This window comes from Bacteroides faecichinchillae JCM 17102, assembly GCF_000614145.1.
Lineage (GTDB): Bacteria > Bacteroidota > Bacteroidia > Bacteroidales > Bacteroidaceae > Bacteroides > Bacteroides faecichinchillae.
On record NZ_BAKK01000029.1, the window covers coordinates 1 to 57,671 of the forward strand.

A 57,671-nucleotide genomic window follows, 5' to 3' on the forward strand; every position below is an offset into this window, starting at 1 on the left:
GAATCTCCCCCTGAAAGCCCTGCATCTTCGAAGATGGAAGGGCCATAATATAGTACGGCGTTCACTCCCATAAACTGACCTAAAATGGCTATACACACACCAATGATAACTGCCTTAAGAATTCCCGGCTTCATCAGTAATGCCCATTCTGATTTTGTCTCAGAGGTCAGGACTGATTTTGTTTCGCTTAATTGACATTTAGCTTCTGAAATCGAGTTATATATTCTCTCTAAAATATTGATAGCTTTTTCCTCTTTTCCTCTAACGATCAACCATCGTGGACTCTCTGGAATAAAGAATATAATAATGAAGAATAGTATAGCAGGTAATGTTTCCATTCCTAACATTCCTCTCCATACTTCAGAAACGAATATTTTATTGAGCCAGAATATATCCAAGTGAGCACCACTTTCAACCCATGATAACAACTGATAATTGACTAAATAAGCTCCTAAGAAACCTACCGTAACAGCCAATTGATAAAGAGATACTAAACGGCCTCTGTATTGTGCTACCGAAACTTCTGAAATATAAAGAGGAGAAACAATAGAAACAACACCAATTCCAACACCACCTATAATACGATATATAACTAATTGTATAAAGTCAGCAGAAATGGCACATCCCAAAGCTGATGTAGAAAATAAGACAGCGGAAATAACCATCGTCATTTTTCGTCCCAGCTTATCACTCAAAATTCCAGCGAAAAGAACACCTATAATAGATCCTACTAAAGCGCATCCTACATACCAACCTTGTTGCATTGCATCCAATTGGAAAAGTTGAGTCACCTGAGCTATTGTTCCGGATATGACAGCAGTATCATATCCGAACAAAAATCCTCCTAGTGCAGCTACAACTGATAGGAATATAAGATAACTAAAATTAATGGTAGACTTCATAGTGTACTTTATTTAATTTCAAAATACTCTCTATATCTATCATATAAATGCCCTGCCTGCAAATAAGCGGATTGAGGACTCATAAAATGAGAGAATTCAAAAGTAATAGCCTTGTCATATCCAGCTCGTTTAGCAGCCTCAAGTTTCATTCGAAGTTTATCAAATTTAATGGGTAGAAAACGAATAAGCATATCACGATCCAAAGTCTCTGCGTTTGTCCAACATTTCATACCGTACTTATCTGCCAACTTTTTATTTACAGTAAAGAACTCATCTAATTCATCATAGTCAATATGACCATCCTGAAAAGCACACGCATCTACCACATCATGAATACCATCAAAAATTTCATTCCATTCCTTTTCGTGTTGTTGCACAGAAACTGCATCTTCTTTGGTCAGTTTATCTGTACCCATAATAGCTTTCTTACCATCAATCCATGGAGAAATAAAAGTCGGGAGACCATTAGAAACATCCTTGCACTGTTTACCCATTGAATGAAAAGCATCAATTGCCCCTTTTGTCGCCCGACTAATTTCTCCACTGATGTACCAGCCTCCGAAACTTTTATATTTCTCACCGTACATCTTCCATACTTCGTCAATTACATATTTGTTATCCTCAATCTCCCAACTCAAATCTCCAGTATCCCAATAGCGTCCGGAATCATATAAACCAAAATAGAATTTCATTTTATACTTTTCAGCTAGACGCAAATACATATCCACTAAATCTACCGACGGCATATAACATCCTTTCTTCAAAAGATAAGGAGAGGGATAAGTCATAAACTTACGGTAACCGGAACGGATCATGATTACTGTATCAATGCCAATTCTCTTCATATGCTGAAAATCTCGGTCCCATTCTTTTTCTCCCCAGTTTTGATGAGGAATATCATGAGAAATCTCATCCAAAAAAGTTCCGGTTATCTTTAAACCATTATTTTTAGGAACAATTAGTCTACTTTCTAAATTTCCAGCCATATCTGCCGGAGAGGACTCTCTCCTCCCCTCTTCATTAGCCGCAAATAATGAAGGTGCAACCAAAGCAGAAGCCCCAGCTAAAGCAGCCTTTTTTAAAAAATCTCTACGATTATTCGTTTCCATAGTTTCAATTTTTGTTTTATTTTATATATGTACCCTATTGAATAAACTCTCCAGTAATGTTCACTTGTTTTTGATTGAAAGGGTCTAACATCTGATCGATTAGAATCGCCATTTCTCCTCTCAATATATTTCGTGTCATATTCAAATCCTGTAATTTGAAAGTTCTCCAAATAGTCTCCGGATCTGCTGTGATATCCAAGTTTTCTTCATTCCCTATTTCCTGAATAAGTTGAATAGCTTCCTGAATACTTAGTGTCTCTGCTCCCAACTTTTTCAGTTTTTCTTTTGCAGCGGGAAATATATCGGATAAGCCTTCTAATCCGGATGTTAATAATACAGTATCAGCTTTCAACCAAGTTTGATTAGACCAATCAACATTCTTTCCTACTCCCTTTAATATGCCTGTAGCACCAATACGCTGATATGAAGCAAATTTAACATCTGTCACAGGAACATCTAAATAAGGAAGTAAATATCCTTTTGCATTTAAGATAGCATTCTGAACATCACGAACCGGTACTTCACTGACTTTCTGATTGTGATTTAACGCCAATGCACCCAAAGCACCAGCTGCCTGTCCGATCTGTAGAACAACAGGTTGTAAACGCGTTGCTCCATTAACAATATTAGATACAGAAATTGACTTTTCTGCCACAATCAATCCTTCCACATTTTGAGGTATTAATGTTCCTAAAGGTAGACCAAATGAAGGCACTGGATGAAAATAGAGATTGGGCAATTCTTCATAACCATGATAACGGGCATGATGATGGTCTACCGGATAATCTCCCACCGCAATACAAGTACGATATAATTTCTCTTTCTGTGTATATGGATTTATTATTTGATTCAAATCAAAACGAACCAGTCCATGAATTCTTCTGGACTCCCTATGGTAAGGAATAAAAGGGAGTTTATCTGCTGTAGGAAATTCGTCATCTGCCAAACCTAGTGTATTATACCCTAATTCATGTTGTATAAAATAGATAAAACACATTGTATAATGTTTGGCATTCTCCAAAGCATGTGTACGCTCTTCAGGAGTCATTTCAATCAAATTGATATAATAATCATTGCCTTCTATCGGCCAGTTAATCATATACTTCTGATTCGGAAGTTTTCCGTAAGTCATCATCATCTCTTTTGACCATACACGATCCGGTTCCTTAGGAGTTGTGCATATCGGATTTGCACAGGAACAAGCAAACTCGTTAGGATTGTATCCATTCGGTCTTGGAATTGTAACATCTCTCCCATAGTCTTTTAATATTGCAACATAAGTGATATCCTGCACAATATTATTCTTTTTCTTAGGAGCAATATCTTCATGTGTATTTTCTCGGCTTTCCATACCAATATCGTATTTCACTCCACACATTTTAGCCACATCTCCTAGCTCTGTAGCGTCAATCAGTATTTTGGCCTGAACGATTTTAATTCCTTCTCCTTCGACACTCACTTTAGCAATCCACTTATCTCCTTCTCTTTTTATCTCTTTAAGATGAGCATGCTTCCATACTTTAAGATTTTTCTCGGCTTCCACCATTTCGTGAAAAATTTTATTTCCAACCGAAGGTTCAAAAAGGACTTTACTTACCCAACCTGTATTCAGTGAATCTAATCCACCATAATAATCTGCTAATCTAGTTTTAAATTCTCCCCAAAGTCCTGCTGGTAAATTATAATTTCCGTCTATTGCACTTACCCCTGCAGATGTTAGCATTCCCCCTAACCAGGAGCTCTCTTCTACAACCAAAGTGGTCGCCCCCATACGTGCAGCTTGTATACCTGAAGTTACACCACTGGCACCACCACCTACAACAAGTATATCTACATTATTTTCTCCTGAACATGTACAAGAGATAGCGAATACCATCAAAAGCATACCGTAGAAGATTTGGAAGAGGTTTTTCATTTCAGAATCATTTGGTTACAACGTATCTTAATTAATATCACGCCACAAATATACTTATATTTATTAAATAAACAATAGATAATAAATTATTTTATTATTAAAGTTTATATTAAATACATATTTCATTAATATAACGAGAATATTTCTCAATCATTAGAGGAGAAACGTCTTTATACCTTATTATATATAATATAATCAAGTCACAATCAGTATGGAAACTCTCTTCAATCCTAATATATTAAAGCCTACTTCCTCCAATTATAACTTTTCTATTATAATTCCCTGTATTTAATAAAAAAATTAATTATCTTTGTAGACATTACAAAAATGAATAAGACATATGAACCAACAATTCTTGAAGGAAATCGAAATGGGCTCCAAAAGCGCCCTTGTCAAAAAGCGGATAATTACACATTATATATATAATGGCAGTTCTACTATCCCCGATCTTTCAAAAGAGCTGGATTTAAGCGTACCCACCGTTACTAAATTTATTGGCGAAATGTGCGAAGACGGATATATTAACGATTACGGAAAACTAGAAACTAGCGGTGGACGCCATCCGAACCTCTACGGACTAAACCCTGAATCTGGTTATTTTATAGGGGTGGACATAAAACGGTTTGCAATCAACATAGGGTTGATCAATTTTAAAGGAGATATGGTGGAGCTGAAAATGAATATACCTTATAATTTCGAGAATTCAGTAGAAGGAATGAATGAGTTATGCCGGCTCATTCTCAGTTTTATAAAAAAACTCACCATTAATAAAGAGAAGATTCTCAATATCAATGTAAATTTATCAGGCGGGTTAATCCTGAATCAGGCTATAGTTTCAGCCAGTTTAACTTTGAAGAACGCCCATTAGCAGATGTTTTATCAGAGAAGCTTGGTTATAAAGTTACTGTTGATAACGATACACGTGCTATGACTTATGGGGAATACATGCAAGGCTGTGTCAAAGGAGAAAAAGATATTATTTTTGTAAATGTCAGCTGGGGAATAGGTATCGGAATTATCATTGATGGCAAGGTTTACACTGGAAAGTCAGGTTTTTCTGGAGAATTCGGACATATCAGTGCTTACGATAATGAGATTATTTGCCATTGTGGGAAAAAGGGTTGTCTGGAAACCGAAGCTTCCGGTTCTGCTCTCCATCGTATTTTATTGGAACGTATTAAAAATGGAGAAAGTTCTATTCTATCAACCCGAATATCCTCAGAAGAGAATCCCATTACTCTTGACGAGATTATCGCTTCAGTAAACAAGGAGGATTTATTATGCATTGAGATCGTTGAAGAAATAGGGCAAAAGTTAGGAAAACAAATAGCTGGATTAATCAATATTTTTAATCCGGAATTAGTCATTATAGGTGGCACAGTATCATTGACTGGTGATTATATCACACAACCAATCAAAACTGCGGTACGCAAATATTCCTTGAATTTAGTCAATAAAGATTCCGCCATTGTCACATCCAAACTAAAAGACAAAGCTGGGATTGTCGGAGCTTGTATGTTGGCACGTAGCAGAATGTTTGAAAGCTAAAATAATGTTTTCAGTCCTCGATACAATTATAGTAACGCTATGATATAAGTATAGTGTCGGTATACTCTATAAATACCGTCACTATATTGCCCCTATTGTGACAGTATCACAAAACAGTGTTCAAAAAAGGCCACTACATTTTAATTAAAGCAAGAAAAAGACTTCATTTCTTTTTGTTTTTTCAAATAAAGCTGTAATTTTGCACGCCGTAAACGAGAGACAATGCCGCTATAGCTCAGTTGGTAGAGCAACGCATTCGTAACGCGTAGGTCGCCAGTTCAAGTCTGGCTAGCGGCTCTCAAATGAAAAAAGCAGCTAAAACGCTGCTTTTCAATTTATTACCTTTCAACAATAAAGCCGGTTGGTTATAAAAAAAAGTGGTATTTTTCGCGGGTAAAATAATAGGAGTATCCGAAAAGAGTGTCTAAAACTTATAAATATGGTAACATAACCATTTATTATTTTAAAAGCAAAGTCAAATTCAGAGGGAAATTATCCAATTTGGATTCGTATTTCTGTTAAAAAAGAAAAATCTTATATCAAAACTGATTATAAGAGTGTATATGAAGCTTTCGCCCAATGTTCCCTAATAGATTCAACTTTAGCATCTTCTGTCACCAAGTAGCCACATCTCCTAACAAAGATCTTCTGCTTTATATAGTTTATGACTAACTGCCAAAACGATTCTTTTTTGAGCACGTTCCGTCATTAACCTCTTTACTATAGCCTCCTCACGCTCCAGTGCTGTTAGACCTTATTAGGGATGCACAAGACACCCAATATCAGCCAATCTACGAATGTTGAAAAATATAAAAGAGTATCCGGTTGGAAAGAAATAATGTCTAAACTCTGAACAAAAATATGAAAAGGAAAAATGAATGATTATTTTCTTACCACAGATTACCCACATTCTCACAGATCATAAATATCATATATTTAATATTTTATCAGTGCGAATCAGAGCATTCTGTGGTAATTTTATTACATTATTTGCAATCCTAGAAAGTAAATTTTTCTATCTTCATTGTACCCAGGGTCTGTATTTTAGGAACCAAAGTCACAAAGTGTACTGCCTTTTCGTGAGCAGCTAATGACTCCTCATCAGCCATGTTTCACAAATCATGAGAATGTCTGGACGCGTGGAACTCTCAAATATATCATATGCAATACAGCCTCCATCCTTCAGAGAAGAAGCTACCAATCTTTTGCAGCCTTCAACAATGCTGCACGATTACTTTCACTTACTTGAATAAAAACATTCAGTCTAATCATAACTATTAAATTTTAAATATACCACAAATTTACATGATAATTCTGAATTTCCCTACAATCATACTACAATAAAAAATGCCACTTGAAAAAATAATCAAGTGGCATTTCAACTATATTACATATTACAAATATCTACTTATTAAAGCGCCTTATCAATTGCTACCTTAATCAAACCTTCCATCACATCATATCCCTTGCTTACCGGATGTACCCCATCTCCAGCTCTTGCATATTCAGGATTCATAGCCAAAGTTTCAGGAACAACCATTGATTGATAATAATCTACATATGGAATTTTATTAGCTTTAGCATAGGCCTCAATCCGTTTATTTAATGCTTTTATCTTTTGAGGAGCATCAGTAATTTTTGGATTCCATCCAAAACCGGCAGCTGGCAACACTGAAGTCAAAATCACTTTTATTTTATTTGCTTTAGCCAGTTCTACCATAGAAACAATATTTCCAAATGTATAATCCTCGACATAAGGTCCAGTATTTTCTGCTACATCATTAGTACCGGCATTGATCACTACCAAAGCAGGAGAAAGATTAATCACATCTTCGCGAAAGCGCAACAAAAATTGATAAGAGGTCTGTCCACCTATACCACGACTGATATACATTCTTTTTAAAAAAGTCGGGATGCGTATTTATCCAACCTTCTGTAATAGAATTCCCCATAAAAACGACTCTTTTATCCTTCTTTGTGGGTTTCGACAATTCAGAATTGTCTTTTGCAAAACGCTTGAAATTTGCAAATTCATACTTTTGCGCATAAGTCTCTCCTACCGAAAGTCCCAAACATACAATGGTCAATAACATCCATTGCCCTAAAAAATTCTTTTTCATGTTTATTGATGTAAGTATTAGTGAACTAAAATTCGCGTAAAGATAGAAATTTGATTTCATATAATGAAATCAAAAAACAAATAACCGTTAATACGAGTCACAAAAAACTTAATCTGTGTTATATAACATACTCTTTTTCTTGGATTATTTGCCATTATGCAGAAAGTCCGTATCTTTGCATTGTGTTTTTCATAGTATTAGATTTAAGGTTAACAAAGGTTGGAGTACAGCGGTACTCCTTTTTTTATGCCTATATCTCAAGAAAAAGAATAAATATTATAATTCCTTAATGATTCTTGCCAACGGTATGAAGGGAAAGTTGTTACTCGTTTAGATAATACATTGATAGACTAAAGTATGTCGAGAATATACGGGGAATTATTTCGATCTTTCAGGAAAGTCAGTGACATTTCTTTCATAAGTCACTTTTGTTTAGATCCACATTTCTTTAAGCAGGAACCCTATTTCTTTGGATATATAAATTGCCCAATTCTGCTTTCAATTAAATAACTTGGAAAACGAATTGGGCAAAATCAGGTAAGTAATACGACTTACATAAAAAGTGAGAACATATGATATATCACTTTATTAAAGTGATTTTTAATACATTAGTTATTTAGCTGCTGTAGGGGCCTGTATACCTTCAGAAGTAGCACGCTCTTCCATACGTTTAATACGGATATCTAGGTCTGGATGGGTAGAGAACAACTGGTTCAGCTTATTATTCTTTTTGGCTCCAGCTTCATCTTGCATCTGCTTCAACCTGCGGAAAGAGAGGGCCATTGCCCATGGATTCTTACCCGATTTTTGTAGAAATTCATATCCGTAATCATCAGCATCACGTTCTTGCTTTTGTGAATAGGTGGAGTTTACCAATGCCTCACCTAAGTCGCCCAATTGTGAGTCAGTTAGCTTAGCTGCAGTACCACCCTGTGAAGAAATGCCGTCTTTCAGTGCAGAGGTGAGTAGAGCTGTACGGAATCCTTTTTTGGAATCTTTGTGTGCAATGTGTCCTACTTCATGACCAATGACACCCAATAGTTCTTCATCACTCATGATATCCATCAGTGAAGAGAATACACGTATACTTCCGTCTGCACACGCAAAGGCATTCACGTCAATTACATAATAAACCTTAAAGTTCAAAGGAACACCCTCTACATCGGTCAAACCTTCTGTCAGTCTTTTTAGACGGACGGTATATTCGTTGTCATCTGCACACACTTGGTTGTGCTCATCCATCCAATCTATGTACTCTTTTACATACTCTCTCATTTCTTCATCTGTAAGAGTTACAGCTTTGGTAGCCTTGGCGGCACCATCAATAGCTTTTTTTAAATTGAACTGTGCCATAGTAGGCATAGTAAACGCCATGCAACACAACGTGACAAGGCATTTGATAACTGTTCTTTTCATCTTTTTGTATTGAATGTTTTTTAAATTTTTCGCAAAAGTACGGAAATTTATGATAATATAAAGAGGAGGTTATGTCTTTTTATCACTAAACAGTCGATTTTTTAGAGAGGAGCTTTATCTTTGCAATGTTGTAGTCTTGAAAGTTAATAAAATATGAAAACCAAGTGTATATATTATACGCCTGATATTTCTGATTGATGTGCTATTTGGGGGATTCTAGATTATGCATACTATGAAAAGACACTCATTGTATGGTGTATATTGCGTGTGTGCTCCTGTTTGAAGTGTGAGGAGGTTAATTTTTCAAGCGTATTTTATAGCTAATTAATGTATTATTAACATTTCAATGTAAGCGTCTCCTAGCTTCTATATTGTGTACAAAAATACAAAGCCTAATTTGCTTTGTTTAGCCATTAGCCCTTTCCCATTTATCAGGAAGCAGTTCCCTGTATTTTTCAAGTGGTGTATTGGATTGCCATTCGGCGGTTCTGTTTATCACTTTCGTGAAATACTCAAATAAACTCACTTTATGCATTCGGCAAGTGAGTGCTATCGTGTAGAGTATAGCACCTCGTTCGGCCCCCTTATGGCTACCGAAGAACAATGAGTTTCTTCTTGATAGGGATATGGAACGGTTCATCCGTTCAACAATATTGTTGTCAAGACAGGTATTCCATAGTCAAAGATGTTCACTACGGCATTCCACTCATTGCGAAGATAGGTAATGTCTTCCTGCAGTTCGCTCTCGGATAACAATTCCCGCCTTAATTCATCAAGTACATCTTTTATTTCTCCGAGTATGTAAGGCGCATACTTTTTACGATGTATAAGATTCTGTTCTACCGTCCATCCGCTAGCCCCAACTGTATGCTTGTACTCATTTTGATAAAGTTTGTTTATCAGTTCCACGATTCTTTTTGCCTACGGATCATTTTCGCCGCAATCTATAAATTTCCGTTTTATATGTTGTAAACATGGGATACGTTTGATATTGAGATAGACATCACTTTCGAGTTTCTGGTAAACTGAGTAGCCGTCACTTTGTATGATGTTCTTACAACAGTCTAATTCGTTAAGGATAACCTTTTCAGATCTGGAGCCGTCATCATAAAGTAGATGTATCACCCTAGTGTTTATGCCGACAACCACCCAAAGATATCCTTTCCGTACTCCTTTCCCCTTACTGTTCTTTTCCTGAACAAGTATTTTGTAATAGGTTTCAAACTGCCTTATAAGCATCACTTAATACGGTTTGTCAGATACATTTAGAAAGGTTTTCGAAGAGGTCTGAGGCTCTTTCTATCAACCTAATGTGACGTGGGTTTCTTCAGCGTAAAGCCATGGCTTTCAAAGTAGTTGATGATTCTTTCGACTGGCAACTATTGGATGTAACGTTATTCCATCAAACCGGCAATATATGAACCGTCATAGCTGGAGTTCAAGAAAGTCGAAGCCGGAGTCTTTCCCTCAAACAGACGACCGACCTGCGTATAGGTGTGTATTTTGTTGTTCGGATGTATTGGATACAAATTTGGCGAATCCCTTAGTAATGTGTTGTTGTTTACTAAGGGATTCGTTTTTTTGAAGGAGTGCCTTTTTAAGGGAAGAGACCTCTTTTGTCAAAGTGTCGATTTGATCCAAGAGCCTGTTGATTTGTTCCTTCAATAACTCAATAATTTCAGCCATCACGATGATGGACAAGAGAGTGTCCGATATGATTGATTAATAACTAGGAAAATTCATAAATATAAGAGGACAAAAATGGATGTAGCAAAATAAGAGAAGTTTAGTAAAAAGTGTTCCCAAGAATTACCCCATGAAATCGACAAGACACTGAATAGTGCCAAAGGTAAAAATATGTGTGCTATTACCTTTATAACAACAGATGATTTTATGGCATTTTCTGACATGGAATTGTAGCAATAACATTGTTAAGTATTACAATTAAAAAACAGACTTGAACTAGATTTCCTTTATCAAATCTTGTCGATCTCATGGGATAATTATGTAAGTAGATGTGACGATTCCCTTCTATTGCTAAATTATTTCGGAAATCAAGAGTAAAGCAATTTCGAATTAAATGAAATTTTATTCGATGTTCATTTGAATGTTCTGTTAAAAGAAGACTCTGTGAATGAAGGAGATGCCTATTTCAGTATAAACGAATCAAAAGAACTGCATTTTGATATGGTTATTGATGTGGTAATAGAGTTATCAGCCATTTTATTGGAAAGTACTAAAAACAAAGAGGTTGATATAAAAATTAGATCCGAATAACGAATATTCTACTAAATTCTCTATTTTTACATCGAAAGACGATATAATACTTGCTTCTAAACGTTTTGAACAAATTTATATATGCGCCAGAGAAAAGTGTCCCAATTTCAAAAGGATACTAATGATATTTTAAATATCTTATATTTTAAGCAAAACTCCTATATTACACCTTTTATCAATCCATTTACACTTTTTGTTCCCATGAATATTTGTATATCAGCACATCTTATTTTATCTTTGTGCACATCTTAACAAAAGAAGTTAATCACGCAAAATAGCCTATGTAGTTAAGAGATCAATTTCACAATAACTGATGTAAAACAAAAAATCAAGATTTATGATTGCTCGTATTTTCGCAATGGTTGTAGCAGGTATTATCATAGTATACCTAGTTCGTTTTATAGACAATTTTATGTCAAGAAGACGTTTTAAATAAGTGGTGTTTCAAACAAATAATGAAACGAAGTAAAAGAAGAAAAACATCTACCAAAAGCCCACATTCCAATTACAAATTAGGATGTATACTTACAATCATAGTTCTTATTCCTGTCTTATATGGAATATATCTATATTGCCAGCAGCAACCTAAAGTTATCCAACAGGAAAGTAAGCAACAAAATATCAATAACTCTTATCAAGTTCTTGATAAAGAAGACCTAGAATTACCAATTTCATTAACACCCCGGCAAGAACAAATAATCCATCACACAGGCTACACTGTTTCCTATAATAAAGACTTAAGGCTTCCCAACTGGGTTTCTTATGAATTAACTCGTAAAGAAACACAAGGAAAAGAAAAAAGGAACAACCGTTTTATTGTTGATCCATTAGTGAATGGTCCGATTGCGACTAATGCCGACTACACTAGATCCGGTTTCGACAAAGGGCATATGGCACCTGCAGCAGATATGAAATGGAGTCCTACTGTTATGAAAGAGTCTTTTTATTTTAGCAATATGTGCCCACAACATCCTCAATTAAATAGAAGAGGATGGAAAGACCTGGAAGAAAAAATACGAGACTGGGCTATAGCAGACAGTGCAATTATCATTATCTGTGGTCCTATCGTAGAGAAAAATGCAAAAACAATTGGAAGAAACAAGATAGCAATACCAAAGCAATTTTTTAAAGTTGTTCTCTCTCCTTTTGCAAAACCTATGCGTGCTATTGGTTTTATCTTCAACAATGCACAAGCAGTAAATCCCCTTTCTACATATGCTGTAGCAGTAGATAGCGTTGAACAACTTACCGGTATGGATTTCTTTGCACCCTTGCCTGATGAAGTAGAGAATAAAATAGAGGCATATGCTAATTATCACCAATGGCCAGAATAATCTATTTAAATTCTTTCTATCTTTGTCGCATTAAAAATAACATCTTACAAGATGAAGAAAAAAAAAGAAAAAAATTCTATTTACGGTACTATTAGGGACAATCCTTCTTTGCACCATTACTGGAGGGACTATCTATTATTATTTATTTGCCCCACAGTTTCATCCTTCAAAAACACTTATATATATATAGATCGTGATGACACCACTGACTCAATATATACCAAGATAAAACAAGTTGGCCACGTTAATAGCCTCAAAGGCTTCGATTGGATGGTGAAATATAAAAAACTCAATCAAAACATCCATACAGGGCGCTATATTATCCGTCCGAATGACAATGTCTACCATGTCTTTAGCCGTATTTCCCGAGGTTATCAGAAACCTATAAATCTCACTATTGGCAATGTTCGTACAATGGACCGACTTGCCCGAAGTGTAGGTAAACAAATAATGATAGATTCGGCTGAAATAGCCAAACTATTGTTTGATTCCACATTCCAACAAAAAATGGGTTACAACATTGAAACAATCCCATGCCTTTTTATACCAGAAACTTATCAAGTATATTGGGACATGAGTGTTGATGAATTCTTCCAACGCATGCAAAAAGAACACGAACGTTTTTGGAACAAAGACCGTCTGTCTCAAGCCACAGCTATTGGAATGACACCTTCAGAAGTCTGTACACTAGCATCCATCGTAGAAGAAGAAACCAACAATAATGAAGAAAAGCCAATAGTAGCTGGTTTATACATGAATCGCCTACGAGCAGATATGCCTCTGCAAGCCGATCCTACCATTAAATTCGCATTGCAAGACTTTGGTTTGCGACGTATTACGAATGAAAATTTGAAAGTAAATTCACCATATAACACATATATAAATACGGGACTTCCCCCTGGCCCTATCCGCATTCCTTCAATAAAAGGAATAGACAGTGTATTAAACTACACAAAACATAACTACATATACATGTGCGCAAAGGAAGATTTTTCGGGCACTCATAACTTTGCTTCCAATTATACAGAGCATATGGCAAATGCTAGAAAATATTGGAAAGCACTGAATGAAAGAAAGATTTTCAAGTAAATTTGTGATAAAACGAAATGAAAAGGCTATCTTTGTCCAATAGAATAACAAACTGTGATCAACACTAATAAAAGAAATTATATATGAGCAAGCAACTCTTACTTGGCGATGAAGCCATTGCACAAGCAGCTTTGGATGCCGGACTTTCAGGTGTGTACGCCTATCCGGGGACTCCTTCTACAGAAATTACTGAGTATATTCAAATGGCTCCTATTACAAGCGAGCAGAACATACACAGCCGTTGGTGTGCCAACGAAAAAACAGCGATGGAAGCTGCATTAGGTATGTCTTTTGTTGGAAAACGGGCATTAGTTTGTATGAAACACGTAGGTATGAACGTAGCTGCCGATTGTTTCGTAAACTCAGCAATGACAGGAGTGAAAGGCGGATTGATTGTTGTAGCAGCCGATGACCCTAGTATGCACTCCTCCCAAAACGAACAAGATAGCCGTTTTTACGGAGATTTTTCACTTATACCAATGTACGAACCGAGTAACCAACAAGAAGCATATGACATGGTATACAATGGTTTTGAGTTCTCTGAAAAATTAGGTGAACCAGTTTTATTACGAATGGTAACTCGTCTTGCTCATTCTCGTTCCGGAGTAAAACGCGAAGATCAGAAACCTCAAAACAACATTGCATTCAGCGATGATCCACGCCAATTTATCTTATTGCCGGGAATTGCACGTAAACGCTATAAGCTTTTACTTGCACGCCAAGATGAGTTTATCAAAGCATCGGAAGAATCGCCATACAACAAGTTTATCGACGGACCGAACAAGAAGCTGGGAATTATTGCTTGTGGCATCGGTTATAATTATTTAATGGAGAACTATCCCGAAGGATGCGAATATCCAGTGCTAAAAATCGGACAATATCCTTTGCCTAAAAAGCAACTTCTCCAATTAGTCGAATCCTGCGATGAGATTCTGGTATTGGAAGACGGCCAACCATTTGTTGAGAAACAATTAAAAGGTTATTTAGGTATTGGTATTAAAGTCAAAGGCCGTTTGGACGGTACTCTTTCTCAAGATGGAGAATTAAATCCTGATTCTGTAGCACGAGCCGTCGGAAAAGAAAATAAATCAGAATTTGGCATACCTTCAGTAGTCGAAATGCGTCCTCCCGCACTTTGTGAAGGATGTGGTCACCGCGATATGTATATTACACTAACTGAAGTACTAAAAGAAGAATATCCTTCTCATAAAGTATTCAGTGATATTGGATGCTATACGTTGGGAGCCAACGCTCCTTTCAATGCTATTAATTCATGCGTAGACATGGGGGCTTCTATTACTATGGCAAAAGGTGCTGCTGACGGAGGTCTTCATCCATCTGTAGCTGTAATAGGTGACTCTACGTTCACTCATTCAGGAATGACCGGATTACTGGACTGCGTTAATGAGAACTCAAATGTCACTATTGTTATATCAGATAATGAGACTACTGCAATGACTGGTGGTCAAGACTCTGCCGGTACAGGACGTATCGAAGCTATATGTACAGGTTTAGGAGTAGATCCTGCCCATATCCGCGTAGTTGTTCCATTAAAGAAAAACTACGAAGAGATGAAACAGATTATACGTGAAGAAATTGAATATCGCGGAGTATCTGTCATTATCCCACGAAGAGAATGTATCCAAACATTAGCACGCAAAAAAAGAAGTAAATAAGCCATGAAAAAAGATATTATATTATCGGGAGTAGGTGGACAAGGTATCTTGTCTATCGCTACAGTTATCGGAAAAGCAGCCTTAAAAGAAGGACTTTACATGAAACAGGCAGAAGTACATGGAATGAGCCAACGTGGTGGAGATGTTCAATCTAACCTTCGTATCAGTGATCAACCTATTGCTTCAGATTTAATTCCTTCTGGAAAATGTGATCTCATCATTTCATTGGAACCAATGGAAGGCTTACGTTATCTCCCCTACCTCCATTCAGAGGGATGGTTAGTTACTAACGAAACTCCGTTTGTTAATATCCCCAATTATCCGGAAGAAGATAAAGTGATGGCAGAAATCAATAAATTGCCAAAGAAGATTGTATTGAATGTAGATAAGGTTGCCAAAGAAGTAGGCTCTATCCGGGTTGCTAATATGGTATTACTCGGAGCAACCATTCCTTTCCTTGGCATCGCTTATGAGAAAATACAGGACAGTATCCATGAGATCTTCATGCGAAAAGGAGAGGCAATTGTTGAAATGAATTTAAAAGCACTAGCTGCCGGCAAAGAAATTGCAGAAAAACTAATGCAATAACTATCATTGTTATGAATACACAATACTGGGAAGAAGAAGTAGAAACCATGAGTCGTGAGAAGTTGAATGAATTACAACTTCAACGTCTCAGGAAAACAATCAGTATAGCTGCAAATGCTCCATATTATAAAGAAGTTTTCAACAAACATGGCATCACTGCAAATAGCATACAAACTTTAGACGACATTCGTAAAATACCTTTTACGACAAAGGCTGATATGCGTGCTCACTACCCTTTTGGCTTGGTGGCAGGCGACATGAAAAACGATGGGGTACGTATCCACTCTTCCAGCGGTACAACCGGAAATCCTACAGTCATCGTACATTCGCAACATGACCTTGATTCTTGGGCAAATCTGATAGCTCGTTGCCTCTATATGGTCGGTATTCGAAAAACTGATGTATTCCAAAACAGTTCCGGATATGGTATGTTTACAGGAGGATTGGGCTTCCAATATGGCGCCGAACGTCTCGGTTGCTTAACAGTACCTGCCGCAGCCGGAAACAGTAAACGTCAGATTAAGTTTATCAATGATTTCAAAACAACAGCCTTACACGCAATCCCAAGTTATGCGATTCGCCTTGCTGAAGTTATCCAAGAAGAAGGACTTGATGCTGCAGGTACAACATTAAAAACACTGGTTATTGGTGCTGAGCCTCATACGGATGAACAACGCCGGAAGATAGAGAAGATGTTAGGAGTAAAAGCATACAATAGCTTTGGCATGACGGAAATGAATGGTCCTGGTGTTGCTTTCGAATGTCAGGAACAAGACGGAATGCATTTTTGGGAAGATTGTTATCTTGTGGAAATCATTGATCCTGAAACTGGTGAACCTGTACCAGATGGAGAAATCGGAGAATTGGTGCTTACCACTCTTGATCGTGAAATGATGCCTCTAATTCGTTATCGTACCCGCGATTTAACCCGCATTCTTCCAGGTAAATGTCCTTGTGGTCGTACTCATTTACGTATTGATCGTATCAAAGGTCGTAGTGATGATATGTTCATCATAAAAGGAGTTAATATCTTCCCAATGCAGGTTGAGAAAATTCTGGTACAGTTCCCTGAACTTGGTAGCAACTACCTCATTACATTAGAGACTGTTAATAATCAGGATGAAATGATTGTTGAAGTTGAGTTAAGCGATTTATCTACAGACAACTATATTGAACTGGAAAAAGTTCGTAAAGAAATCACCCGCCAACTAAAAGATGAAATACTAGTTACTCCTAAAGTAAAACTTGTTAAAAAGGGCACTCTCCCACAAAGTGAAGGAAAAGCTGTACGTGTAAAAGATCTAAGAAATAACCAATAGTATTTTTAATTTATCGGTGTGCTAATATGCCAATTTATACTGCTTCAGCAGTCATAGGTATATTAGCACATTATTAATTCATATATCATGCAATTATTAAAGAAAAGAATCCTGCAAGATGGAAAATGCTACGAAGGAGGTATCCTAAAAGTAGATGGTTTTATTAATCACCAAATGGATCCTGTACTGATGAAGTCAATCGGAGTTGAGTTTGTCCGTCGCTTCGCAGCGACTAACGTCAATAAGATTATGACTATTGAAGCAAGTGGCATTGCTCCTGCTATTATGACAGGTTATTTAATGGATCTTCCTGTTGTGTTTGCCAAAAAGAAATCACCTAAAACCATCCAAAATGCTTTGAGCACTACCGTACACTCTTTCACCAAAGATCGTGACTACGAAGTAGTAATAAGTGCCGATTTCCTTACTCCTAATGACAATGTGCTCTTTGTCGATGATTTCCTGGCGTATGGAAATGCAGCGTTAGGCATTCTTGATCTTATTAAACAATCTGGAGCCAGTTTAGTCGGGATGGGATTCATTATTGAGAAAGCCTTTCAAAATGGTCGAAAAATGCTAGAAGAAAAAGGAGTACGTGTAGAAAGTTTAGCAATCATAGAGGATTTATCCAATTGCAGCATAAAAATCAAGGATTAATACTGATTGGGATTGAAATAATGCCCTTTTCCTTTAGTCCTTTTCCCATATTGCACCGCTTGTTGGGGACAAACGTGGTAACACGCCAGACAAGAGGTGCAATTTCTTCCCCAAACAGGCCTCCCATCTTGCATTAAAATATTATCCACTGGACAAGATTTTTCACAACGTTTACATCCAATACACTTATCTGTCGTCCAAAAGTTTTTAGGGGACATTTGAAAGCGATTAAATAAAGGATTAATAATTCTTGTCTTAATATAAGGAAAACTCCCCTCTTTACAAAAGAATACTGTCTCCTTTCTATTTATCAATTCATTAATTCTATGGAGTTCACCAATAGCATTCTCCAGCTTTTTCTCTTCTAGTTCCTTACTATCAACATCAAATCCAGGAAACAATACATAATTATTAGGCATAATCACAGAAAAACCAGCATGACATTTCCATCCCTTCAATGACAAAGCTTTCATAAGAACTTGCCGAGTAAGCCCAATATCATCACCACAAGAACATACAAAAAAAAGATATTGCCCCTGATAGTTCTTTAATGACATTTGCTTGATAAAACGCAATATAATTTCAGGAGGAGCCCAAGAATAAACAGGAAAGACAAACCCAATCTTCTCGTCCTTCTCCAAACAGAATTCCATATTCCCATCTTTCAAAACTTCAGGAATAAAGATTAAATCTTCTTGTTGATTACTAGATAATTGATCAGCAATCCATTTAGAGTTGCCTGTACCAGAGAAATAAAATATCATAGGAAAGTATAAAAAAAGCCGCATCGACGATGTGATGAAACTCTGATAGAACAAGATTTGAGTGCCCGTCCCCTTTGTAATCCACCGGCTTAAAGCTGTCCCGAAGGATGTGGCCCGCCATTGAAGATCGAAGCTTTCTCGGTATATCAGATTAATTTGAAGAGTTTCCCGATCCAGTCGATACGGCTAATATTTTTGTATCACAAATATAATAACATTCTACGAGAATAACAAGAAAAAAAGCATTTTTGTTGCCTATCTAATATTTTTTTAATCCTTTTTCTCTTTTCCATAAAATAAAAGTGTCAGTATTCTAATAGAAAACTGACACTTTGTAAATCATAAACTGTTGAAACTTAAGCAGCTTTCGCCTTTGCAACTACAGCTTTGAAAGCTTCCGGATGGTTCATAGCTAAATCAGCCAGAACTTTACGGTTTATTTCAATACCGGCCTTATGCAAACCGCCCATCAATTTAGAATAAGACATTCCTTCGAGACGTGCAGCAGCATTGATACGTTGTATCCAAAGAGCGCGGAAGTTTCTTTTCTTGTTTCTACGGTCACGAAACGCGTAAGTCAAACCCTTTTCCCAAGTGTTTTTAGCTACGGTCCATACATTTTTTCTTGCACCAAAGTAACCTCTGGTCAATTTCAAAATTTTCTTTCTTCTTGCTTTTGAAGCAACATGATTTACTGATCTTGGCATAGTTTTACTTTTTTAGAATGTTAGCGCCGTTACTTCACGCAACGAACTTTAGGCTAATGCATTCGGTTAATACTTTAATAATACTTTGTACGCTTTGATTACTTCATTGCTAAGAGTTCCTTAACCTGGCTTACATTTGTTGTATCAACAGTTGTTGAGTAGCACAGATTTCTTTTTCTCTTCTTAGTTTTCTTAGTCAAAATGTGACTGTGAAAAGCGTGCTTTCTTTTGATTTTACCTGTTCCGGTAAGGGTAAACCTTTTTTTAGAACCGGAGTTAGTCTTCATCTTTGGCATCTTACTTATTTTTAAATTATTAAATATATAATGGCAACGCACTATACCTGCGCGTTACGCATTCTTTTTTATTCATTGTCTTCTTCAGACTGCTCTGCTTTCTGTACAGGAGCAATAGGTTTCGGAGACATAGTTTTTTTAGGAGCTTCCTTCTTTTTGGGAGAAAGCTGAATAGTCATACGCTTACCTTCTAAAATAGGCATCTGATCTACTTTTGCAAAATCTTCAAGGTCATTGGCAAAACGAAGTAATAACACTTCTCCCTGTTCCTTGAAAAGAATTGAACGGCCTTTGAAAAACACATATGCTTTCACTTTATCACCGTCTTCCAAAAATCCTTTGGCATGCTTCAACTTAAAGTTGTAATCATGATCATCGGTCTGAGGACCAAAACGGATTTCCTTTACATTCACCTTCACCTGTTTGGCTTTCTGCTCTTTCTGACGCTTCTTTAACTGATAAAGAAATTTAGAGTAATCAATAATACGACAAACAGGGGGTTGAGCATTGGGTGAAATTTCCACTAAATCCAATTCTTTCTCTTCAGCCATTTTCAAAGCCTGGAAAATAGGATATACTTTCGGTTCGCTATCATCGCCCACAATGCGGACTTCCTTGGCACGAATCTGTTCATTGATTCTATATTGCCCTTTTAAAGTGTCATTCTTCATTAAAAACGTTTACTTCCTAGTTTGATCTTTTTATTGTTTACTTATTATTTATCATGAAACGGCTGCAAAGTTACCATTTATTTATCATATTCTGAACTTCTTCATTCAGAATTTTAGCAAATTCTTCATATTTCATGGTTCCTTTGTCTCCTTCGCCTTGTCTACGAACAGCAACTTCACCATTTTCAGCTTCTTTTTCACCGACAATCAGCATATAAGGAATACGTTTCATCTCATTATCACGAATCTTACGACCTATCTTTTCATTTCTATCATCAACAATTGCACGAATCTCATGTATTTTTAGATACATTTTTATTTGCTCTGCATATTCATTGAACTTTTCACTAATCGGTAGAATAGCAACTTGTTCAGGAGTCAGCCATAACGGGAATTTACCGGCAGTATGTTCAATCAATACAGCAACAAAACGTTCCATAGATCCAAACGGCGCACGATGAATCATTACCGGACGATGTTTCAGATTATCAGAACCCATATATTCCAATTCAAAACGTTCCGGCAAATTATAGTCCACCTGAATAGTACCTAACTGCCAACGACGACCGATAGCATCCTTCACCATAAAATCAAGTTTAGGACCATAGAAAGCTGCTTCACCATATTCAATCTTAGCAGGTAAGCCTTTTTCCTCACAAGCCTCAATAATAGCTTGTTCTGCTCTTTCCCAATTTTCATCACTTCCGATATACTTTTCACGATTCACTTTATCACGTAAAGAAATCTGAGCTTCAAAATTAGCAAAATTCATTGAACGGAAAACAATTGAAATGATATCCATTACACGAAGGAATTCATCCTTTACCTGATCCGGACGACAGAAAATATGTGCATCATCCTGTGTAAAGCTACGTACACGAGTTAATCCATGCAACTCACCACTTTGCTCATAACGGCAAACTGTACCAAATTCTGCAATACGCAATGGAAGATCTTTATAAGAACGTGGAAAGTTCTTATAAATCTCACAGTGATGAGGACAGTTCATTGGTTTCAAGAAATACTCTTCTCCCTCTTCCGGAGTATGAATTGGCTGGAAAGCATCTTTACCATATTTTGCATAGTGACCAGAAGTCACATAAAGCAATTTATTGCCAATGGGCGGAGTTATTACTTCCTGATAGTCATAACGTGTCTGAATACGACGTAAGAAATCCTGCAAACGCAAACGCAAAGCAGTGCCTTTTGGCAACCACATCGGAAGCCCCTTACCGACTGTTTCAGAGAACATAAACAACTGCATTTCTTTACCAATCTTACGATGGTCACGTTTCTTAGCTTCTTCCAATAAAGTCAGATATTCATCCAACATTTTCTTCTTAGGGAAGGTGATACCGTAAATACGTGTCAGCATTTTACGGTCTTCATGACCACGCCAATATGCTCCGGCCACAGTTGTCAGTTTTATAGCTTTAATAGGCGCAGTTGTCATCAAGTGAGGACCACGACAAAGATCTGTGAATGTACCTTGAGTATAAGTAGAAATATGTCCATCTTCCAATTCGGAAATCAATTCACATTTGTATGTTTCACCACGGTCACCAAACATTTTCAATGCATCCTCTTTAGAAATGCTTTTCCTTACTACTGCTTCTTTTTTAGCAACCAATTCCATCATTTTAGCTTCAATGGCCGGAAGATCATTTTCTTTAATAACAGCGTCTCCCGGATCTACATCATAGTAAAAACCATTTTCAATGGCAGGTCCGATACCAAATTGAATACCTGGATAAAGTTCTTGTAAAGCTTCTGCCAACAAGTGAGCACTCGTATGCCAAAATGCATGTTTTCCTTCTTCATCATCCCATTTATAAAGTACAAAGTTAGCGTCTTCATTAATAGGACGGCCTAGATCATAAATTTCGCCATTAACTCCACAAGCCAAAACCTCCTGTGCCAAACGTGAGCTAATACTTTCTGCAATCTGCAAACCGTTCACTCCTTCATTATATTCTCGAACAGAGCCATCGGGGAATTTTATCTTTATCATAATATGATGATGTTATATTTTCATAATTTGAACGCAAAAGTAACTAAATCTTTTGAGTTTTCTATTTTTTATCAAAAAAAATGTTATTCTGGTTGTTCTGTAAAACGCTTGATTACATTATATGCAGACACAATACCCAGTTCACCAGCTTTACTCAAATCAGAAATACCCAATTTATTATTACCTAAGAAAATATGAGTTAATCCACGATTAAAGTAAGCATCTGCAAAATCCGGGTTCAGTTCAATCGCTTTATCATAATCAGCCATTGCAGCACGATAGTCTTTCAACATTGCCGAAATATTGGCACGATTATAATAAGCATATACAAAATCCGGAGCTAAAGAAATAACCTTATCTAAATCTTTTCTCACTATCTCATAATCCACTGCACCAATTTCTTTAGTTGTATTACCACCAGGCAAATCTGAATCATTAGCCTGTTCTGCCTTCTGATATTCCAACTGTTTACAGCGAATCAAAGCACGCATAAAATAAGCCGGAAAAAACTTTTCATCCAACAGGATCGATTGTGTCAAATCAGAAACAGCACTTGAGAAATCCTGCACTAAATAAAAATCAATTGCACGGGCAAAACGTTTTGCTGCACTCTTATCATCTTCTACAATAGCTGAAGTATGCGTATCAATCAAAGCGAAATGAAATTTGACTTGCTCCTCAGACAATGGAGACTCCATATTCGTAATGAGAAGACGTTTTGGAAGTATTCCCGAATGATTCATATCATCAATAAACTTATGGAAATTCACAGAACGTTTTACATCACTCATCTTCTCATAATAAGTCAAAGCAAACAATGGTTCCAACTTAATATTCACATTCTTATCCTGCACACGTCCACGATAATCGCTTGTATAACGTTGATTTGTTTCCGAATCATCAGCAATTACTATCTTACGATAGTTATTCATATTTTTATCAGACTTCTTACGAGTTTTATCTTCTTCTGTATCCTTATCCTCTTCTCCTTTATTATCTTGAGCAACATCTTTACTTACCACTCCGTTATGTTTATCTAACTGAGCTTTTATGACCTTAAACTCATCCTGTTCAGCTCCTTTACGATCTCCAATCTTTTTACGTGCTTCCGAACGTTGATAATACCCTGCCAAAAAATTAGGATGTTGATCGATCACTGTTGTATAATCCTCAATGGCTCCACGATAATCCCCTATTTGAGCACGCAGCAGACCACGATTGAAAACAGCCATCATATTATCCGGTTCCATCTGAATGACAAAATCAAAATCCTCAATAGCCCGATTATCATCCCCGACTCGTGCACGCAACAAACCACGATTATAATGACCAATAAAGTTGTTAGGATCAATATCCAACGCCAAATCATAGTCGTTCATCGCACCTCTCAGATTATTCTGATGGAAACGCGCCAAGGCACGATTTATATAATTTCCTGCATTTTTTGCACTCAAATGAATCGCACGATCAAAATCAGATTCTGCTTCAGCATATTTTTCTTGTTGTAATTGAACAATTGCTCTGGCAGCCCAAGCATCGGGATCATACTTATCTAACTCTAAAGCCTTATTAAAGTCACTCAAAGCAGCAATTGTATCTTTTTGTTGCAAAAAGACCTCTCCTCTCATAAGATAAGCTCTGGTATAACGTGGCGCAACCTTCATCAAACTTTCCAAATCATCTTTAGCTGCATCATAGTCCTTCTTTTGCATATGAGATAATGTCAGATTATGCCACAAAGAAATATTCTCTGGATCATAATGCAAAGCCTGCTTATAATCTTCGATTGCTCCATCAAACTTACTCTGACGAATACGTGCCAAACCACGAATTTGGTATGCCCCTACAACGAACGGATTACGTTGGATAGCAGCATCACAGTCCGCTTCAGCCCCTTGAAAATCCTCCAAATTAATCTTTGCCAAAGCTCTAAAAAAATACGGTTCGTACAGATAAGGTCTAGCATTAATTACCTGATTGAAATACTGAATAGAAAGCACATAATCCTCAAAATAAAGTGCATTCCGCGCGATAGTCATCACCCGTTCTGTATTAATCTGAGCATATACTAATGTAGGAAACAGCAATAAGACTGTTAGTATTCTTTTAATCATCGATATTTTATACTTGTAAACGTAGCAAAAATAATGCTTTTAGTTTACTTAACAGGGATATAAACGTTTTTTATCTTTATTTCACCTGTTTCATCTTATAAGAGCTACGCGCCTTTCCTTTCAGCATCGTATTCAATTTCCCCTTTATCATTTGCTTACGAAGCGGAGAAAGATGATCAATGAACATTTTACCATCCAAATGATCAAATTCATGTTGCATTACACGAGCCAAATACCCTTCTACCTCTTCATCATGTTCTATAAAATTCTCATCCATATATTTTACGCGAATTTTATTACCGCGCTTTACACTTTCATGAATACCGGGAAGACTCAAACAACCTTCTTCCATATTCACTTCCTCACCTCCTACCTCTAAAATATGAGGATTAATATACGCCTTATTAAAATCTTTAAATTCCGGGTAATCCTCAGAAAGCGGATCTAATGTAATTGTAACAACCCGAATCGGAAGACCAATCTGTGGTGCAGCCAATCCCACACCGTCAGCGTTTACCATCGTTTCAAACATATTTGCTATAAGCTCTTTCAAGTTCGGATAATCCGGTGTTATGTCCTCAGCCACCTTTCTCAATACAGGCTGACCATATACATAAATAGGTAAAATCATATTTTATAATCTAACTAAAAAATTAAGTTATTCTTTTTAATTAAAAACGTTTACTCTCCAAATATGTTTGCAAGATAATAGTTGCACTAATCTCATCAACCAATGCCTTGTTTTGCCGATCCTTCTTCTTCAGTCCAGCTTCTAGTATAGTACGATGAGCTATGACAGAAGTAAAACGTTCGTCTACATATTCAACAGGTATATTAGGCATTTTTTTCTTGAGGGCACGCACAAATGGCTCAATATTCTTCATGTTCTCCGATGCTTCATTGTTCATTTGCTTGGGAAGCCCTACAATAATACGCTCAACCGGCTCCTTTGATACATAATCAAGGATAAACGTCAATAACTGATGCGTAGGCACTGTCGTTAAACCATTAGCAATCATCTGTAAAGTATCGCTAACTGCTATTCCTGTACGCTTTCTACCGTAATCAATGGCTATTATTCTACTCATAATGGGTTACAAAAATACGATTTATATTCGAATTCCATCCTTATTCAAATCAAATAATAACAAAAAAGGGTGTCCGACATTGTCAAACACCCTTTCATTATAGAGTTTATTACTTTTAATAACCCTTATTCAAGAATTACTACGCGATTCAAGAAGTTCTTACCGAACATATTGTCAGTACCACCGTAACCGATAACTTCAAGTTGATCTTTGTTTACGCCTTCTTTAACCAAAGCATCATAAACTGCCTGAGCACGCTTATCAGCTAATTTCTTATTCAAAGCAACGCTTCCGGTAGCCTTATCAGCATAACCAGCAATCTTGTACTTCTTATTCGGATTTTCCTTCATAACCTTAGCAGCTAATTTAAGATTAACCAATCCGTAATCATCAATAGTAGCCTTACCAATTTTGAAGAAGACAGCACGAGGACCTGGAACCTGAACAGTCTTAACAACTTCTCTCACTTCTGGTTTTACATTAGCCAAAGCTCTCTTAGCAGCATCTAAGTCAGCTTTTGCTTTTTCCAACTGGCTTCTATAGCGATTAACCTCATCATTGATCGCATCCTGATCAACTCCGTTGCAAGAAATAAACTTCTTGCCACCGAAAGTATAAGTTACACCAGCAGTCAAAGAAACAGCACCATCAGTATAAGCATTGCTATATTTACCAAAGATAGAAGGAGAAACCTCACCTCTAGCTTCAATATTAATATCCCAATAGTCATTTATATTGAACTGTCCCATCAAACCAACAGAACCATTAATCAATGCATTCAACTTATCTTGGTCACCATAAGTCTTAGCAAATGTCAAACCAGGACCTGCAAATACAGATAATGTAAACAAACGATCTGGGTTATAGCCACAAATAGAATTAGAAAGGTTATACAAAGCGTCTGCACGCAATGTAAAATACTTCTTATTCTTAATCTTGTACCATGTAGTCTGATTACCAACAACGGTTTCTACACCATTCAAGTGTTTAGAGTTTAATGTACTCCACAAGCCTGCAACTTGTCCGCGGAATCCCCATGTAGGATTGACCCATTTACCCAGTGAAACATGGATCAGCGGTGTAATAGCCTTACCCAAGCCATAGTCACTGTTATCCGGATTTACACAAACCTGAGCTCCTCCACCAACACTGATAAAGATATTATCTTTGAATCTCTCGCTGGTGAATTTCTCTTTAGTCTGTGCGTTTGCTGTAACAGCAGCACCCGCCAACAGTAAAGATAATATTACTAACTTACTTTTCATTGTTTTCTTAGTTTTAAATCGTTTAACTCTTTTATCTTATTTGTCCCAACCCACTTACTTTAAATAAATCTTATAAGCAAGTCCACCGGTAAAATACTTCATTCTTTGCATTTCTACCTGCAGCTGCAAGTGGTTGAAAAGCAAATAGGTAGCACCTAACGCAAAATCTTTTGAATCATATTCTGCAATCAATCTCAAATCCGGTGCAAATGTTGGATTATAACTAATACCTGCTGCGATTCCATTCAGTTTATACTCCAATCTTTTATTATATAAATAAGAAAGGTGTATTCCAATCTCTTCCTTTCCGATAGAAACATGTTTTGTTGCTGCAACATAAAAGCGGCAAAAATACCCATTTCCCGAAGTGGAATTAATCACATCACCAGAGGAAGTAAAAGGATCCGAAGTTCCAAATACCACAGCTGGCATATATTTCCAAAATTGTCCTTCTTTCAAAGCTCGCAATCGAACAGAAAAATATCTGTCCTGATTCGTAAAACCTGTGTAACCATAAGGTTTTAACCCTAATGCTTCCGCTTTAAAAAGTGTACACGTATATGCCACTTCTAACCAAGGGAAGAAAGTTACATTCAAGTAATAATTATACGTATGATAGTACCATGTAGGAGGAGTTATCTCCTTATTCATAAAATTGGCACCTAGCATTACTGTTTTATCCTTTTGCATTTCTGCCGAAGGAGCATGCAATAATCCTGTAGTTCCGTAAGTTAATTGAGCCGAAAGCACACCAGTAGTGCATAAGAAGAATAATGCTAATATCAGTCTTTTAATCATTACATTCCTTTCTATTAATGTACTCTCGGTCAAAATCTCTTTATTTCAAAGAATTATTCAAAATCAATGATACCACCACCAGCATTCAAATCTTCGCCATGTCCATGACCATGACCATGAGTATAGTCAGTAACAAAACCTTCTGTACTGAATGTGTATTGCTCAACTTGAATAACTTTTACTACATAATTAGTTCCACCGATAGTCATTGTATATGAAACGTTCTTTAATGTTTGTGTAACACCAACACCCAACAAATCATTATGAGCAGGAACCAAGATTTCTGTATTAAAATCTACTACCTTATATTCACTACCTGGAAGTTCAGAATAAATCCCATTCAAATAGTTTTCCATATAATTAATAGCTTCATCTTTAATAGGACAGTCAGCAAAAACCTCATCCAAAGATTTCTCAAATATAGCACCACCAGCAAACCCTTTTACTTCAAACGGGAATTCCTTAGCAACATTTAAGCTATTATGATAAGCTAATGTAATATCTTTAGTAAATCCGGTTGTCATCACTGCATCTCCAGCAGAAATAGTATAATAGTCATAAGCTGTTGCACTGAATTTGAAACGAGAGAAGTGGTTTACTTTAGCAGTATATACACCATTTTCTTCTGTAATTTGAGCGTCTTTTTCAGCTAATGTCCATATACCGTTTACTTCATAATATACTTTCAAATCCTGACCAGGTTTATCAGTGAAAGTAAACACCAAAGGCTTGTCAAATGTAGTACCGTCAGGTTTACCTTCCCATACACGAACTGCATCATTTTCTATTTCTTCCTCTTGTCCTTCACGTATCAATGTAATAGTTTTAACTTCTCCGTCAGGGAACAAGTTAGCCGGAACAAATACCTTATCCTGTGAAGGTTTTCCCTCACTATCTACACCTTGGAATGTTTCCGTTTGATCTTCTTTACCAGCTACAATTTCAACTTTCTCACCTTGAATTTCATTCGATTTCAAAGCAAAATCCATATGAGTAACAATAGTCTGATTATCAGCTTTTTCAAAGAAGATTGTAACATTAGTCTTTCTATCCTTATAACCTTCAGCTTTTACTGTTAAAGTATAATCTCCACGATCTGCATCAGTAAGACCAGACAAAGTAATGGCAAATTGACCACCATCTTTAGTCACTGTTGTAGCCTTCTCTGTATCCGCTTTGGTTAAAACAACAGACGCACCATTAATACCTGCCAAACTTGTGTAGTTATACACAGAGCCTGAAATAGTGTAAGTCACAGTTTTAGGAGTAGTATCAATCACTGTTTTGATGTCCTCCTTTTCATAGCAGCTTGTCAATGTTCCCAAGACAGCTACAAAGCATAACGCTAACTTAGCGCCTAGCCCGAAAAATTTACTATTCATTTTCATCTCAATAAAATTAATAATTCACTAATTCCGATTTAATAAAATATGGGTTTAAACTATTATTATGCATTATATTATCACTTGGTGACGTTCTATACGTCTTATAATAATTTCGCTCATTACCCGCATTGTACACCATTCCAAAATTTTCAGAAGGAGTTACACGCGGAATATATCCTTTTCTCTTATATTTATATGGAGGCAAAGCAATCTGAAAACGGAAACCGGCATTCGCTCTAATCCCCCTATTTGCTTTTTCCCCATAAAACCCGATTGACACATATTTAAAATGACGTATCATGTCACACCGGATACTTTTTTCACCTTGTATATGTTGAATCAACTTCACGCTTGTTTGTAAGTTATAATAAGGCCAAAAGAAATTGGCTCCTATATGCCAAGTCCAAACTTTTCTAGAATCAAAGTGGCAAGTAAAAGCATCCCCAATAACAGGCTCCCGTATACCCCACCCGTCCTTCAAAAGAAAAACGTTGATCCATTTTCAACACATGTCTAGCACTTAAATCAATTCCATAACGATTCGCCATAAAATGTCCAACTGACAATGTAGCCCATGTATTATAAGGAAGCCGTACCGTTTGTGATAAACTCACACATCCTGGATGAACTCTATCATAGACATTATGAACAGCATCAGACATCATTTCAAATCCATCGTTATATACAGGTATAACCATTTGTGCTGTTAATGACATACCCTTCCAAAAGGAGACCTCTATTGTAGGAGATAGATTGAATAAAACCTGATAAACTTGCGTAATTACCAAATTCTTCAATGACAACTCCGGATATACTACAATATCCACTTTAAATAAAGAGCTATTTACTTTTTTTATCTTTCGTGCCTGTTTCCACGCATCACCTAAATCATAACTAACATTCCAATCCTGGCGACTTACTTCCGGCAGGCTATCGGCCTTAATTAGTTGGTAAAATAGAGAAATCTGAGGTACATTATTATCCAGAACTATGATTCGACATGATTTTCCCTCCGGTAATCCAGTTTTTTGAATTACATCAACAGCTTTACCAATTCCAACGCCTTGCAAACGATATGCGGAATTTTGTATGGTATAAATCCGTTCTTTATCATCTTCTGTACAACCAACATTTTCAAATCCCATCTTTACTAAAGTGCTAACCGTACTTTCCCCACTCTGGCAAACTCCCTTAAAAGAGAACAAACAGAATAGAAAGAACATAGCATTACGCGTCAAGTCTTTAGTAATTAGGCATTTATTCATGTTTGAGTTGATATATCTCATTAGTTTTATTTTATATTCCCCCCTTCGTAAAAAAATACAACGCAAAAATAGGCAGATTTTTAATAATGGCAAAGAATTTTATACGAAAAAATAACATATTGTACTATTTTTCTCACTGACTGATATAAAAACATAAAATATAGGCATATCCCCCAATAAATAAGCGAAAGAGTGGGGTAAGATTCAGAATTAAAAACAAAAAAAGAAGCTATCCCGAATACCAACATAAAGACTGGTTTCAGCGACAGCTTCTTTTTTAAGTTATTAGTTCCTTAAAATTCAAAAAACATCAAAAATGGACTTTAGTAGACCAATTTCACGTTATCAATCCATAATGAATTACCGGGAGAACCGATATATGCTCCCCCATGGCTTGACGTAAACTGAAGATACAAATGAGTAGGAACATCATTTTCAGCCCCCCACGCAATCTCATGTATAGGAACGCTTTCTCCTTTACTATTCACTGTATAGTTTTCAGTAACCCCCAAACGCATCATGTGTGACTTATATTCAGGACGTTTTGTAATATCACCATACATAATTTCATACGTAGCATTGTTTTTCCAATCTGTACTATGATAGTAATATGTCACCATAGTCCCAATACGCTTTGCATAAACGTTTCCATCCGCATCTTCCCAACGTTTTTGTAAAAACAAAATAGCAGCCGGAAAGTCTTTACCTGGTACATCTGTGATTTTACTGAATCCAGTAGCACGAATACGATTTTCTCTATCAGACATCTTCACTTTATAATCAAACTGAAGAGCTACCGGCTTCTTCGTAAACGGAATACCTGTTTGCAACATCTTCTCCGGATTTTTCGTACCTTTAATAGGTTCGTGCACAGATCCGGTGAAAATAGAGCCGGCAGCCAACACTGTTATATTAACCACCCCCAACACTTTCACACTTTCCATACGCGTATCCAACCGGGCACAATAACCATTTCCTCTTTTTTCAGGGAAAACAGATGTGTTCGTTTTCGTAATGCCCGCAACTTTAGCCATTACGTTGGAAGTACCCCATGGCGAACCGCCCATGTTTTTATAAGGCTGATCCCCTTTAATCACAGCCGTTGGAGCTATCTCATATACATTCTTCGTATTTCCTCCAATAATTCCCGATTCCTTTATCTGGCGATCAACCCATTGGTCCATATCACCAAAAGGAGCATTTCAACCACTGGTTGAGCCATTAAAGGTAAAGAGATAAAAAATGCCATAAAAACGACAAAATACAAGCGATGAACCATATGCTGAATCATTAATATCTTTCCTTTCTTTATAAATTATAATCCCATTGTTTCAAAGCGAAGTCCCAATTGTCTTCTACCAATCGGATAGTTCGATCATCATATTTATACTTATTCTTTTTATATCCCTTCTTCCCACCGACATATTTTTCAATATCAGCTCGTGCTTCGGTAAAACCCGGAATAGAAAGTGATTTATAAATATTCTCCGTCATCCCCATAGCATCCGCTTCAAAATCTTCAAATTTCACTTCTATCAGATTGCCTTCAGGAATAAACTTTTTATCCGATTCATATTTATGATAAAGCTTTGCATAAATAGAAAGGATATTTTCCTCAATTTGTTCATTACTGATATCTTCCAATTTCAAAGGTTGAATCGTATTTGTAAAAAAACTACGAGTCGATTCAAACACCGTATACGGATTACGCATCAGATAAATGAACTTAGCGTTGGGAAACATCTTCACTAACTCCTTCACTCTACCCGTATGAGGTGGATTCTTGCTAAGGAATTGCGTCCCCTTGGTATTCCACAATGAAATCTTAATCAATTTAGTAAACACCTCCTCAAAAACCTTCAATTCAGCTTCCGATATATCATCAAACAACAGATATTTATCTGCATACTCTTGCTGATACTTAGGAAGAAACCAAAAGTTATAATAAGTATAAGGCATCATATTGGCCAATGCAAATTCCTCCTCCTGAGGAAGATCTACTGCCAACTCCATATTATCTGTCGGACGTTTATCCGGCATCAGCCAACTCATATTTTTTTTGAAGAAAGGCTGTCCCCACATCATCAAATGCGGAAACACTGTTTGATAAGTGGTATTATAGCCAAAATGTTTATCACAAGAAAAAACATTATGAACAAAAGTTGTCCCACTTCTCCAATGCCCCAGAATAAACACAGGATCATGCTCCAAAGGCTGATCTGCCAATAACTTCTCATAGCGTTTATTCTGTAAAGTAGCCAGAGGAGACAATAACTGACATACCGCTTTAGTCAGTCGATACTTTCCTTTATAGGCAGCATCAATTTCACGATTAGCAGTAATGGACTTAAACGTTTTCCAATCAGCCCCTACTAAGGTATTAATCGGAAGTTTATTAAATTCAAGTAATCCCATTTTATATAATGGTTAATGGATAATGGATAATGAATTAATTGTATCACAATAATATATTATCAAATATTCCGGTTCAACATTTCACTTTTCTATATCTTTATTTATTTTATCACCTTCACAGCGAAGCCCTGACGTTTTAATTCTTCCACGACTTTTTCTACAGCATCATAATGTTCAGGAGAGATTCCTAATTTTGATAAATCCAATACGGGAATATCATCCGTACTGTTCATATCCTTCATCTCAACCCGGTCAATAATCATACCTACAGCAGAAGTATTATTGGTAATCGGATCGATTAATATAAAAGAGCCACAAGATTTATTCTTCTGATATGGATCAAAGAAAAGTTCTTTAGCTGTTGTCAGAACAACACGCGCTATCTGATTCAATTGCAAAGGCAAAGTCTCTTTAGTTAATTGACCGTTCTCTAAAGATAAATGTTCCATCGTATTCACATCTACCTTATATTTAATCGAATCAATTCGCGTACGGCTCAGATTCGTTGTCTGTTTGATAAAGAAAGACTTATTAACATCCATCGGTTCTTCATCCATCCAAACCATCATTGCCTCAAAGTTACGATCTACAATAGGCAGATTATCAGGATGTACCAACATCTCACCACGAGAGACATCAATCTCATCTTCCAAAGTCAATGTTACAGATTGAGGTGGAAAGGCATAATCCAACTCACCATCATATGTAACGATACTTTTTATTTTCGAAGTCTTACCGGAAGGCAGTGCTATCACCGTATCTCCTTTACGTATAATACCTGATGCAACTTTACCGCAAAAACCTCTAAAGTTAAGATTGGGACGAAGCACATATTGTACCGGGAAGCGGAAATCCTTAAAGTTATGATCATTATCAATATGAACCGTTTCCAAGAAATCGAGTAAAGAAATTCCTTTATACCATGGAGTACGTTCAGATTTGTCAACTACATTATCACCGTCCAAAGCAGATAACGGAATACAATTCACATCCGGAATACCTAACGGAGCTACAAATTTCTTATATTCTGCAACGATCTCATTAAAGCGTTCTTCAGAAAAACCGACCAAATCCATCTTGTTTACAGCCAACACCACATGCCTAATCCCCAATAAAGAAACCAGGAAAGTATGACGGCGCGTTTGCGTAATCACTCCCGTACGGGCATCCACCAGAATAATTGCAAGGTTAGCGGTAGAACCACCTGTAATCATATTACGAGTATACTGTTCATGCCCCGGAGTATCTGCAATAATAAACTTACGACCATTGGTAGAAAAATAACGGTATGCCACATCAATCGTTATTCCCTGCTCACGTTCTGCTTTCAAACCGTCAAGCAATAAAGCATAATCTATATGTTCTCCAGCATTACCAACACGCTTACTATCACGTTCCAACGCATCCAGCTGATCTTCATACAATTTCTTACTATCAAACAACAAACGTCCGATCAATGTCGATTTACCATCATCCACCGATCCAGCTGTCAGCAATCTCAATAAGTCTTTCTGTTCATCCTTATCCAGAAAAGCCTTTATATCTAACTTGTTTTCTGCCATCACTTTCTAGAATTAAAAATATCCTTCACGTTTTTTCTGCTCCATACTCGCCTCCTGGTCAAAGTCAATCACACGAGTTGTACGCTCACTCTTAGTTGTAGTCATCATCTCTTCTACAATCTCCTCAATAGTAGCTGCTTCACTTTCAACAGCACCTGTCAGCGGCCAACATCCCAAGGTACGGAAGCGAACCATCTTCATTTCAATCTGATCACGATATTTCTCCGGCAAACGATCGTCATCCGCCATAATCAGATTACCGTCAATAGTAACAACCGGACGTTCTTTCGCATAATATAAAGGAACGATAGGAATATTTTCCAAACGAATATATTGCCAGATATCCAACTCAGTCCAATTACTCAACGGAAACACACGAATACTCTCCCCTTTATGTACTCTGGCATTATAGATATCCCATAACTCCGGACGCTGATTTTTGGGGTCCCACTGATGAAATTTATCGCGGAAAGAAAATATTCTCTCTTTAGCACGAGATTTCTCCTCATCACGACGTGCACCTCCAAAGGCAGCATCAAACTTATATTTATCTAATGAGCGAAGCAATGCCTGTGTTTTCATTAAGTCTGTATGTACTTTACTTCCATGCGTAAAAGGTCCTACCCCTGCATGAAAAGCTTCCATATTACTTTCTACAATCAGATTCCAACCATATTTCTTTGCGTATTCATCCCGAAACTGAATCATTTCCTTAAACTTCCATTTCGAATCGATATGCATTAATGGGAATGGTACTTTCCCCGGATAAAACGCTTTTTCAGCCAGACGTACCATCACCGATGAATCCTTACCGATACTATAAAGCATCACAGGATTCTCAAATTCCGCAGCCACCTCGCGGATAATATGAATAGACTCAGCCTCGAGTTCCTTCAAGTGACTTAATTTATATTCTTCCATTACTTTAATAATGATTTTATTCTACTTCAACTGTTCTTTTCACCTTAGGCAAAACAAGCTCCAACAGATGTTTCACTGATTCCTCCAAAGTCAACTTTGACGTATCTAATGACAAAGCCGGATGTTCTGGAACCTCAAAAGGAGCCGATATTCCGGTAAAATTCTTTATTTCCCCTTTTCGCGCTTTGGCATACAAACCTTTAACATCACGTTTTTCGCACTCTTCCAAAGGAGTACTCACAAAAATCTCTAAAAAATCATCCTGCCCGATAATATTAGCCGCCATCTCACGAATATCATTGTTTGGACTGATAAATGCAGCAATAGTAATAATACCACTATCAAGAAATAATTTAGAAACTTCAGCAATACGGCGAATATTCTCCACTCGATCGGCTTCCGAAAATCCCAAATTATTATTAATTCCACTGCGGATATTATCTCCATCCAGAATTCTGCAAAGCAAGCCACGCTTATGCAGCTCCCGTTCCAGAGCGATAGCAATCGTACTCTTCCCCGAACCACTCAACCCGGTGAACCAGATCATCACACTATGCTGACCTAACAGTTCTTCTTTGTCCTGTCGTGTCATCATACGGTCAAATATAGGATATATAAGATTTTTTTCTTCCATCTATACAATTAGTTTATTAAAACTTCCAAATCATTGGAATCAGAATCACAGAAATTAGAAATGTTATAATATTAAGTGGCAGTCCAATCTTAACAAAATCCGTAAACTTATAATTACCAATACCTTGAACAATTAAATTAGTCTGATAACCAATCGGAGTTGAGAAACTGGCAGAAGCAGCCATACAAATCACGACAAAGAATGGTGTCGGACTTACTCCCAATTGAGAAGCTATTGACAAAGCCAACGGAAAAGAAAGAGCAGCCGCAGCATTGTTAGTAATCAACTCCGTAAACAAATTAGTTATAATAAACAGCATAGCAAGCAACACATGCGGTCCGTAATCATCACTCAATCCGATAATAAACTTAGCTACACTATCAGCCACCCCTGAATTAACCATCGCCTTACTAATTGCAAATGCACAAGCAATGGTAATAAGAATATCCCAGGAAATATATTTAGTATACTTACGAGCAGGGAAAATATTAGTCCACGCCATTATAATAGTAGTAATGGAAACAAAGAAAAACATATCCAGTTTAATATCCGGGAACATTTCTTTAGTTGCAGGAAGCTCACCTACCGTAGCACCAACGATCATCAATACCAATAAAATCAAAGCAAGCCAACGTTTCTTCTTACCTGCAGCATCCGGATCATTACCATTTGTCAACAGCACAAACACCGAAGACTCTCCCCATGTCGGAATAAACGTATCATCAGCCATTACCACAAGCGTATCACCTTCACGAAGCACTACCTCATTCAGATTCGCAACATACCGCTGTCCGCTACGAGTCTTTATTTCTTTCACTTCGGCTCCATAATGACGTTGAAAATTAAAATCACTTAATTTTTTATTGATACCGGGAAAACGTGCACCCAACACAGCTTCTACGCGATGTAGCTTTTCTCCTTCTTCTATTTCCTCATCAGGAATAGCCGTATCTGGACGAGCATCTGGTAAAAGTCGTTTGGAAAAAAGGAAAATATAAATAATGCCAGCAATAGCAATAAAAATTCCTACTTTACCCAACTCAAACATGGAAAAACCCTCAAATCCCGCCTCCAAAATCATTCCATGCACCACCAAGTTGGTAGAAGTACCGATTAAAGTACAAATACCTCCGAGAATTGTAACATAAGAAAGCGGAATCAGAAATTTAGTTGCCGGAAGTTTAACAGACTTAGCCCAATGTTTAATGATAGGAGCAAATATAACAACTACAGGAGTATTATTAAGAAAAGCAGAAATAAATGCAACCGAAGGCAAAATACGCAATTGAGCCTTAAAAACACTAGTACGCCCCTGTGGAAGTAACTTTTTAATTACTTGTCCCAATGTACCTGATTGGCGAATACCCTCACTCACCAAGAACAATAAAGCAACAGTAATCATACCTTTATTACTAAACCCTTCAAGCATTTCTTTCGGAGTCAGAATCCCGGCACACAAAAACAGGACTACTACAGAGAAAAGTACCATACCCGGACGCATCTTATCAGCAATCAGAGCGGCTACCATCCCTAATAAGGATAACAGTACAAATACAATTTCAAATGTCATATAAACATTAATTAGTGTTCTCTTTTTTTCTCAACGATGAACCACGGATTCAATAAATCTTCCTTGTTATAATGGAGAGGTTCCTCTTTACCTACTTGATATAATTCCATTCCGGCAGCCCTGGCTATCGCATGCCCAGCAGCTGTATCCCATTCCATAGTTGGAGCAAAACGCGGGTATACATCAGCTTTACCGTCAGCAACCAAACAAATTTTAATAGAACTTCCACTCGATATTAATTCAATAGAACCGTGTTTCTTCTTTAAGTCTTTAATATATGTCTCAGTCTCAGATGTCAAATGGGAACGGGAAGCAACCACTATAAAATGATCCCGAACTTCCTTTACCGGTAACTTTTCCGATTTCCGTATCAACTGTTCCAACGTTATCACATTATCTTCCAAACAGATAATACCCTTACATTTATAAGCCCCTACTCCATCTACAGCAAAATAAAGCTCTTTTGTCACAGGAACATAAATCACACCAACTACAGGTATAGACTCGTATACCAGAGCGATATTTACCGTAAATTCTCCATTACGTTTAATAAACTCTTTCGTTCCGTCCAACGGATCTACAATCCATAAAGTATCCCACTCGCGTCTTACTGCATATTCCAGCTGCTTACCCTCTTCACTAAGAACAGGAAAAGGAGTCTCATTCAAAATTGAAACGATCACTTCATGTGCTTTTCGGTCTGCTATCGTTAAAGGAGAATTATCCGCTTTACTCTCTATTTCAAAATCCGATGTCGGATCATTATAAATAGAAAGAATTTTCTCACCTGCTTTCAAAGCCGCACCAATAGCAGCCATCACATATTTTTGTTCCATCAGAATCTTTACATTAAAATTGATCTATCAATCAAGGTCATAAATCTCCTAAATTAAGAATTGACAAAAGTAAAAACTTTCTTTGCTAAAAAAGTTTCACATCCCTTTTTTATAACTTCTTTTAGTAGATTGATAAATAAATCTAAAAATATATTCATACAACTCTAATAAAAAAGCAGTAACTTCCCAGTTACCGCCTTCTTATTCGGGAAACAATACACATTCCTCCCGATATATATTACCAAAAAGAAATTAATTAATACGATATAACAACCAAGCGTCCTTAAAACGGCTCGGATATTTAGCTTTGATAGCATCACGTGCCTCAGCAGCAGAAGGTTTATCAGCGAATGAGCTTGCAACGACACGATACATAGCTTTTTCAGCATTGAATACAATTGTAGCTTTATACCTTGTGCATCTAACCAATCTCTCAACCCTTCAGCATTTGCTTTCACGCTAAAGCTACCAACAATGACACTGAAATCTTTTAGCCCTTGATTACCAGAAATAACAGTAACCTTTTCCTGACGAACGCCGGAAGTATCCGTAGTCTTAGTTGTAGTAACAGGAGCAGTCACTACCGGAGTTACTTCTACCGGAGCCTCAACCTGAGGTTCAGCCAACTCTTGTTGTTTAGCTTTCTCATAAGCTTTTTTATAGGCGCTTTCGCTAGATTTACAAGAGGCAAATGCCAATACTATGCATACCCCCATTCCTAATACGACCAATTTTTTCATACCTTTATACTCTGTTTTAATTAATAATTCAATGTTATCATCTATTTATATCTAGTTTCCGGCAACAAAATAATAGAAATTTTATCATCCGGCAAAAGAAATCCAACGAAAAAAACGTTTATTCCTCCTTACTTCTTATAAGAAATAGTTCCCGTTGCTTGATAAGTCGGCATCAAAAGCACTTCAGCGATTTGAATATGCGCAGGAGCCGACGCTGCAAAATAAACTGTTTCAGCAATATCATCTCCCGTCAAAGGGCGAATACCTCTATAAAAATTATCAGCAGCCTGCTTATCACCTCTATAACGTACTACTGTAAAATTCGTCTCCACCATACCCGGCTTTATATTCGTCACCCTTAGCGGAGTATCTACCAGATCAATCCGGAGACCATCCGAAAGTGCCTTCACCGCTGCCTTGGTAGCACAGTAAACACTACCTCCCGGATATGCTGCATCACCGGCAATAGAACCGATATTAATAATGTGTCCACGTCCACGCTCAACCATCCCCGGAACAACCAGACGTGTCATAGCCAACAAGGCTTTGATATTCGTATCAATCACAATATCCCATTCATCCAGATTTCCTTCAAATTCCTTATCCACTCCAATTACCAATCCGGCATTGTTTACCAGCACATCAATAGATTTCCAATCCTCAGGCAGAGTTTCCAACGCATCAGTAGCCTGTTTTCGGTCACGTACATCGAAAGGCAATATATAAACCCGAGTACCATTAGCAGCCTCCAATTCAGATTTCAATTTTTCAAGTTTCGACACAGTACGTGCATTCAAAATCAGATTCCATCCTTGAGATGCAAATTTACGGGCACAACCTTCACCAATTCCACTACTTGCACCAGTAATAAAAACAATCTTAGTTTCCATTATGTTTCGTTTTACAATATCAAAAGACAAAAGTACGCCTTAACATTCATTGGTTAGTCCCGATGTGTAGTTAAATAAGATTAAACCACTTCATAAAAAAATGAATACTTCTTACCAGATCGTATCTTTGTACAATCATAATAACAGAGCCGCGAGGCTCATTCAACTATTTTACATGAATTTTGAAAATTTGAATTTAATAGAGCCACTTTTAAAAGCTCTGCAACAAGAGGGTTACACTGTCCCCACTCCCATCCAAGAACAGGCTATTCCAATTATACTTCGTGGAAAAGATTTATTAGGTTGCGCACAGACTGGTACAGGAAAGACAGCTGCCTTTTCCCTCCCAATTCTACAGAAATTGTATAAGACAGATCAGAAGAAAAATATCAAAGCCCTGATTTTAACTCCGACGCGTGAACTGGCTATTCAAATCGGTGAATGCTTCGAAGCCTATGGACGCTATACCGGGATAAAACATACTGTCATCTTCGGAGGGGTAAGCCAAAAGCCGCAAACTGATGCCTTACGGGAAGGAGTACAAATATTAGTAGCCACCCCCGGGAGATTATTAGATCTAATAGATCAAAACTATATTTCTCTCAAATCGCTTGATTATTTTGTGTTAGACGAAGCGGACCGTATGCTCGATATGGGATTCATCCACGACATAAAACGTATACTTAAACTACTTCCGGCTCAACGTCAAACCCTCTTTTTCTCCGCAACGATGCCTCCTGAAATAGAGAAATTGGCTAATTCCATGCTAACGAATCCGGAAAAAGTAGAGGTAACGCCTGCTTCTTCTACAGTAGATACCATTTCTCAATCTATCTATTTCGTAGAAAAACAGCAGAAAAAAGACTTATTAATTCACCTGTTAAAGAATCCATCCATCGAATCCGTGCTTATTTTTACTCGCACAAAATATGGTGCGGATAAATTAGCACGTACTCTAACAAAAGCCGGAATAGGAGCAGAAGCGATCCATGGTAATAAAACCCAGAATGCACGTCAGCGTGCACTTACCAATTTCAAAAATCACACTCTCCGAGCATTGATTGCTACAGACATAGCTGCCAGAGGGATCGATGTAGATTTACTATCCCATGTCATTAACTATGAGCTCCCCAATATACCGGAAACTTATGTTCACCGCATCGGGCGTACAGGTCGTGCTGGAAACGAAGGAACAGCAATCTCTTTCTGTGAATCCGAAGAACTCCCCTATTTAAAAGATATTCAAAAATTAATCGGCAAGAACATTCCGGTTGTTAAAGATCATCTATTCATCACACAAGAGGGCATTAAAGCTCAGAACGAAAAGGCTGAAGAAATCAGAGTCAAAGCCAAAAAAAAAAAGCTTATCGTGGAAATCGAGCGAACGGAAATTACTGGAGGAGGAAAAAATGAATAAAATCTAATTAATTTTTTCATCATTCGAGAACAACTTACCGATAGAAATGTTATATTTGTGATATTTCATTTAAAATTTAAAGATATGAAAGGATTAAATGTATTAGCAGCTTTTCTAGGTGGTGCAGCCGTAGGCGCAGCCCTTGGTATTTTGTTCGCTCCTGATAAAGGAGAAGACACTCGTCATAAAATTGCAGAAATTCTTCGTAAGAAAGGTATCAAGCTGAATCGTAGCGAGATGGAAAATCTCGTTGATGAGATAGCAGCTGAGATGAAAGGAGAAATAGCAGAATAAAGTAACAAAGGACTAAAACAGAGCGATCATGTTTGCAGACGATAAAAGTATTGAGAATTTTCAACAATTGTTTTTCGAGTTTAAGAAATATCTGGAACTTCAAAAAGAATACACTAAATTAGAGATTACCGAGAAGTTAGCTATACTTCTTTCCACCTTAATTATGGTTTTAGTGCTTATTATCCTTGCCATGGTGGCTCTGTTTTACCTGCTTTTTGCATTAGCTTATATCCTGGAGCCTATAGTCGGTGGCTTAATGATAAGCTTTTCCATCATAGCAGGTATAAACATCCTACTCATCATCGCTGTCATCATTTTCCGCAAGCGACTCATTATTTCTCCAATGGTGAACTTCCTTGCCGGTTTAATTTTAACCGATTCAAATAAATAAGTTATGAGCACGCAAATCACTCCCAAACTAACTTTAGAAAACATAGCCCAACGCAAAAAAAAGTTACAAGGTGAAATCCAAGTTCAGAAGAAGGCAATGACAGCCACTGTAGCAATATATTTTCTCCTCTCCCACCGGCGAATAATAAGACAAACGCAATCATGCGCTCATTCAATACAGGAATGGCAGTATTCGATGGTGTAATGCTGGGAATAAAACTCATGCGGAAGATACGGAAATATTTTAGAAATCTGAAGTAAAAAATAGGCGGAAAAAAATCATTCCCGCCTACTACCTCTATTTAATAATCGACTTAGTAACTACTTATCACAATATTGCCGTTTGCACTCCAAGCACTCCGGCAATGGCACCGGCAACAGCAATAATTACTTTTAATACCACACTCCACGTTTTCTTCATAGATTTTTTCTATTTTTAATTCAACAATTCATTTTACAGCTTACAATGTGGGATCCGGTGATTCTCCACTGTTATCACCGTCACCTTTGTCATCTCCACCTTCACCTCCATCAGGATTTTCCGGTGTCACAATCGCATTGATTTTCTTCAGATAATCATCCAAACTAATCAAGTCAAGTTTCTCATCCGCACGACTAGCTGTTTTTGTGATCCGTAATTCTTTATTTGCTTGGAAGAAAATACGCACACTCTCTACACTATTGGCAGTAATATCTTTCGCCAAATCTGCACCTTTCGAACGAGCTGTCAGCATAAACACTCCTAAACCTTCGATATTTACCGACTTACCTTCCAGCAACTGTTCTTTCAATTTATCCACAAAGTTCTGAATAACACTTTTGATATCACCAACTGAAAGCGAAGAACGATCCTGCATCTTCTGTGCAAGATATTTCAAATTAACAGTCTGACCTAAAGTAACCAAATGTGGATAAAATCTCTTAGGAGAATTAGGAATACGCGGATCCGATGGTCGCGTAACGATTTTGTAAATTACACTCATAATACGTTTTTTAAAAGATTTAAATTCAAGTTATTTTTTCACGTTTCGTTGATCAACAATGCAAAGGTGAAGTTTTTATCTTGAATGGGCAATAAAAAAAGCCCCGCAAGGAGCCTTTTTTTAAATATCATTTATAATACACTAAATATCAGCGTCTTCTAATACAAGTGTAAATAAACCAAGTAAACTAATACAATATATCTTCCGGTTGGAATGGAATATAAGGTCCGTCTTTTACTTCAAAAACTACTGAACCCTGCTCTAATACCTCTAATGTGTGCCATTGTCCGATAGGGACATGAACACCATAATTCCCATTCAAAGGATCTAATAAAAACGATTCCGTTTCAGCTCCTATCTCATTGTAGAACATCACACGAATTTTTCCTCGAAGAAGAATATAAGTCTCTGCTGTATTACAATGACGGTGAATAGGAAGTACAGTCCCTATTTCTAATGCATTCAATAAACGTTGAGCTTTAGCATCAAGAGAATCATGAAGATTAAAATTCATTCTCAACTGTTCGCTTGCTTTTGCCTTCTCTGAAACCTCATCTAATAAGCTAGTAAGCTACCAATACTATATAACTCTCAGTAATAGAAAGTCACGAATACCTATTTCCCCAAAAAATCATTTGATTGAATTTTCAACTTTATGCAATGACCAGTTCCATCATAGGACGGGCAACATAGTTGCAGGGTATAAAAGGCTCATCAACCTTATCTCCATTCAAATTCTAGTAAAAATGTCTTCGATATAATCACCCCATATCCCTTTCAATAATCCACGAAACGTCATTTAACGATAGCCTCTCTGATGCAATCCACGATATAGCGGACATCATCGTCGCTCACGTATGGACCAGCAGGCAGGCAGAATCCAACCTTAAAGATTTCTTCTGACACGCCATTTGTGTAAGCTACTGCATCCGCATATATTGGCTGCTTGTGCATAGGCTTCCATACAGGACGGCACTCCACTTTTTTGCCAAGCATAAACACGCGTAGAGCCTCTACATTCTCATTAGGCTGACAATCAGTTACGGCATTATCAACGGCTTGATGACACCTGCGGCACCACCTACGGCTGTCTGAATGACTTCCTTGTAGGCATTCTCCTGCCCCTTAATCTTCACATCTGCATCGAGGGTGGCTGCACAAAGCCAGAAGTTAGCATCATAACGAGGGTCTGCAGGTTGCTTGTGAATGTGTACTTCAGGAACATCCTTCAATAAATCTTCATAAAGAGATTGCACATGCTTGTGGTGGGCGATATGAGCATCGAGGACAGTCATCTGCCCCCGGCCAATGCCTGCACATACATTACTCATGCGATAGTTATAACCAATCTCGGTATGCTGATAATATGGATATGCATCACGAGCCTGCGTAGCGTGCCACATTACGTTATTGGCATCCTCTTTCTTTTGGCAGATGAGGGCACCACCACCAGAAGTTGTGATCATCTTGTTACCGTTGAAACTCAGCACACCAAAACGACCAAATGTACCGAGCACCTGACCATTGAAACGAGACCCCATACCTTCGGCAGCATCCTCAATCACAGGAATCCCGTACTTGTTAGCAATAGCCATGATACGCTCACAGTCGTATGGCATACCATAAAGGGCTACAGGAATAATGGCTTTTGGATATTCGCCCGTCTTCTCCTTACGATCAAGAATAGCCTTTTCAAGGAGTTCTGGATCCATATTCCATGTATCACGTTCAGAGTCGATAAACACAGGTTTTGCACCAAGATAGGTGATAGGGTGAGAAGATGCACAGAAAGTGAAACTCTGAACACAAACTTCGTGGTCATGTTGAACACCACATGCAATAAGTGCGAGGTGTAGAGCTGCAGTACCAGCACTCAAACACACCACCTTGCGGTCGAGCTTCGAGCCATCTGAGTTTGCATTCGCGAAATCCGCCAAATTCTGTTCAAAGGCATTCACATTCGGTCCCATCGGCACTACCCAATTGGTATCGAAAGCCTCTTTCACGTATTTTTGTTCATAACCCTCTTCGCTCATATGAGCAAGGCAAAGATAAATTGTCTTTCTTTCTTCAGTTAGCATAACTAAAATTCTTTATTGTTTCTAATCCAATCTTCACAGCAGGCAGCAGATTCGATCCACAACATCACGCTCTATGCCCACTTATGTTTTTTGCATAACTAAGTAATATTTTTAGCCTCCAGTTCCTTCGGTACCTCAAAGTTCTTCTTACCCAAAATCGTCAATAAAATAAGCCATGAAGTTTTCAGAATCAGGTAATTGTCGTAAAAGAAGCTCTTATGATCCACATAATACAACTCCAATTTCAGTTTCTGTGGAATGAACTCCTTCTCGTACAAATCCGAATCTTCATACTTCTCCCCATGGGTGTAGTCATACAGACTTGCAGGACTTGTCAGCCCCGGCTTTACGTCCAATATATGCTTATACTCACCAACATAGTAGTTGGCAGCATTTGCCTCATCCTCAGGGCGAGGACCCACAATGCTCATATCGCCAAAGAGGATGTTGAATGCTTGTGGCATCTCGTCAATCTTCGTAGCACGAATAAACTTGCCGAATGGAAAAACTCGGTCATCGTTCAGAAGAGTGGTCAATCTCACCTTACCACTGTCCACACGCATCGAGCGGAACTTATAGCAAGTAAAAATCTTTCCATGCAATCCCACACGACGAGCCTTGTAGATAGCAGGCCCCGGACTCACAATATGAATTGTTATCCACGTGATCATATATACCCACAAGAATACTGTAATAAACAACACCGCAAACAAGATCTCGTAACATCTTATCAAGAACTTCCCCATCGTTTAACACAGTTTTCTCAGTAATACAAACGTCTCCGTAGGGCCTTGCCCCACCTCTAAACCACGAGCCACATCCACTTCCTTCAAGTGCAATATACTACGTGGATGAGGATATTCGCGAAGCTCAGTAGCATACTCTGCAAAGGCAGCATACTTCTGCTTAGACTCGGCCGAAATATCCACAAACACATTCGGCATAAACATCGTATCAGCCTTGTAAGGAGTCCATTCTGTGGACGAAGGCACGCGATAGCAATACAGTTCCTTCACCACCTGCCCCATCACCGGACGAACAGCCACCAACGTAGATTTATACACATTCTGATGATCCATATTCACATCGCCCCAAAAGTGCGTAAACACCGTATCTGGTTCCAATTTACGCACCAGTTGCTCTATTACTTTATTTATATTAATATGCGGTGTACAGTCCAGTTTCATATCCGGCTGTTCACCATAGTATACATTCTTCACACCCAGCTTCTGAGCACACGCCCAAGTCTCCTTCTTTTTATCCTCAATAATTTTCTTGAGATCCAACGAATCGCGATACTGCGACGAACTACCATCCGTCACAATCAGCACATTCACCTCACAGCCACCTTTTACTAGTTTGGCTATTGTTCCGCCCATGCCAAGCACTTCATCGTCTGGATGAGCTGCTATTACAAGTACTTTTTTCATTATCTCTACAATAAATCGTACGACGATAAATTCACGTCCCAGTTATTAATATTGAATACATCATCCGCAGAAACCTCTTTTCGATCGAGAATCTGCGCCACAAAGTTGAAATTCTTTGGCGCATACTTCAACGGAATTTTAATCATAGATATCGGATTGAAACTCAACTCGCCCACATAGAGGAAAATACCTACGTTGTTCTTTTCTGCATCAAACATTTTCCTTACCGCCCGATTAAAATTCTTAGCTGACAACGGATATACATCCATCAAGAACGCGGCCTTCACACCATCAAAGTCTGTGCATTTCCAAGAACAGGTAAAGTCCTTCTCTTCCACAAGCTTATATTCCTCCGGATTAAACCATTTGTATCGAGTATCATTAAAAGAACTTCTATCTCTGTGGATCAAGGTCTCTGAATGCTGGCTTCTCCCATCAAACTTCGAAAGCCATAGCATCATCACACAGAACAACTTAGAGAAAATATTCAAACGTGTTAAAGCAGGTTTTGCATCACCCACCTTGTAAGGAAGAATATATGTATGCAGTTTACCCACTTCCTTCATGCGAAGCACTCTTAAATTGAGTAGATACGACAAATCATTAGGGAAAGCAAAGATACATTTCACACCATTGGCTTTCGAATACTTCAAGCTCTCTCCACAAAGCCCCATCACATTCTTAAAGTCATTGCGATGATCCTTGCGAATCATAAAGTCGGCACCAAAAGAGAACAGCATATTCTGCCCCTTATAAAAATACTTAAAAGGCACGACAACATACTGCCCCACAATTTCGTCTTCATCTGTTGTCAGCAAAGTATGGAAAGAATAACCCAAACAGGTATTCAAATACTGACTATCAAAATCCAGCAATGGCTTTACATGACCTTCAAACACCTCTGCATAACAAGTGCAGATTTCTTCTTTCTCCAGAACCGAAAGTTCTGTAGTTTTCTTATTTACAAACCGCATGATGTCTTACAAAATCGAAGGAATTCTCGTAAACATTTCGATCAAATTAAATCCGTCCCAAGTAAGGGAGAAGGTAGTAGTCTCGCCGATAGGAACTATACGATCAAGACCTTGGAAGCGTTTTTTGCAGACGAACTCGGTAAATTCCTCCTTCTCAAAGCCAAAGTAGCCGAGGGTCTGGTACTTGCTGCTCACGATTGGTGAAATCTCGTCAAGGCTCTCAATAGTCTTCTCCGAGAAGTAACCACAAGAGCATCGGAAGTCATCTATATTAATTGGTACCTCGTTGAGATCTACACGCACCACTATATTATCGGGCATCGGTTCAGCATGATGTTCATACATACCGCCTGACGATAGAGGGCTGTCAATTTATCAACCGCCATCACAGCCTGCAACTGATACTTGGTTGCCACATGATCATGAACAGCACTCCAAAAACGCTCTTTTGCTTCTGTTAGCGAAGGGTCGTTGAGCCAGAAGATAGTATGTGGCGCCGAACAAGCATTCTGATCAAAGAGATAAGTGTCATTGTAGAACGCCTCAGCCAACTTCTTCATCTCTGTATTGCTTGCTGCCATAATAGCCGAAGGACGAATGACCGCGATCGAGTAACGGTCGGCAAAGCAAACATCGAACGAACGTACCGGAATGGAATTCTGACGGATGGTCTGAATGGTAGCATCACCTCCCCAAATTACACGCACATTGGCTATAGATGAGAAGTATGCGCTTGCATCACTCGAACGGTCGTAACGCACCAATGCAATGCGATTTGCAACCTCGTTGTACTGTCCGCTCTCCAACAACTCATGCATATGTTTGATGATGAGATCAACCTGTGCAAACTGCTTCGAACTGACGCGCACGATATTGGCATTTCCTGCCAAAAGACCTGCAACCAGCGAATAGCCAAAGTTGATAGGCACATTAGAAGGAGCAATATGAAAGAGCACTCCACGCCCCAAACGCAATTCATCTACATGCACATACTGAACTTTGAGCTTCAATAAATTAGCCTTTCGGCAGAAATAAGCAAAGGTAATAGCATCTGGATACAGACGACTCAATCTATCTTTCATGATCGCTCCGGAAAGGGCATTCAGAAACTCTACAACTTCGTCAGAAAAAGGCACATCAGGACGATATGCGGTAAACTCCTCCCAATTTATCTCCTTCGGGAAGAGTAATGTATAATTAGAACTTGGCTGCATAAGTATCACTACATCCGCGGATTTCCGCATTTTTAATTCTACCTTCAATCTTGAAATATTTACCCTTCAGACCGCATGGGCAATCGTCCTCACCGAGTATCATTCCTTCATCCTCGGTCAAGAGCACATGTCCCGGGTAGGAACCTGGGAGTACACTCACTACCTCAATTAATCCTTTCTCACCGACATTAGCCAATGAAAAGTCGTAAGGACGACGAATCAACAGATCGCTGAAAGCACTGGCGTGCAGATGACCACATTTACACTCCATATAGACGCAACCTGTTTGCTCCACCATACCATAGTAGTCATGCACGTTTTCGGGAAGAATTCCACAGGCCTCATTCAAACTTGCTTTGTACTCTTCAGAAGACACCTTCTCGTTAAGCAATTTCTTCCAACCACCGCCATGAATCAGTACTCCCTTGCTCAAGTCAGGTCTATAACCTGTTTCAAGCAGTTTCTTGTAGAAGTGTTGCCATACCATAAAGGTAAAACCAAACATAAAGATAGTCTCACCTTGGTGTGCTTCAAGAAATGCCTTCATACCCTCAATATCGAGTTCCATATTCTCATCAAGCGCATACTGGCGCTTGCTACCAAACATAGAGAAACCCAAGATACCTGCGCCACGAGCTGAGAACATATTTCTATTCTTAATGACCGACGACGAATCCAATATCAGCATCGGCACACGTTGAGTACCAAGGAAGTGACTGACTATCTTAGTCAAGCACTTCTGTTGTGCGCTTGACGTCTCTCTATCCAAGAAGATACGGCTCACAGCCTGACCGGTGGTGCCGCTTGAGGTCATGGTCTTCACTACCTCATCCTTTGCACAACTACGCAGTTCAAACTCTTTAAACAGACGAACTGGCAAAAAAGGCAACTTCTCATAGTCGGGAAGGTTGTTGATATCCAAGCCAATCGCATCCATCATCTTTCGGTATGGTTCACACTGAGCATAGTGCTTGCGAGTCAGCTTATGCAAACGTTCATTCAGCAACTGGCGTTTCTGCTCTTTATCCAGTGAATAAGGAGCGATTTCCAGAATTTCGTTTATATCCATAATATCTCATCTAAGTGGTTACAGCATTTCCTGAAGTGTTGGATAGTCAATCTTACCCGATGTCTTCACTGGAATGCCATCGATCCTCTTTACTTGGAAAGCGCGAGGGTTGAAACCAGTCTTCTCCACAAGTAAAGCCTTAATCTGCTCTTCCAATCCGTCCTCTGTCACAAATACCGTAATTAGATCGTCCACACCACAGCAAGCGCAATTCGATGTAATAACCTTAACCAGTTGTTCTACAGCATCAAGGTTGGTACGGTTTCCCCAAACTTTAACGAAACGCTTCATACGGCCGGTGATGTAGAAATAGCCATCTGCATCAAACTTCGCTATATCGCCCGTATGGAGCACGCCATGGTTCTCGTCACCTTTCAGTAGATCGGCACGCACTTCGGCATAACCCAAGCAAACGTTCTCGCCCTTATAGAGTAACTCGCCATCTATCTCCGGCTCAGTAATTACGTTACCATCGGCATCCACCAAAGATAGTTCGCCACCAGGGATGGCAATACCAATCGAAGCATTTTTCTCCACCGCCTTATCAAACGGCAAATAACTCATACGCGGAGCCGCTTCAGTCTGGCCATACATTACGATAAACTCCTTACCGTTCTGTTCGGCAAAATCCACAAACTCCTTCACGTAAGCCGCATTCAACTTGCCACCTGCCTGAATCATTGTTTTCAAGTAAGGCAAATCCATACGGAAAAAACGCAAACGCTTAAGCATCTCGTATGTATATGGTACGCCTGCAATCGACGTCGCCTTTTGCTCCTTGATGAAAGTCCAAAACTCACGCTGCATTACTGCCTTATCTGTCAGCAATATAGTAGCGCCCTTTATCAAGTGACTGTTAATCACCGACATACCATAGCTATAATACATTGGCAAGGTAGTCACCGGACGTTCCTCACTCGTAATCGTCAAATACTCAGCAATACTCTCCGCATTACTCTCTAGGTTTCTCTCCGACAGACGTACCAACTTAGGCGAACCCGTACTGCCCGATGTTGTCAAGCAAAGGATGATATCGGAATTGATTTCTTTATTGGCTATAGGTATCTCATAGCTCATTTTCTGGAGCGAATACTCCTGATACTGATAGATAGTTTCGCCACCAGTCTCTTCAATACGTTTTGTAGGCATCCAGAGATATTCCGGTTGATAGACTGCAATCAATCTCTGCACCAACTCCAGATCCTTACTGCCATCCAGCAACACCTGCGGAATGTGCTTGTTCATACAAGCCACATAGCCCACAAACGATCCCAAGAGATTCTCACAGAGGGTGAAGACAAGACCTTTCTGAGTGAAGGCCGAAGCAAAACACTCCACCTCCTCAAGAAGTTCATTATAAGTTAAGGACTCGTTACGGTCGGTCACAATCGCGACATTATCTTTGTATTGTTGTAAATCAAACATTCGTATTCAAACTTAATTAACCATCATACCATCTACCCCCAACACCTGACCGGAGATGTATGATGACATATCTGACGCCAAGAACAAATAAGCATTGGCAACCTCCTCAGGAGTACCCAGTTCACCAAAATAGATTCTTGACTTGATTTGATTCAATGTTTCTTTAGGGGTACTTTGCAGCAAAGAGGTATTAATAGTTCCAGGAGCTACAGCATTTACACGAATGCCATCCTGCGCCAATTCCTTAGCTGCCGACTTTGTCAATGCAATCACAGCACCTTTGCTTGCTGCATACACCATCTGGGCATAGTTTCCACTGATACCCATAATCGATGCCGCATTCACAATACTACCCGACTTCTGTCGTCTCATGATCTTCGACACATACTGAATAAAGTGCATCATTGCAAATACATTCACCTCGAAGGTCTTTTGAATCTGTGCATCAGTTACCATCGAAATCAACGCATCTAGCATAATACCTGCATTGTTCACCAAGATATCAATCTTTCCTTGTTCTTTCTTCACACGCTGAACGAGTGCGATAATAGCCTTGGTGTCAGTAATATCGAAATAACAAGGGATGATACTGTCAGATGCTAAATCATCCATACTACCTTCCATCAAATCGACAGCATATACCGTCGCACCATTCTTGGCGAATGTCTCCATAATGGCGTGACCGATACCACGGCTGCAACCAGTGATGATTGCAACCTTGCCTTCCAATAGATTAGAACTCGACATCGTACTTTGTTTTAAGAATTTCAATACCCTTCTCATAGGATGATAGATCAATTATGTCATCGGTCTCCAACATGATATCAAAAGCATCCTCCAAAGCTGCGGTGAGCGACATATGCCCCACAGAATCCCAAAGTTCTACACCCTGATACTGTAAACCTACGAGCTGATCTTCCGTTATCTGAAGGTTTTCACAAAACACGTTGTTATATTTCTCTAAATTTGTCATGACTTATTTTTTAAGTTAAACTTTTGTTTATTGATCAATATTTCTTTTCGTAAACTATTTTTTTATCACTCCGAAGAAAAGATTTCTGATGGTGTTGAATCCTGCCAGAACCGGGTTCTGATGTTCTGCTTCATTAAAAAGTTTGTAGTGCCACTTGATGAGGGCAGTCTTGCTATGGCGACTGATAGAACCTTGACGGATACGGTATTTAGCCAAAGTATCATCCAATAGGTAGCAAGGAACTTTCTTGCAAACCTTCATCCACATGGCATAGTCGTTGTTCTTCTTAATGTCCTCGATCTGAATCAAGCCCACCGCTTCTTGGTCATAAATGGCGGCGAGGCATCCAATCCAGTCATAGTTGTAAATTGAAATTGGACCGACCTTCTTCGGTCCTGTCACCAATCTGCCTTTTTCTGCGCCATTTTCGTCAATATCAAAGGAGTTATGATAACTGAAGTGATACCCATTCTCCACCATAAACCTCAGTTGCTTCTCCAGCTTCTCTGGCATCCATAGGTCATCGCTATCAAGGAATGCTATCCACCTTCCTTTAGCCTCACGAAGTGCATAATTACGACTCACTGCAGCACCAGAATTATATTCGTTTCTCAGGAATCGGATACGTTGATCCTCCTCCATATATGGCTCCACGACTTTGTCAGACCCATCCGTCGAGCAGTCATCCACTATAATCATCTCCCAGTTCGGATATGTCTGAGCCTGCACACTCTTTATTGTCTCCGAAATAAAGCGCGCACAGTTATAATTTGGTGTTATAATGGACACCAAGCCATAATCTGTCATATAATAATTATTTTCAAAGTTCTCCTCGAGCCATCGCCTCTAGGTTCAGCAAAGCCGTTACGCCAGAATGTTTAATCAACTTTCTAAATGGATATAACATTACTACAATAATACCAACATACCATTTGTAGACTATCTCTAATTGACAGTACGCCTTACGGAAGTGGAATTTATCTATCAGGAAAGGCTGAATATTTGAATGTTCTGTAATTGAACGTGCTCCATCACAAACATATTTCACCCCTCGCTCATTCAGATAATAACGATTCATTTCATATATCAACCCATAGTAAGGATATGTTGAATTGTGCATGTATACAGGATTACACTTCATACTCTGATAGTCGCAGCAGTCATCGAAGATTTTATTTATTGCAAGAGCCACAGGATTCCCTGAGGATAATTCGTAAGCCACCCAAAAATCAAAGTTATCAGCCTTCATCATATAGTCAATCCATTTTAACCAAGATTTCTTTGATACAACATCAGTATGTATCTTATAACTTTTTTGTGCAGATGCTACAATTTCATAACACTTACTTTTGACTTCTTCGCCACCAACCTTTTTAAATGCATATGTTTTGAATGATTTCTTAACTTGATTTCTCATTTTAGAAGAAAGTTCCTCCATTCCTCCAAAAGAGTCCTTAATCACATACCAAAAAGAAGAATTGTCAACTTGGTCAAAATTAAATGTTTGTCTTACTAGGTACCCCCCCATATTTAACAATTGATTACATTTTTTCACTTATTCGCTTCATCTTATGAGGGGGAGAGAGGATATCCAAGCTCCTTTATACAAATTAAAGTCATTCATTATGATTTTGAGTTTTTTAAATTTAGTACCCATTGGTGGAATTAATTTAGTGCATACTTAATTCTGTCTATGGGCTTACTGATCAAATTACATAAATTCAGAATAATCATGATTTTCTTTTTCAAGCACACGTAGTATTCGGACCAACAACTTTGGCTGCTTGAATACAGGGAAAACAAAAGCATGATTTTTCATCGTTATTTTATCTATTTTTTATCCAACAATTGAAATAAACATTGTAGGACTGTTTTAAGCTTTCAAATTCGTTGACAGAAGCGATTTTCATACTTCCATCTTCTTTGTGTACTATCTCCACCTTGGGCTCATAATATGTCTTAATTCCTCTTGAAAGGGCCAACTTACCAAGATGCTCTTCCTCATTAAACAAAAACATTTCCTCATTGTAAAGCGGGTATAAAGACATCAGTACTTGCTTTGGAATAATTACGAAGGCTCCATGGGCAGAAAAGATGCTTCGATTAATCCACGATGTGCAGTAAAACAGAATTTTCTTTAAGCGGGATAGTGCAAAGTATATCCAAATGAGCCTTGTATGATTACCATTGTATATCCATAGTGCAAACCGCCCGGAAAGGCGTGTCGGGTTAAACGGCGAGGATGGATTCTGATTTTTGCCCTTCAAATTGATAATCTTAGGAGCAATTATGGAATTATTGTATTGTCTAAGGACTTTCAAGTCGAGTCGTTTGATTATGATATCAGCGTTAGAGATGACCAGATAATCAAATTCATAATGTTCCATGGCATATTCACATCCTCTGTTGTTTCCTGCCCCATAGCCCTTATTTGGAACCGGAACAAAGTCCGCATTGTATTTTTTAGCTATAGCCTTGAAATCCTGTGTGCAGGAATTATTATAAAAGCTTTCAACCACAATAGTTTTGGCGTTCTTACAAGCGAGGTGTATAAAGAATTCTTCCAAGTCTTGTGTGTTCCGATACACTAACACTACAAAGACTATATCGTATCGTTTCTTCATTTCGGATCAATCAATTTGAGGATCTGCCCGGTTCTTGCTTCCCAAGTATTATCGAGTGCAAAGCGTTGCATTGCATCCTTATCAATTTCACAATCTGAAATGATGTTTTCGCGAATGAACTTACTGAACTCCGAGTAGTCTGAATACAAAGTCACGTAATCAGAGAAAGGTTCTGTTTCTCCATATCTGGTAGCAAGGACCGGTTTACCGGAATAGATATACTCATAGAGTTTTACAGGATTAACAGACTCGATAAGTTCATTGAGAATGAATGGCATAAACAACCCTTTTGCTTTATTCATAATAGCCAGAAGATTTGAATGCGAAGTTGATCCTCTAAACTCCAACCGTTCATGCTGAGGAATTGCTCCATTCGCTTTGGGCCATAGAGCACAACATGTAAATCTGGATATTCATCTAGAGCCTTAAGGGTATTTGTAAAATCGAACCACTCTGATATAGTACCTATATACACAAGCGAATTGTTTGGAAGTCCGATGCCATCAATCTGATCTTCGTAAGTTGAAATATTCTTTGTAATGGCATTATTAACGATAGTATATTCCCTGTCTATACCATAACGTTCATATAGTTTCTTTTGAAGAGCCTTTGCTGAACAAATCACATAATCAGCAGTTTGTAGGATTTCCTTTTCATTTTTTTCCTTGAAGACCTTGTACTTTGGATAATCGTCCATGTATGGAAACGCAGAATAGTCGTCCATACAGTCATATATTACCTTTATCTTTGTCGGATCAATCTTATCCTTGAAAGACCACCACAAAACCGGATCTGTGACCCAAATGTAGTCATAACTATCAACATCTATATTCGTGGCATTCCATATCCATTTATTGATCAGATATGAAAGGTCCACAGGTACAAACGTGAAACGTTCGAAAGGCCAGTTGCGAAATCCTTTAACATGAAGGTTACCTGCTTCAAGAGAAGGATTTTCTCCTTTCTTATTGTGGTTGGACATACGGTAGTACACATCGACTTCGCACGTCTTTGCAAGCTCTTCTGCAATAAATTGTGGCCGCTGTTTTATCCAGCCCCATGATATGTGCATTACATATAATATCTTCTTCATCAAATATTTTGAATTTCATTATTTTTCTTTGCATAAATGGCAAGGACCAAGAACATTGCCATTGTACTTGTTAAGTTAATAGCTGATATGAATGCCAGTGCAATCAAGCAACAAATCAAAGACTTTCCCAAATAGTTGTTATGCTTCCATAAGTCTGCTAGAAACAAAATGAAAATAAAAAGACCTATCAGACCGGTTCTTATCATTATATCCTGGATAGCATTAAAATATGTATCATCATCACCAAACATAAATCCTACTTCAGAGGTATTGATACGAGCTTTTAGTGTAGAGAAATCATTAACTCCGATAATCTTCTCGATCGGACTGAGATTATCATAAACATAATAACCTCTGTAAATTCTGATGAACCCCGACTTCCCGCTTTCGTAGTCAGTCAAAGACAATTGATCCTTTCTGTCTATCAAAGCTTTTCCTTTCTCAGTTGAGAGGTAGTAAATACCACCGGCAACAGCACCAGCAAGAATAACAATAGTAACAGCTATTGTGGCAAATGATTTTTTTTCAGAGAACCTCTTTACTACATACACAACCGCGATTGCTGCCAGTCCGAACACCGCATTTCCAGATTGCGAGAGAAGTAAAGCAACAACTATTATTAATGCCCGAATATTATGTTTTTTATCTTCTGCTCCAAACAATTCAACAGCAAGTAACGGTAAGAGAAATTGAACAAAATGAGCTGGTTCACTGAAGAGAGAGCTTGATCGTCCGATATACATCCGGAACTGAGCGAACTCGGAAGCACTTTCAAAATCACTTAACACCGCTAATCCTGGAATCAAACCGGAAATTCGGGTACCGATAGTATAGAATGTAAACTCCTGCAGAAAGAAGAAACATATAAATCCGAAGCCAATCAATCGATAATACTTTAGCAAAAGCTCCTTATTACTCTTGTCAAATAACATCAAATAAAACAAATAGGAGTGTACAATACCCATAAGAGGTCGTAACCCACTCAGCCCGCTCCATGCAGAAGAAAAGACTACGCTTATTACCCAAAAAACAAAATAGTAATTTAGTTTTCGAGGAAGCACTTTCGGATTTATACCGCATTTTATCAGATAAACAAATATCAGCAGATAGTCCATCACGTCGGCCATACGTATTCCGAAAAGTGAGTAAGTCCTCAATACTGTATATACGAGAAACAGGATACAGACTGCATGAGACAAGAAATCATATTTTATTTTCGCCTGTTTTTCCATTCAATAAAGCCTTTCATGATCTTATATTCAGCCAATTTACACTTGATGAGTGTTGAATAGTAATTAGGGGCACGGAATGTCTTTTTTGCAACCTTTGCATAACCCTTTTCTTTCACTTCCCTATATGATATTTCCCTAAGCCCATTCTTCTCTGATACATGAATCAGATTACCGTTATGCTTCGCACCATCAGCAATAGTAGAATGCCACACCTCGCACATATTCTTTATTTGTTCAAATATTACTGCTCCCTTTGGGCTATTCACGAGCGTGAGCGAAATACCTTTTGAACTGTCAAGATTAGGAAAAAACTCCTTAACTCCCCAATAGTCAGCAAGGGTAATGTCCCCTTGCCTTGGTATGCGAGCAAACTTACAATCATAGCATGAGTAGCGGTAGGTCATAGCGTACATGAAACTGTATAGGTATGGGCTGAGATTGTAAGAAGGGAATTTATAGCGTTTTACCTTTCCCTTGGGGTTTCTGAGATTAAAAATCTCAGAACCCCCCCACGTTTTGTTGTTTCTGAATTGATAGCCAGATACTTTACCTTTATGTTTTTCTTCCAGATACTGAATATGTCGGTCAAA

The 57,671-nt window shown here is 38.1% G+C and carries 49 protein-coding genes, 1 tRNA gene and 12 pseudogenes (1 of these 62 running past the window's edge); 14 read left to right on the top strand and 48 right to left on the bottom strand.

From position 1 onward, the window contains the following. The 3 genes from JCM17102_RS14060 to JCM17102_RS14070 all read right to left on the bottom strand — a co-directional run. Nucleotides 1-902, bottom strand: a 902-nt coding sequence (locus JCM17102_RS14060) for an MFS transporter (protein WP_025075603.1), incomplete at its 3' end; no start/stop codon positions are given. A gap of 8 nt (nt 903-910) precedes the next feature. Further along, nucleotides 911-2,011, bottom strand: coding sequence for a DUF4434 domain-containing protein (locus tag JCM17102_RS14065; protein ID WP_025075604.1), 1,101 nt, complete (start codon nt 2,009-2,011; stop codon nt 911-913). Between the two features lie 34 nt (nt 2,012-2,045). Beyond that, nucleotides 2,046-3,926 carry an FAD-dependent oxidoreductase gene (locus tag JCM17102_RS14070; protein ID WP_025075605.1) on the bottom strand — a complete coding sequence of 627 codons (1,881 nt, stop codon included), beginning with the start codon at nt 3,924-3,926 and terminating at the stop codon, nt 2,046-2,048. Between the two features lie 340 nt (nt 3,927-4,266). Here JCM17102_RS14070 and JCM17102_RS27735 point away from each other — a divergent pair. From JCM17102_RS27735 to JCM17102_RS32520, 3 genes and pseudogenes are all read left to right on the top strand, one after another. Further along, nucleotides 4,267-5,474: pseudogene (locus JCM17102_RS27735) on the top strand (ROK family transcriptional regulator). Nucleotides 5,475-5,698: 224 nt separating this feature from the next. Next, a tRNA-Thr gene (locus tag JCM17102_RS14080) sits at nt 5,699-5,771 on the top strand. A gap of 202 nt (nt 5,772-5,973) precedes the next feature. Continuing rightward, entirely contained in the window at nt 5,974-6,099 is a 126-nt protein-coding gene (locus tag JCM17102_RS32520; protein WP_373278898.1) for a hypothetical protein, read from the top strand. Between the two features lie 373 nt (nt 6,100-6,472). Here JCM17102_RS32520 and JCM17102_RS27740 read toward each other — a convergent pair. The 4 genes and pseudogenes from JCM17102_RS27740 to tnpC all read right to left on the bottom strand — a co-directional run bounded on the left by JCM17102_RS27740 (nt 6,473) and on the right by tnpC (nt 10,696). After that, a pseudogene (locus tag JCM17102_RS27740) lies at nt 6,473-6,746 on the bottom strand (putative quinol monooxygenase). A 139-nt stretch (nt 6,747-6,885) separates the two neighbouring features. Next, a pseudogene (locus JCM17102_RS27745) lies at nt 6,886-7,594 on the bottom strand (SGNH/GDSL hydrolase family protein). Between the two features lie 612 nt (nt 7,595-8,206). Then, nucleotides 8,207-9,010 (bottom strand): M48 family metallopeptidase, encoded by an 804-nt coding sequence (locus tag JCM17102_RS14095; RefSeq protein WP_025075606.1) that lies wholly within the window; start codon nt 9,008-9,010, stop codon nt 8,207-8,209. A 406-nt stretch (nt 9,011-9,416) separates the two neighbouring features. Beyond that, nucleotides 9,417-10,696, bottom strand: a pseudogene (gene tnpC / locus JCM17102_RS27750) (IS66 family transposase). 444 nt (nt 10,697-11,140) lie between these two features. Between tnpC and JCM17102_RS31805 the strand changes: the two are divergent. The 7 genes and pseudogenes from JCM17102_RS31805 (at nt 11,141) to xpt (ending at nt 17,950) form a co-directional block, all read left to right on the top strand. After that, complete coding sequence (locus tag JCM17102_RS31805; protein ID WP_245798582.1) at nt 11,141-11,287, top strand: imm68 putative immunity domain-containing protein; 147 nt, start codon at nt 11,141-11,143, stop codon at nt 11,285-11,287. 455 nt (nt 11,288-11,742) lie between these two features. Then, the gene (locus JCM17102_RS14125; protein WP_025075611.1) at nt 11,743-12,621 is read left to right on the top strand and encodes a DNA/RNA non-specific endonuclease; all 879 of its coding nucleotides are present in this window, start codon (nt 11,743-11,745) and stop codon (nt 12,619-12,621) included. Nucleotides 12,622-12,694: 73 nt separating this feature from the next. Continuing rightward, nucleotides 12,695-13,710: pseudogene (mltG, locus tag JCM17102_RS27755) on the top strand (endolytic transglycosylase MltG). Nucleotides 13,711-13,793: 83 nt separating this feature from the next. After that, on the top strand, nt 13,794-15,386 hold the full coding sequence (locus JCM17102_RS14135) for a thiamine pyrophosphate-dependent enzyme (protein WP_025075612.1): 1,593 nt from the start codon (nt 13,794-13,796) through the stop codon (nt 15,384-15,386). Between the two features lie 3 nt (nt 15,387-15,389). Next, on the top strand, nt 15,390-15,974 hold the full coding sequence (locus JCM17102_RS14140; RefSeq protein ID WP_025075613.1) for an indolepyruvate oxidoreductase subunit beta: 585 nt from the start codon (nt 15,390-15,392) through the stop codon (nt 15,972-15,974). An 11-nt stretch (nt 15,975-15,985) separates the two neighbouring features. Further along, nucleotides 15,986-17,293, top strand: a complete 1,308-nt coding sequence (locus JCM17102_RS14145) for a phenylacetate--CoA ligase (protein ID WP_025075614.1) — start codon at nt 15,986-15,988, stop codon at nt 17,291-17,293. 87 nt (nt 17,294-17,380) lie between these two features. Next, the gene (gene xpt, locus JCM17102_RS14150) at nt 17,381-17,950 is read left to right on the top strand and encodes a xanthine phosphoribosyltransferase (protein ID WP_025075615.1); all 570 of its coding nucleotides are present in this window, start codon (nt 17,381-17,383) and stop codon (nt 17,948-17,950) included. Here xpt and JCM17102_RS14155 read toward each other — a convergent pair. From JCM17102_RS14155 to JCM17102_RS14255, 21 genes and pseudogenes are all read right to left on the bottom strand, one after another. Then, entirely contained in the window at nt 17,947-18,714 is a 768-nt protein-coding gene (locus tag JCM17102_RS14155; RefSeq protein ID WP_025075616.1) for an EFR1 family ferrodoxin, read from the bottom strand. The two genes, xpt and JCM17102_RS14155, sit on opposite strands and share 4 nt — an antisense overlap. A 356-nt stretch (nt 18,715-19,070) precedes the next feature. Next, on the bottom strand, nt 19,071-19,421 hold the full coding sequence (rplT, locus tag JCM17102_RS14160; RefSeq protein WP_004297540.1) for a 50S ribosomal protein L20: 351 nt from the start codon (nt 19,419-19,421) through the stop codon (nt 19,071-19,073). Between the two features lie 98 nt (nt 19,422-19,519). Continuing rightward, a complete protein-coding gene (gene rpmI / locus JCM17102_RS14165; protein WP_004326827.1) occupies nt 19,520-19,717 on the bottom strand; it encodes a 50S ribosomal protein L35 in 198 nt (65 codons plus the stop codon). Between the two features lie 68 nt (nt 19,718-19,785). Beyond that, nucleotides 19,786-20,388 (bottom strand): translation initiation factor IF-3, encoded by a 603-nt coding sequence (infC, locus tag JCM17102_RS14170; RefSeq protein WP_025075617.1) that lies wholly within the window; start codon nt 20,386-20,388, stop codon nt 19,786-19,788. A gap of 70 nt (nt 20,389-20,458) precedes the next feature. Beyond that, a complete protein-coding gene (gene thrS / locus JCM17102_RS14175) occupies nt 20,459-22,399 on the bottom strand; it encodes a threonine--tRNA ligase (RefSeq protein WP_025075618.1) in 1,941 nt (646 codons plus the stop codon). An 83-nt stretch (nt 22,400-22,482) separates the two neighbouring features. Further along, a complete protein-coding gene (locus tag JCM17102_RS14180) occupies nt 22,483-24,513 on the bottom strand; it encodes a tetratricopeptide repeat protein (protein WP_025075619.1) in 2,031 nt (676 codons plus the stop codon). Between the two features lie 76 nt (nt 24,514-24,589). After that, nucleotides 24,590-25,144 carry a peptide deformylase gene (gene def, locus JCM17102_RS14185; protein WP_025075620.1) on the bottom strand — a complete coding sequence of 185 codons (555 nt, stop codon included), beginning with the start codon at nt 25,142-25,144 and terminating at the stop codon, nt 24,590-24,592. 40 nt (nt 25,145-25,184) lie between these two features. Then, entirely contained in the window at nt 25,185-25,601 is a 417-nt protein-coding gene (ruvX, locus tag JCM17102_RS14190; RefSeq protein WP_025075621.1) for a Holliday junction resolvase RuvX, read from the bottom strand. A gap of 125 nt (nt 25,602-25,726) precedes the next feature. Then, the gene (locus JCM17102_RS14195) at nt 25,727-26,866 is read right to left on the bottom strand and encodes an OmpA family protein (RefSeq protein ID WP_025075622.1); all 1,140 of its coding nucleotides are present in this window, start codon (nt 26,864-26,866) and stop codon (nt 25,727-25,729) included. Between the two features lie 54 nt (nt 26,867-26,920). Then, nucleotides 26,921-27,664 (bottom strand): YjbH domain-containing protein, encoded by a 744-nt coding sequence (locus tag JCM17102_RS14200; protein WP_025075623.1) that lies wholly within the window; start codon nt 27,662-27,664, stop codon nt 26,921-26,923. 53 nt (nt 27,665-27,717) lie between these two features. Continuing rightward, on the bottom strand, nt 27,718-29,052 hold the full coding sequence (locus JCM17102_RS14205; RefSeq protein ID WP_025075624.1) for a carboxypeptidase-like regulatory domain-containing protein: 1,335 nt from the start codon (nt 29,050-29,052) through the stop codon (nt 27,718-27,720). Nucleotides 29,053-29,062: 10 nt separating this feature from the next. Further along, nucleotides 29,063-30,335, bottom strand: a pseudogene (locus tag JCM17102_RS27760) (hypothetical protein). Nucleotides 30,336-30,637: 302 nt separating this feature from the next. Then, a pseudogene (locus JCM17102_RS27765) lies at nt 30,638-31,605 on the bottom strand (PCMD domain-containing protein). Between the two features lie 17 nt (nt 31,606-31,622). Continuing rightward, entirely contained in the window at nt 31,623-32,729 is a 1,107-nt protein-coding gene (locus tag JCM17102_RS14220; RefSeq protein WP_025075625.1) for a cholesterol-responsive sulfotransferase, read from the bottom strand. A gap of 101 nt (nt 32,730-32,830) precedes the next feature. Further along, a complete protein-coding gene (cysN, locus tag JCM17102_RS14225; protein ID WP_025075626.1) occupies nt 32,831-34,291 on the bottom strand; it encodes a sulfate adenylyltransferase subunit CysN in 1,461 nt (486 codons plus the stop codon). Between the two features lie 12 nt (nt 34,292-34,303). After that, nucleotides 34,304-35,212, bottom strand: a complete 909-nt coding sequence (gene cysD, locus JCM17102_RS14230; protein WP_025075627.1) for a sulfate adenylyltransferase subunit CysD — start codon at nt 35,210-35,212, stop codon at nt 34,304-34,306. Between the two features lie 16 nt (nt 35,213-35,228). Further along, a complete protein-coding gene (gene cysC / locus JCM17102_RS14235; protein WP_025075628.1) occupies nt 35,229-35,846 on the bottom strand; it encodes an adenylyl-sulfate kinase in 618 nt (205 codons plus the stop codon). A 16-nt stretch (nt 35,847-35,862) separates the two neighbouring features. Then, nucleotides 35,863-37,416, bottom strand: coding sequence for an SLC13 family permease (locus JCM17102_RS14240; RefSeq protein ID WP_025075629.1), 1,554 nt, complete (start codon nt 37,414-37,416; stop codon nt 35,863-35,865). A gap of 11 nt (nt 37,417-37,427) precedes the next feature. Continuing rightward, the gene (gene cysQ, locus JCM17102_RS14245) at nt 37,428-38,252 is read right to left on the bottom strand and encodes a 3'(2'),5'-bisphosphate nucleotidase CysQ (protein WP_025075630.1); all 825 of its coding nucleotides are present in this window, start codon (nt 38,250-38,252) and stop codon (nt 37,428-37,430) included. 252 nt (nt 38,253-38,504) lie between these two features. After that, nucleotides 38,505-38,992, bottom strand: a pseudogene (locus tag JCM17102_RS27770) (SPOR domain-containing protein). A 128-nt stretch (nt 38,993-39,120) separates the two neighbouring features. Beyond that, on the bottom strand, nt 39,121-39,882 hold the full coding sequence (locus JCM17102_RS14255) for an SDR family oxidoreductase (RefSeq protein ID WP_025075631.1): 762 nt from the start codon (nt 39,880-39,882) through the stop codon (nt 39,121-39,123). Between the two features lie 175 nt (nt 39,883-40,057). Here JCM17102_RS14255 and JCM17102_RS27775 point away from each other — a divergent pair. The 4 genes and pseudogenes from JCM17102_RS27775 to JCM17102_RS29815 all read left to right on the top strand — a co-directional run bounded on the left by JCM17102_RS27775 (nt 40,058) and on the right by JCM17102_RS29815 (nt 42,244). After that, nucleotides 40,058-41,295: pseudogene (locus JCM17102_RS27775) on the top strand (DEAD/DEAH box helicase). 88 nt (nt 41,296-41,383) lie between these two features. Continuing rightward, nucleotides 41,384-41,593 carry a YtxH domain-containing protein gene (locus JCM17102_RS14265; protein ID WP_025075632.1) on the top strand — a complete coding sequence of 70 codons (210 nt, stop codon included), beginning with the start codon at nt 41,384-41,386 and terminating at the stop codon, nt 41,591-41,593. A gap of 28 nt (nt 41,594-41,621) precedes the next feature. Further along, a complete protein-coding gene (locus JCM17102_RS14270) occupies nt 41,622-41,984 on the top strand; it encodes a phage holin family protein (RefSeq protein ID WP_025075633.1) in 363 nt (120 codons plus the stop codon). A gap of 3 nt (nt 41,985-41,987) precedes the next feature. Then, nucleotides 41,988-42,244: pseudogene (locus JCM17102_RS29815) on the top strand (hypothetical protein). 67 nt (nt 42,245-42,311) lie between these two features. Here the strand turns inward: JCM17102_RS29815 and JCM17102_RS30700 are convergent. The 20 genes and pseudogenes from JCM17102_RS30700 to JCM17102_RS14375 all read right to left on the bottom strand — a co-directional run. Further along, the gene (locus tag JCM17102_RS30700; protein WP_159106337.1) at nt 42,312-42,404 is read right to left on the bottom strand and encodes a smalltalk protein; all 93 of its coding nucleotides are present in this window, start codon (nt 42,402-42,404) and stop codon (nt 42,312-42,314) included. 40 nt (nt 42,405-42,444) lie between these two features. After that, nucleotides 42,445-42,966 (bottom strand): HU family DNA-binding protein, encoded by a 522-nt coding sequence (locus tag JCM17102_RS14285; protein WP_025075634.1) that lies wholly within the window; start codon nt 42,964-42,966, stop codon nt 42,445-42,447. A 187-nt stretch (nt 42,967-43,153) separates the two neighbouring features. Further along, nucleotides 43,154-43,528: pseudogene (locus JCM17102_RS14290) on the bottom strand (WbuC family cupin fold metalloprotein); the annotation flags it as partial. A 233-nt stretch (nt 43,529-43,761) separates the two neighbouring features. After that, nucleotides 43,762-45,047, bottom strand: a pseudogene (locus JCM17102_RS27780) (DegT/DnrJ/EryC1/StrS family aminotransferase). A 98-nt stretch (nt 45,048-45,145) separates the two neighbouring features. Then, nucleotides 45,146-45,793, bottom strand: a complete 648-nt coding sequence (locus JCM17102_RS14300) for a sugar transferase (RefSeq protein ID WP_025075636.1) — start codon at nt 45,791-45,793, stop codon at nt 45,146-45,148. Between the two features lie 3 nt (nt 45,794-45,796). Further along, on the bottom strand, nt 45,797-46,477 hold the full coding sequence (locus JCM17102_RS14305; RefSeq protein WP_025075637.1) for a PIG-L deacetylase family protein: 681 nt from the start codon (nt 46,475-46,477) through the stop codon (nt 45,797-45,799). 5 nt (nt 46,478-46,482) lie between these two features. Then, nucleotides 46,483-47,451 carry a GNAT family N-acetyltransferase gene (locus JCM17102_RS14310; RefSeq protein WP_025075638.1) on the bottom strand — a complete coding sequence of 323 codons (969 nt, stop codon included), beginning with the start codon at nt 47,449-47,451 and terminating at the stop codon, nt 46,483-46,485. Nucleotides 47,452-47,457: 6 nt separating this feature from the next. After that, nucleotides 47,458-47,646 carry a hypothetical protein gene (locus JCM17102_RS31810; protein ID WP_275564404.1) on the bottom strand — a complete coding sequence of 63 codons (189 nt, stop codon included), beginning with the start codon at nt 47,644-47,646 and terminating at the stop codon, nt 47,458-47,460. A 110-nt stretch (nt 47,647-47,756) separates the two neighbouring features. Continuing rightward, entirely contained in the window at nt 47,757-48,665 is a 909-nt protein-coding gene (locus JCM17102_RS27785) for an acyl-CoA reductase (protein ID WP_275564405.1), read from the bottom strand. Beyond that, a complete protein-coding gene (locus JCM17102_RS14320) occupies nt 48,649-49,734 on the bottom strand; it encodes a LuxE/PaaK family acyltransferase (protein ID WP_033886892.1) in 1,086 nt (361 codons plus the stop codon). The genes JCM17102_RS27785 and JCM17102_RS14320 overlap by 17 nt, the downstream gene beginning before the upstream one ends. A gap of 18 nt (nt 49,735-49,752) precedes the next feature. Beyond that, entirely contained in the window at nt 49,753-51,159 is a 1,407-nt protein-coding gene (locus JCM17102_RS14325) for an AMP-binding protein (RefSeq protein WP_025075640.1), read from the bottom strand. Nucleotides 51,160-51,171: 12 nt separating this feature from the next. Next, nucleotides 51,172-51,906 carry an SDR family NAD(P)-dependent oxidoreductase gene (locus JCM17102_RS14330; protein ID WP_025075641.1) on the bottom strand — a complete coding sequence of 245 codons (735 nt, stop codon included), beginning with the start codon at nt 51,904-51,906 and terminating at the stop codon, nt 51,172-51,174. After that, nucleotides 51,893-52,132, bottom strand: a complete 240-nt coding sequence (locus tag JCM17102_RS14335) for a hypothetical protein (RefSeq protein WP_025075642.1) — start codon at nt 52,130-52,132, stop codon at nt 51,893-51,895. The genes JCM17102_RS14330 and JCM17102_RS14335 overlap by 14 nt, the downstream gene beginning before the upstream one ends. A 54-nt stretch (nt 52,133-52,186) precedes the next feature. Then, on the bottom strand, nt 52,187-52,939 hold the full coding sequence (locus JCM17102_RS24050; protein WP_033886896.1) for a glycosyltransferase family 2 protein: 753 nt from the start codon (nt 52,937-52,939) through the stop codon (nt 52,187-52,189). A gap of 13 nt (nt 52,940-52,952) precedes the next feature. After that, nucleotides 52,953-53,660 (bottom strand): hypothetical protein, encoded by a 708-nt coding sequence (locus tag JCM17102_RS14345; protein ID WP_025075643.1) that lies wholly within the window; start codon nt 53,658-53,660, stop codon nt 52,953-52,955. A 298-nt stretch (nt 53,661-53,958) separates the two neighbouring features. Continuing rightward, nucleotides 53,959-54,756 (bottom strand): glycosyltransferase family 2 protein, encoded by a 798-nt coding sequence (locus tag JCM17102_RS14355; RefSeq protein ID WP_025075644.1) that lies wholly within the window; start codon nt 54,754-54,756, stop codon nt 53,959-53,961. Then, complete coding sequence (locus JCM17102_RS14360; RefSeq protein WP_025075645.1) at nt 54,753-55,058, bottom strand: glycosyltransferase family protein; 306 nt, start codon at nt 55,056-55,058, stop codon at nt 54,753-54,755. The genes JCM17102_RS14355 and JCM17102_RS14360 overlap by 4 nt, the downstream gene beginning before the upstream one ends. Further along, nucleotides 55,055-55,849: a glycosyltransferase family protein gene (locus JCM17102_RS14365; RefSeq protein WP_025075646.1), complete on the bottom strand. Its 795-nt coding sequence runs from the start codon at nt 55,847-55,849 to the stop codon at nt 55,055-55,057. The genes JCM17102_RS14360 and JCM17102_RS14365 overlap by 4 nt, the downstream gene beginning before the upstream one ends. After that, nucleotides 55,849-57,081: a hypothetical protein gene (locus JCM17102_RS14370; RefSeq protein WP_025075647.1), complete on the bottom strand. Its 1,233-nt coding sequence runs from the start codon at nt 57,079-57,081 to the stop codon at nt 55,849-55,851. The genes JCM17102_RS14365 and JCM17102_RS14370 overlap by 1 nt, the downstream gene beginning before the upstream one ends. After that, nucleotides 57,060-57,671: the 3' portion of a Coenzyme F420 hydrogenase/dehydrogenase, beta subunit C-terminal domain gene (locus tag JCM17102_RS14375; protein ID WP_025075648.1), read on the bottom strand. 582 nt of this gene lie beyond the right edge of the window; 612 of the gene's 1,194 nt are visible here — the last part of the coding sequence; the start codon falls outside the window, past its right edge — the gene reads right to left on this strand; it ends in the stop codon at nt 57,060-57,062. Before JCM17102_RS14375 ends, JCM17102_RS14370 begins: the two co-directional genes overlap by 22 nt.

What these genes read in the sequence shown, in the direction of transcription:
- JCM17102_RS14065 (WP_025075604.1), bottom strand. Translation starts at nt 2,011, where the DNA reads ATGGAAACGAATAATCGTAGAGATTTTTTAAAAAAGGCTGCTTTAGCT.
- JCM17102_RS14070 (WP_025075605.1), bottom strand. Translation starts at nt 3,926, where the DNA reads ATGAAAAACCTCTTCCAAATCTTCTACGGTATGCTTTTGATGGTATTC.
- JCM17102_RS14095 (WP_025075606.1), bottom strand. Translation starts at nt 9,010, where the DNA reads ATGAAAAGAACAGTTATCAAATGCCTTGTCACGTTGTGTTGCATGGCG.
- JCM17102_RS14125 (WP_025075611.1), top strand. Translation starts at nt 11,743, where the DNA reads ATGAAACGAAGTAAAAGAAGAAAAACATCTACCAAAAGCCCACATTCC.
- JCM17102_RS14135 (WP_025075612.1), top strand. Translation starts at nt 13,794, where the DNA reads ATGAGCAAGCAACTCTTACTTGGCGATGAAGCCATTGCACAAGCAGCT.
- JCM17102_RS14140 (WP_025075613.1), top strand. Translation starts at nt 15,390, where the DNA reads ATGAAAAAAGATATTATATTATCGGGAGTAGGTGGACAAGGTATCTTG.
- JCM17102_RS14145 (WP_025075614.1), top strand. Translation starts at nt 15,986, where the DNA reads ATGAATACACAATACTGGGAAGAAGAAGTAGAAACCATGAGTCGTGAG.
- xpt (WP_025075615.1), top strand. Translation starts at nt 17,381, where the DNA reads ATGCAATTATTAAAGAAAAGAATCCTGCAAGATGGAAAATGCTACGAA.
- JCM17102_RS14155 (WP_025075616.1), bottom strand. Translation starts at nt 18,714, where the DNA reads ATGATATTTTATTTCTCTGGTACAGGCAACTCTAAATGGATTGCTGAT.
- rplT (WP_004297540.1), bottom strand. Translation starts at nt 19,421, where the DNA reads ATGCCAAGATCAGTAAATCATGTTGCTTCAAAAGCAAGAAGAAAGAAA.
- rpmI (WP_004326827.1), bottom strand. Translation starts at nt 19,717, where the DNA reads ATGCCAAAGATGAAGACTAACTCCGGTTCTAAAAAAAGGTTTACCCTT.
- infC (WP_025075617.1), bottom strand. Translation starts at nt 20,388, where the DNA reads ATGAAGAATGACACTTTAAAAGGGCAATATAGAATCAATGAACAGATT.
- thrS (WP_025075618.1), bottom strand. Translation starts at nt 22,399, where the DNA reads ATGATAAAGATAAAATTCCCCGATGGCTCTGTTCGAGAATATAATGAA.
- JCM17102_RS14180 (WP_025075619.1), bottom strand. Translation starts at nt 24,513, where the DNA reads ATGATTAAAAGAATACTAACAGTCTTATTGCTGTTTCCTACATTAGTA.
- def (WP_025075620.1), bottom strand. Translation starts at nt 25,144, where the DNA reads ATGATTTTACCTATTTATGTATATGGTCAGCCTGTATTGAGAAAGGTG.
- ruvX (WP_025075621.1), bottom strand. Translation starts at nt 25,601, where the DNA reads ATGAGTAGAATAATAGCCATTGATTACGGTAGAAAGCGTACAGGAATA.
- JCM17102_RS14195 (WP_025075622.1), bottom strand. Translation starts at nt 26,866, where the DNA reads ATGAAAAGTAAGTTAGTAATATTATCTTTACTGTTGGCGGGTGCTGCT.
- JCM17102_RS14200 (WP_025075623.1), bottom strand. Translation starts at nt 27,664, where the DNA reads ATGATTAAAAGACTGATATTAGCATTATTCTTCTTATGCACTACTGGT.
- JCM17102_RS14205 (WP_025075624.1), bottom strand. Translation starts at nt 29,052, where the DNA reads ATGAAAATGAATAGTAAATTTTTCGGGCTAGGCGCTAAGTTAGCGTTA.
- JCM17102_RS14220 (WP_025075625.1), bottom strand. Translation starts at nt 32,729, where the DNA reads ATGGGATTACTTGAATTTAATAAACTTCCGATTAATACCTTAGTAGGG.
- cysN (WP_025075626.1), bottom strand. Translation starts at nt 34,291, where the DNA reads ATGGCAGAAAACAAGTTAGATATAAAGGCTTTTCTGGATAAGGATGAA.
- cysD (WP_025075627.1), bottom strand. Translation starts at nt 35,212, where the DNA reads ATGGAAGAATATAAATTAAGTCACTTGAAGGAACTCGAGGCTGAGTCT.
- cysC (WP_025075628.1), bottom strand. Translation starts at nt 35,846, where the DNA reads ATGGAAGAAAAAAATCTTATATATCCTATATTTGACCGTATGATGACA.
- JCM17102_RS14240 (WP_025075629.1), bottom strand. Translation starts at nt 37,416, where the DNA reads ATGACATTTGAAATTGTATTTGTACTGTTATCCTTATTAGGGATGGTA.
- cysQ (WP_025075630.1), bottom strand. Translation starts at nt 38,252, where the DNA reads ATGGAACAAAAATATGTGATGGCTGCTATTGGTGCGGCTTTGAAAGCA.
- JCM17102_RS14255 (WP_025075631.1), bottom strand. Translation starts at nt 39,882, where the DNA reads ATGGAAACTAAGATTGTTTTTATTACTGGTGCAAGTAGTGGAATTGGT.
- JCM17102_RS14265 (WP_025075632.1), top strand. Translation starts at nt 41,384, where the DNA reads ATGAAAGGATTAAATGTATTAGCAGCTTTTCTAGGTGGTGCAGCCGTA.
- JCM17102_RS14270 (WP_025075633.1), top strand. Translation starts at nt 41,622, where the DNA reads ATGTTTGCAGACGATAAAAGTATTGAGAATTTTCAACAATTGTTTTTC.
- JCM17102_RS30700 (WP_159106337.1), bottom strand. Translation starts at nt 42,404, where the DNA reads ATGAAGAAAACGTGGAGTGTGGTATTAAAAGTAATTATTGCTGTTGCC.
- JCM17102_RS14285 (WP_025075634.1), bottom strand. Translation starts at nt 42,966, where the DNA reads ATGAGTGTAATTTACAAAATCGTTACGCGACCATCGGATCCGCGTATT.
- JCM17102_RS14300 (WP_025075636.1), bottom strand. Translation starts at nt 45,793, where the DNA reads ATGGGGAAGTTCTTGATAAGATGTTACGAGATCTTGTTTGCGGTGTTG.
- JCM17102_RS14305 (WP_025075637.1), bottom strand. Translation starts at nt 46,477, where the DNA reads ATGAAAAAAGTACTTGTAATAGCAGCTCATCCAGACGATGAAGTGCTT.
- JCM17102_RS14310 (WP_025075638.1), bottom strand. Translation starts at nt 47,451, where the DNA reads ATGCGGTTTGTAAATAAGAAAACTACAGAACTTTCGGTTCTGGAGAAA.
- JCM17102_RS27785 (WP_275564405.1), bottom strand. Translation starts at nt 48,665, where the DNA reads ATGCAGCCAAGTTCTAATTATACATTACTCTTCCCGAAGGAGATAAAT.
- JCM17102_RS14320 (WP_033886892.1), bottom strand. Translation starts at nt 49,734, where the DNA reads ATGGATATAAACGAAATTCTGGAAATCGCTCCTTATTCACTGGATAAA.
- JCM17102_RS14325 (WP_025075640.1), bottom strand. Translation starts at nt 51,159, where the DNA reads ATGTTTGATTTACAACAATACAAAGATAATGTCGCGATTGTGACCGAC.
- JCM17102_RS14330 (WP_025075641.1), bottom strand. Translation starts at nt 51,906, where the DNA reads ATGTCGAGTTCTAATCTATTGGAAGGCAAGGTTGCAATCATCACTGGT.
- JCM17102_RS14335 (WP_025075642.1), bottom strand. Translation starts at nt 52,132, where the DNA reads ATGACAAATTTAGAGAAATATAACAACGTGTTTTGTGAAAACCTTCAG.
- JCM17102_RS24050 (WP_033886896.1), bottom strand. Translation starts at nt 52,939, where the DNA reads ATGACAGATTATGGCTTGGTGTCCATTATAACACCAAATTATAACTGT.
- JCM17102_RS14345 (WP_025075643.1), bottom strand. Translation starts at nt 53,660, where the DNA reads ATGGGGGGGTACCTAGTAAGACAAACATTTAATTTTGACCAAGTTGAC.
- JCM17102_RS14355 (WP_025075644.1), bottom strand. Translation starts at nt 54,756, where the DNA reads ATGAAGAAACGATACGATATAGTCTTTGTAGTGTTAGTGTATCGGAAC.
- JCM17102_RS14360 (WP_025075645.1), bottom strand. Translation starts at nt 55,058, where the DNA reads ATGAATAAAGCAAAAGGGTTGTTTATGCCATTCATTCTCAATGAACTT.
- JCM17102_RS14365 (WP_025075646.1), bottom strand. Translation starts at nt 55,849, where the DNA reads ATGAAGAAGATATTATATGTAATGCACATATCATGGGGCTGGATAAAA.
- JCM17102_RS14370 (WP_025075647.1), bottom strand. Translation starts at nt 57,081, where the DNA reads ATGGAAAAACAGGCGAAAATAAAATATGATTTCTTGTCTCATGCAGTC.